The organism is Bacteroidales bacterium (assembly GCA_013141385.1).
In the GTDB taxonomy this organism is placed as follows: Bacteria; Bacteroidota; Bacteroidia; order Bacteroidales; family Tenuifilaceae; genus UBA8529.
In genome coordinates this window covers 1-57,671 of record JABFRB010000040.1, presented here as the reverse complement: position 1 = coordinate 57,671, position 57,671 = coordinate 1, and the positions used below count along the sequence as shown (strand labels likewise).

Below are 57,671 nucleotides of genomic sequence, written 5' to 3'. Positions count from 1 at the left end.
TAAGACCTCCAATGCTTAACCCAGTCTTTTCATTTATCATTTCAATCTCAAATTGGGTGGCATTGTTTTTACGCAAAAACATAAACGGAATTTGCATTGTTACTTTATTAGCACCGCCTTTGAACTCTTTTGTCCAAGTATTAGTATTGATAGATTTCATAGCTTCAAAACGTGTGGTATCAATACTTTTCTTGAAAATTAATGAAAGAATATAAAGTAACAGCTGGACAAAATAGCTTTTTTGTGTTACTGTATTGATTTTGTTTTGAATGATGTTTAAATTGTTTGCAGTTCCAATATTATTCAAAAACAAGAATCGGTTTACTTTAATATCTTTGTTTATTGTAACAAGATTTGCTAATGCATTTATCGGTTTTTTATTAACAGCATTTTTGTTTTGTGTGAGTTTTAAAGTAAAAGTTTGCTGCTTCATTTGCATTGGTGTAAAAACCATAAATTCAAAAGTTGCACCCTGATTGACAATACTAAGATTTTGCTGTGCAACATGCCTATCAATTGTTGGATTAAACTGATCGGCCGAATTCGGCATATCGGCGTTTATATAGCTGTAGGCTCTTGCAAATAAACACTGGTGTCCGAGATTACTATTGGTTGGTGTAAAATTAAAACTTGCAGTTGCAGTATTATGTCCTAGGATACTCAAGGTGGTTATCCCAATCTGTGTTGCATGAGGTCTGTCAAATCCAATGGAAGGATTGCAAATAAAGAGATCCACTACACATGAATTGCATGACATATCCCCATCATTATGGACTAAAACTGTGATTGTGTGATTTTGGTTAAGTGCAAGTTCATTTGTAGGAATCAGCGTGCCTGAAGAGTTGAATAGTTCAATGTCAGGGCTATTCCAGAATACAGTGTTTGCAGGTAGAGGACGACTACCATTGTCGGTAGTGGTAGAACGGATGTACAACATGGTTTTATCTTTGAATTCCTCAGGTTTATCATCCTTGTTCTCAAAGGCTTTTCTGTTTGCAGGATCCTTATGAAACCTGTCCATGGACATTTTTTTGTCAGCTTGTAGTTTTCTGATTAATTCTATTGCTTTCATAATATTTTGGAGCTAGGGTCAATAATATCTGTTTGTATGTTAAGAACATTATTATCAGTAGTAACCGCAACATGCGGTTTGTTTTCGTTATTTACATCTGCATAAACAGCAACTTTGCGCCATGCTTTAAATCCAATTCCTCTGTCGGCATCAAGATTGAAATCGGCTAATGATTTACCATCAAGAAAATCTTGGTAAAGGATGCACCCGAAATCAATTGCAGAGCCAAAAGCATCTAGGATTCCCATTTCATAAAGACGGTTATATTTTTCATTGGTTGTTACTTCATGATCGACTCCTGTTTTTTCAATGAATTTTTTCAGGAATTCATATCTTTCTCTGTCAAATTTAATAGGACCAAAAATATACCGCTTCAAGTTCATGCCGTAATATGATTTAGGAGCACCCGCAGTTTTGTCTAATTCAAGGGTAGCGAGAGGAGGCATTGGGTAAATTAAATGACACTCACATTCCATTCCAACTGGTTTAAACTTCCTGGTAGGGAAAAAATTATATAGAGTTGAAGCGTTATGCCCTAATGTATCATTTGTTCCTGAATCATAAAGATGTTTTATTAGATAATGTGGCAATTGGGAATTAAATGGGAATCCAAATCCATTCAATACTATTGCTTGGTGAAGGTTCATGTAAGAATTATAAAGTTCTTCATAAGCCAGTGATATCATAAATCTAATAGGTGCAGCACCTAAAGTAGCAATTGCTCCAATAACTGCATCTATTGCTGCAGCGGCAGCAAGAAAAGGAGATATTATTGCAAGTCCTATTGCTTTTAAAACCCCAAGAATTCCACCATCACCGCTGAATCCATCCGCAATTGAACCTCCAAGATCTTCTAGATTATCTACAAATGTATTCCAGACCTCTTCCATTTCTGCGCTGAAAGAATAGGGTTCAGGTTTTGGAAGATCGAGTGTATTGGTTGATTTTCTAAACCACATTAACCAGAGTCTGTATGCATCATTCAGATCATCGTTATTCATTTCTTTTCCATATAACGAATTGCCAGATTCAAAATAAACTTTTTTGAGAGAATCAAGAACGAAGTTATTTAAATTTCCGGGAAGATGTCTTTCGTCACCATTTATAATATAATCCTCCCCAAGTTTACTTTGAACAAACTCAACTCCCCCTGTGTATTCTTTAAAAGCCATTACATCTTCGTGGTTCTCCACTAATTTATGGCGTTTTGGGTGAGTTCGATAAGGTCCACCGGAAATTATATTTACAAATGGATGGCCAACGATATCAGCCGCGTAATGGGTTAGATATCCTAAAGCATAAGCATGTTCAATTGTTCCTGGAGCTGAATTCTTAAGTAATGTTTGAGCATATTGTCCTGTTCGGCGATAATGCAAAACATCAAACCACCACCAATCTTTGAAATCCTGACCATCCTGAATAGGATGCTTAAGTAATTCAAAAACCTCTACATTATCCAGGATGAATTGTTCGATTTTTGCCGTCAAAGTGGCTGTAAGCAAAGAAATCAAGTTTTTAGCTTCTGTAAGTAGTTGAGAAATTTCTGTGAGAGTAGAAGATCTTGCTTCAACATCTTCATAGACTTCCTCGAGAGTAGCAACTGCATCTTTTAATTCTTGAGGAATAATTGCTAATAGTTGTGCCTTGAAATCTTCAATAAAATCAGTGATATCAAGGTACATATCAATTAACCTCTTAAGGGTAGGATCAATGTCCTTTGTGTTAAAAAACAAAAAATCAGGGCCCTGAGACCCAAGATAAAAAGCTGAAGCAAAATCCCCACTCAATCGATCTAAAAATGGATGATAGGATGGGTCTAATTTAGTTTTCAACTCATTTGCAATTTCTTTTGCAATAATGTGATGAATAGCTGGACCTGGCATAAAACTTAATTTTAAGTTAATAATTCTAATATGAATTGAAGGGAATAGTAATAAAATGTAAATAAAGTGTACTAATATATTTCATAAGATATTGCATATATTTAATTGAAAATATATTTATTTATTGAACTAAATATAAGATATTTATATAAAAATAATATAGATATGTATTTTAAATATAAAATAATATTTATTAATGACTAGTAAAATAGCAATATGTTTCAAAATATATTTTGTGTGCTCTGTAGATATATTTTCTCCTTGTTTTCTGAATTGTAGTGGTTTCTGAGTCTATTGCTAATTATTATTCTATTTAGGAAATAAATAGGGATATAGAAATATTCCACTTTGACCTATTGTTATGATTTTCATTCAAATCCAAAACATCTTAGTGTGGATAGGCCATTAACCAAAGAGTATTTAGCAAATCAAATTCTGAGAAAAGCCTTCAAGAATAGAAAAACTGAAGCGGGAGCCTCACATCTAATAGGGAGATGTTTAATAAGGGATTGTGTGATTAGTATATAATGTCTATTAAGTATCACTACAAAACTCTGTCAGGGTTCAAAACCCTGACAGAGTTAAACTCAGAAATATGTATTATTTAATTTTAGACTTTATATAACTTGGCAAAGCGATCTTCATTAACCTCTAGACGAACTGAGTTTGCAAGTTCAATGAAAGAAAACTACGACGAGCGAGAGCATATTTGTTTTATAAAGAGCTATGGTGTAAGTGTAACATCTATTTGATTAGATAAACCACCTTCTGGAGGAGGATTAAATACAGCTATTCGTAAAGTTGGTAAATTGATATTCATCAAATCATCTTTTTTGATTATAAGTTTAAGTTGTTTTGAACTAACGAATTCGGGTTTATAATCCTTGTTATTGAAACGTACTTGCGAGTCAACAATAAAGTCACTTCCATTAAATATAAGCTCGCTGAAATCTTTTGATTTAGAAATGGATTGGGCTGAAATATTTATAATATATGGGGTCGGGTTTAAGTTTATTTCTTTTTCTTTATCGCTTTTAAATATAAAATCAAATAGTTCACTTAGCTTATTCAGTGCTTGCTTTGAAAACATGCCAACTAGGCCAGATAATGCAAGGATTGTGTAAAAATTTGCATTGTGAAATTCTTTATAAAAACCTGCTCTAATAACAAGGTAGAAAACCAATGAAAGGACACCTCCAGCAAAAGGTCTCAATAAATACCATGTTGACCAAGTAGTAGAGAATTTTCCGTTTCCAATATGATAGGAAATTGAGACGATCCCATGTAAACTTGAACCAAGAGCACCAATTAAGATTATTAACAATAGTAGCGAGCTTCCAGGTATAGGATTTTCTGAAGGAAGAAAAGTTATAGATGTTTCATTAACTGATTTGTTTGGTTTAGTAATTTTTAAACTCAGTTTTGATGTGTCTTTAAGTACACTTGATATTTCTGGTTTGAATTTTCCTTCAATATGAATTTTTGCAACAGTATCAGTAATCACAAATAAACTGTCAACACTCTTTTTTCCCTGAGTAAAGTAAGTGTCATTAGGCCAAGAATAGAAAATTGTGGTTAGTAGAAACAAAGTAACTATTATAAGGTATGTAATAAGACCCGATTTAGAGCAAATGAATTCTTTGAATTCTTTCATAAACTTCCAATTTATTTTAAGTCCCATATGAATTTACTACATTTTAATTAATCATTTAACAATGATTTATTACTAACAAAATGAGTTAAGAACTTAGTTATGTTTGACATTATTTTATAAAATTACAACAATATTTATTCAAAAGCAAATTTCATAAATGATAAAAACACTTAATGAAAATCTAATTAAGTAGATACAATTGTTTGTGGATACAGCAGTTTTTTTCATCAACATTTGAATATATAGATACAACAAAGCTATCATACAGGCAAAGTCTACAAGAATAAAAAAGCTGAGATGAGAATCTCAGCTTAATTTTGAAAACTTTCAAATTATTTAGTTGGTAATTTAATCCTTAATACAACGAACTGCATCTCCTACAGCTTTACCATTGTCAGAGTAAAAATGAGCTCCATCATTGTATCTCAAAGTCCATTCATAGCTTGAAGTACTGTTTAATTGAGTTGCACTCCACCATTGTGAGAAATAACCCATATTCACAAAAACGTTCACGCGCGAGCCACTAGGAACAGCTGTAAATCCAGTTCCATTTGTTGCATCACCATTGGGCGAAAACCAATGTGTAAGACCTATCTCTTTCAAAGCACCACATGCTCCTCCCACATAAGATGATAATGTATTCCATTCTGCTAATGTTGGAACATGCCAACCTATTGGAGCCAATTTTCCAGTATTCACTGCATACCAATTATACATAGCTCCGTAAGGGTTCATAAATGTTTGGTCATTATTGTACCAGCAATATGCCCCCGTTGTTAAGGATAACCAGGAATTATCAGTTACATTTGGAATACTTGATCCATCATTATATTTTGTAACTCTCAAATTTTCAACCATCCAAACCTGACTTCCAATTTTCACGGTATGGTATACGTTGCCATCAATATCGGTAACTGTAGTAGATTCGGATAAAAGTCTGATAATAAGAGGCCCTTTATCTTCACTCCTATAAAAAAGTTTTAACTCATTGGCAGAAATGTTAGTATAATAAGTTTGATATCCATCTTTGCTAACAGCTATAGAAAAACTGGTGGAGTTGTCGCGCAATGTAATTTGGTTGGTAATAGCAGCAAGTACACCGCTATAGGCAACTGTATTGTTTGCATTTTTAATGGAGATATTGGCTGAAGTTAGTTCCCAATTCTTAACACTTTCATTATAAACCATAACGGTTGTTAAGAAGTTAAAAGTTTTTACAACATCGAAACTAAAACTATCGTAACCAAAATCCTCAAAACTTGCACCTTCAACAGAAATTACCTCAGGAACTATTTTGGTTATGTTGTCTTTGCTAATACTAAATTCAATTGGAAGTGGATTATTAACTAAATATGCAAACTTAGAATTCTTTAAAGGAGTAGCAAAAATAGCAGAATCGGAACTATTAAGAACTATAAATTTGCTGATACTATAATTGCCAGCAATTAAGGGTAATGGCTCGCTCAAATAGCTACCATTCATGTTAAAGAGAACTATTTCTTTTGATTCAAGAATCACTTTACCTTTTGAATCGGTAATAGATATAAGAATAGTTGATGGTGTTTCATTAACTGCTTTGCTTTCAAATTTCAACTTCTGTTGTGACTTACTTAATCCAAACTGAATGGTTCCTTGAGATTCATTCTCGTTTTCTTTTTTGCATGAGGCAAAGCCTATTGCTACGAGTAGTAATGCATAAACTAAATTCTTTTTCATTGTTTTAAAGGCTATTAAATTAAATAATTGCAAATCAATTAATGTTTTGTGAGTAAGATATATCATACATATAATGGTCAAATAATAATGACAAAAAATAAGGAGCAAAGCATCAACTCCATATGTAATCAAAGATAGTAGTAATTTTTGAATCATTCAAACCAATCTAGTTTTTACATACCCTTAAGGCGGAGCTAGTTCTTCGGAGCCAATGACACCTTTCATCGAGCTGACGTTTCTTTAGTAATATGCAGGCAAAGCCTTTAAGAATAGAAAAGCTGAGGCGGAAACCTCAGCTTAACAGGGATTTATAAAGGTATTTATGCGGTCAAAGACAGCTATTTAATTACGACGTAGATACGCTTCGCTAACCGAGCGTTCATTGCGAGTTCGCTGAAAGCAATCTACGATGAGCGGGGGGTTACTATTGACTCTTCCAGTTCTTACGAATCTGGAAGGTCAACCAATACGGTTAACCTAGCAGAGTCCGAAGGTCCTGCTAGAGTTTAATAATCTTGAATCAACTATAGTATTAAGCTAAAGATTACCCTGTTTATCTAGGCAAAGCCATTAAGAATGGAAAAGCAGAGGCGTAAGCCTCGGCTTAACGAGGACTCTACATTTTTTTAATTCCACTTCCAATCTTTTTATACGATTGTTTGTCTATTTAATACGATTGCTTATCCATTTGATAAGATAACCTCTCGTTTTGATAAGATCGCTTATCGTTTTAATAAGATCACTTATCGTTTGGATAAGATAACCCATCGTTTTGATAAGGCAGCCTGTCATTTCGACACATTATCCTACCGAAACGATAAGCAATCCTGTCATTTTGGTAAGATTTCTTATCCAATCGATAAGCAACCGGGGTTTGGAGGTGGAGGGGGGTACCTCCGAAGTACCCCCCTCCACCTATTAGGTATCCTTCGGTAATAAATCCGCGCTAGCGGATTGTGCAATCAGAGACCGCTGTTTAGTTACGACGTAGATTACGTTTCGCTAATCTACGACGAGCGGGGCCGTTGTTAGCACGTAAATTTCTAAAACTCAAATCCAAACAAAGTTCCAGAAATATCTTTATCATGAAGTTTTAAGATAATTTCATTTTCCTTGAAGTTTTGAATTTTATTTAAAATATCTAAAGGTAAATCTGATTTTATTGCAGAGAGTATATACTGAATCTTATATTTTTTTGTAATATCGTTTATTAATTCTAAGAGCCTAATTTTTATCCCATTATCTTGCTGGGATAAAACATCATCGTGATATACAAACCTAAAATAAGACTCTTTGTTATATGCACATAAAATGGATAGGTCAAATGCAACACATAACAATTTCATGTAAGTATTACCCTCATCTTTTGCGGTATCCTTATTCTCATCAATTTTAGACTTTACTTTTGGTGGAATAAAATCAACATTATTATTTGTATTAGGATTCCATGAAAGAACAGCATTCTCATCCATTATGTGTTTGTAAAATTTTGAAAATAATGTTCTTATTTCACTATATTTTTGATTTTTATCTGTTGATTGATGAATCTTCTTAAGTTCACTAATTGTTGATTTTATATCAGTTTGCAACGACTCTATTTCATTCTCTTTTTGAATAATTAAGTCTATTGCATTAATTTTTTCTTGAAACTTCAATAATTGACCTTCTACCTTAACTAAGTCTTTTTGACATTTTTTAAATTTTGTAAAAGTATCACTGTCTGTAAGATGAATTAAAAGAGATTCTCTCTCGTGATGAAGATTTTCTAATTTTGAATTTACTTCTTTAAGTTCTTTTTCCTTTTCTTTAATTGTTGATTTTAAAAGTTTGTTTCTTTCTGTTGTCAACTTTTTATTGAAGGATATTAAATCTTCATAATCTGAAGTTAATTGCTCTGAAAAATAAATTGAGGTTTCCTCAAAGACTTTTTTAACCTTATTAATATCAAAAGAAAAATTATTTTTTATGGAAGTCTTTAGTTTGTTAAGCTCATAGTTTAACTTGTATGAATCTGAGTTTAAATTTGATATTTTATTCTCAATTTCATCAATGCCTTCTTTTATGAGATATTTGTCTTGCTTGTAGAAATTAAATCTATCTATCTGCTCTTCTACTTCCTTATACTCGCTCTCTAAAATAGATCTTTCTGCAATTATTTCATCTCTCTGTTCTACTTTTACTGAATAATCATTTTTATAAGAGCTAATTAAACTCTTAATGTCTTCTATTTTGGCATCATTGTCATATTTTAATCTGAGTAATTCTCCTTTAAAACCAAGTAAATCAAACATAAAAGGTTTCCAATCTATATCCTTTCCACCAGTAAATTTATTAAGCTTATAAACATCCTTAAAATCATCCTGTGTACGAAGTGAATAACTTATAGATTTTCGATAGTTATAATCTTTATTGTGAAAAAAATCAAATGACAGGTAATCAGAAAGTATATCACGAGCTTTATCGATGGTAATATTTTTGTAATCCCAATTTAGCGGAGGAAGATAATTTGTTGTTGTTTGATTTTGCAGTGTAAAAGATATTTTTGTATTATCCTCAATATTTCTCTTGATAGTTAAGTATTCATTAGTGTTTAAAAATAATTCTAAATAGAATTCATGATTAATGAAGACAGATTTGTCATTCTCTTTTATTTTAAGAAAAAAATGATTTTTATTTATCTTTTTTAAAAGCATGAAGTCAATTAATTCCGCAAGTTTTGTTTTACCTAAATCATGAGAATTTTTCTTCTCTTTTAAATCAGACTTTACATCAGCAAATATCACATTTAATTCATTAAGATTAAAAGTGATATTCTTGAAGTCTTTATCGTTGCAATATAGTTTACTTAGTTGCATTGTATTTAAAAGAATCTGTTATTTCTAAATATTCAAGTTTTCCTAAAAGATAAAGAAAATTCAAAGCATATGGAAAATTTTCTTTGGCTTCTGTTCCCATATTATCTATGACTTTTTTTAATAAATCATCATAATTAATGTCATAAAAAGCATTTAATTGTTTTAAAATAAATGCACTAACATTTATTACTGATATGTCAGGATTTATATGTCTATCTGGTTTAATCATTATTTGCTTTTTTCCCAATCAAACATTCATAATACATATAATGTAGGAAAACCATTACATGTCTTTTGCTCCCTTTAAGTGGGATTGAACCATCACAAATCAACTTGTAAATAAATACAAATATTTCCTCAAACAATTCAAAATCATCTCTTTTTAATGAAATTAACTGATTTAATTCGTATGCTGTGTCATAATAATACTCTTTTAAATCCTCATTCAATGGATTATTCAGGAATTTTTCTATTTTATCAAAATCCATTAACGATTCACCAACAATAAATTCTTTAAAGTATTCTTCACTAAGTTTGTTCTTCTTATTTTTTTCTTTTTTATCAATTAGGGTAAAATCCTTTTTCAGCTTGTCAACTTCCTCTTGAATTTCTGTTTTAATTTCAGGAAGTTGACTCTTGAAGGCTAAAATAATGTCTTTTATTTCATCATCAGAAAAGTCAAACTGGATATGATTTATATCTAATCTAAACTGTTTGACTATGTCCTTATTTGAATTCAAATAGTTGTTATTGATTGTTTCTTTGCCAATTATTACACAATTTTCAATACCGGTGTCGTCTATAATTTTGTTTACTAATCTTTCTCCTTTAATTCCTGAATATTTGCGATTAGTAAACAGAAGATAATTATCAATTTCTCCATTTTCTTTTAATTTTTTGATTTTAATAATTTCATCATCAATAATTTTTTCGAATTCATTGTCGGAACATGAAGCAATAGGATTTTCAGTATGTTTTGCTTGGATTATAAATTTTCCACTCCAACTATCATTTGTTGAAGGGTAATTTTGAGCTGTACCCGTAAATTTTCCGTCACGACCGCCATCTTTCCCTGATGAAAAAACAACAACCCCAGGACCTAGAATTTTCTGGCAAATAGTATTTACCATCCTTTCAAAATCTGCATCATTAATATTTTCTAATCTATAATCCATGTTACAAAACTAATATTTTATTGTTTATCCTAAAATCACCAAATTATCCATTGAGTCTTTTTTATGTGTGCTAACTCGTTTATAACCCAAACTTTATTTAGGTTTATTTATCAAAGTTAAAACTCTTTTTTATAAACCATCATCCAATGATTCTATTCTTTTAAGATTTTGGATGTCTCATAAGTGATACTCCTAATAACAATCAGTTATCAATTAGAGTAACTGCTAAAGTTTGTGTTTTTATAATCTTCATCCCAAATATAAAAAATTTCCACTAAAACCCTTCATTAAACTTTTTATTCAAACCCGAAAGCTATATTTGTTTGGCAATTTTTAGGTACTGTAATTACTCGAATTCCCATGAAGCTTAATCGACTTTTTGTTCTACTGGCTATTCTGTATATGGCATTGGCTCAGGTTGTAGCATCGAATAATCAATTAACGGCATTACCAAAGGTTGATACCCTTGGGCAGAGTGTTTGGGTTGATTCGCTTATGAAATCGCTTACGCTTAGGGAGAAGATTGCCCAATCGTTTATGGTTTCGGCTTACTCCAATAAGGATCAGAAGCATATCGATGAGATTGTTACTTTGGTTAAGAACGAGAAAATTGGTGGTCTGATTTTCTTTCAGGGTGGTCCTGTTCGTCAGGCAAAGCTTACCAATTACTACCAATCCCTTTCCAGAGTTCCAATGCTTATTTCCATTGATGGTGAGTGGGGGCTGGGTATGCGGTTGGATAGCACATTCTCGTATCCCCGCCAGATGATGCTTGGTGCAGCGTCAAACCAGCATCTGGTGTACGAGGTAGCATCGGATATTGCACAGCACATGAAGAGGATGGGAATTCATATCAATTTTGCACCCGTTGTGGATATCAACAATAACCCGCTGAACCCTGTTATAAGCAGCCGTTCGTTTGGTGAGAACAGGCAAATGGTTGCCGATTACGGCGTAGAGTATATGAGGGGTTTACAGGATAATGGCATTATTGCCTGTGCAAAGCACTTCCCGGGTCATGGCGATACCGATGCCGATTCGCATCTAGCTTTGCCCAAAGTAAATCACAATATTGCACGTTTGGATAGCGTTGAATTTTACCCATTCAAAAAACTTATTAGGGGTGGTGTTGCATCGGTTATGATTGCACACCTACGCATTCCTGCGCTTGAGAAGGATACAACTCTGGCATCGAGCATATCGCCTTCGGTAATCAAAGGATTCCTTAAGGATAGCCTGAAATTCAATGGGTTAGTATTTACGGATGCCCTGAATATGAAGGGTGTTGCTGATTTTCACGCACCAGTGATTTTGAACTGGCTTGCATACAAAGCGGGCAACGATTTTCTAACCTGTCCCGAGAAGGTAAAGGAGTCAATTGATTATATTTTAGGTGAGGTTGCTAAAGGAAATTTTACCGAGGATGAGGTAAACAGTAAGTGCCGAAAAATCCTTATTGCAAAATATGCAGCTGGACTTTCGGCCTATAAACCGATTGAACTAAAGAATCTGAATTCGGATTTAAACACCGTAACCTCCGAGCTGATAAAACGAAGGGTTGCCGAGCAGGGAATTACGCTTTTGAATGGGAGCAGGCTAATCCCAATCCTAAGGCTCGATACCCTTAAAATTGCTTACATTGAGGTTGGTAAGGGGAAGGGCGATGCTTTCCGCAACCAGCTGGAGATGTACACTTCTATAACCCCGTTTAGTATTAATCCAGAATCGTCATTAAACTCCTACGATTCGTTGCTTACAGCATTGGATCCATACAACCTGATTATAGTTGGTTACCATGCAGCCGATACTAGGGTTGCAAAGAATTATGGGATATCGAACCAAGCCTCTAACTTCATTTTCGACCTATCGTTTAGGAAGAAAATTATTGTAGATGTTTTTGGTAATCCCTACACGCTGAATCGTCTTCTGAATCTTCCATCGTTGGGAGGTTTGATGATCTCTTTCGATAATTCGGACATTATCCAAAGCCTATCGGCGCAGCTTATTTTTGGTGGGATTGGGGTGAATGGAACGTTGCCAGTATCGCCAACAAAGGATATTCAGATTGGTAGCGGTTATAGGAATGGTGAGCGAATTCGGTTAAAGTACACCATACCCGAGGATCTTGGAATTGATTCCAAATATCTCCTAAAGGTCGATTCAATTGCAAACGATGTTATTGCAAAGCAGATTACTCCGGGCATGCAAATTCTTGTTGCAAAGGATGGGGTTGTTTTTTACAATAAATCCTTTGGTTCCTATACCTATAGCAACGAGGTTACTGTGGATAATAATTCGATATACGATATTGCATCGGTAACAAAGATTACATCCACCGTTCCATCCATTATGCGCTTGTTCGATAGGGATAGCATTGGCCTGCAAAAACCGCTCGATAGCTATATCAATTTTACGAATGGGTGTAATAAGAAGAAATTGGTAATTAGCGATCTGCTTCGTCACCAAGCGGGTTTGCAGCCTTGGGTTCCATTCTATCTATCTACACTCTCAACATTATTTCCCGGTAAACCCGCTATTAGTAGTATTCAAAGTCCAGAATATCCTTACTCTTTTAACGAAAATACCTTTATCAGTAAATTCAGCATTCCTAGCCCTAAGTATTACAGCAGTAAATATTTATTTGATTTTCCGCTACAGGTTGCAGAGAATATCTATGCCATAGAGGGTATGAAGGATTCCATTTTTATACGGATAAATGCCTCGGAGATAAAGGATGCTGGTAAGTATAAGTACAGCGATTTGGGTTTCCTATATCTACAGCGTGCCGTTGAGAATATTACCAGCAAAGGGCTTGATGAGTATGCCGATATTAATTTTTACAGACATCTTGGGATGAATTGCACATCTTATCAACCTTTAAGGAAATTCGATTGCTCAAGAATTGTGCCTACGGAGGATGATTTGACTTTCCGTAAACAGGTTGTTCATGGGTATGTACACGATCAGGCTGCTGCCATGATGGGTGGTATTGCCGGACATGCAGGGGTTTTCTCCACTGCAAATGATCTTGCAAAGCTTATGCAGATGTATTTGCAGAAGGGGGTTTATGGTGGTGAGAGGTTTTTCTCAGCCAGTACCGTTGAGCTGTTTACATCAACGCCAAAGGATAATAATGGGAATCGCAGGGCTTTAGGATTCGATAAACCTGAGCCTAAAGTTGGTAAACCTTCGCCCGCTTGTGTATCGGCATCGGCATTGAGCTTTGGACATTCGGGCTTTACTGGAACTATGGTTTGGGCTGATCCTGAGAATGGCGTGGTATATGTATTCCTCTCGAACCGTGTATACCCGGATGCTTCGAATAATCGGTTGGCGGATTCTAATATTCGTACTGATATTCAGGAGATTTTTTATCAGGCGGTGAGGAAGGCTAGGGGAAAGTGAAAAGTCAATTAATTAAAGATTAAACTGTTTTTGATTTATTTTATGCCAAGATATCGCAGATTGCGATATAGTATTGTTACAAAGAAAAAACCGATAAATCTGCATTTTTGGGTGAGAGTAATTCGTCAAAGAATCTCCAATTTTAGTCAAAAAGGTGATGGTAAATTCTGAGAAATAAAACGGATTTTTTACTTGAAAATAGGGAGCGTTTTTATCTTTTAAACCCAACGGTTGAAGCCTGTAAATTATTGGTTAATAATCTCCTTCGAGTACCCACAGTTATAGTATTAATTAAGTATCCTAATGTTGATTTGCATTGGATAGGTATTGGTAAAATGGCAATGAATAATCCCAATCATACCTAGTAAAATCAAGTGTTAAAATAGTATTCAATTGCACACTTTTCAAGTTAATAAAGTATTTGTAATAAATAAGTTTTTAATTTTGATGGCTTGCGATATTACTAAAACGTTAGTAAACAATTATGATGCTTAATGGTTTGTATCATTAAAATCAAGAACTTATACTTTTTAGGTGGTAATTAATATTGGATGTTATTGATTTTAATTAAAAAATTGCTTTAAATTTCAATCCAAAGTATATTTATTTTAATGGTTGAATTGTTTAATATAGTAGTTCGATTTAGACTTTTTATTATAGTAATAATTGGTTTTGGCTGTCCATTTATTTCTCAGGCGCAGAGAGTGTCTGATGAAAAAATAAAGACAGCCTATACCTATCAATTTGCTCAAAATATTGTTTGGCCTAACGAGCAAGCGTTAGATACATTTAGAATAGTAGTTTATAGTGATAATCCAAAACTAATCAATGAGTTTAAGGAGATTTCAACGGTAAAAACACTTAAAAATAAGCATATAGCTGTTTATAAAGTAGATCAAATTACCAGAATAAAAGGCTTAAAGCCAAATATACTTTATGTAGATAATAAATTCAATGAGTCTTTAACCGAAATATATCAGGAGTTACTCACAATTCCAGTTCTAATAATTACCGAAGAGAGTACTCTAAAAGAGTTCGTTATGATAAACTTTATACACTTATCAAACGAAAAAAACAAATTAAGTTTTGAGGTAAATCGTAATGCCATAGAGCAAAACCATAACCTAACAGTACTACCAAGACTCCTTCTTCTTGGTGGATCTCGCCTTGATGTTGCCAATCTTTATCATGTTCAAGAGGAGAAGTTGAAGGAGATGCAGAATAAAGTTGAGGGGTATAAAAGGGAGATAGAAAAGCAGCAAATTATTGTCGACTCGCAAGGCCAGCAAATTGAGCAACAAAATTACGAGCTTCGGTCTCAAAAACAAGAGATTTACAATCAACAAGTTCAGATTGAAATTCAAAAAAACAAACTCGATACTCTTCTGAATGAAATAAATAGGCAGCAACAGGTTGTTATTGATAATATATCACTACTTAAAAAGAATAAGGATGATATAGATAATCAACGGAAAACCATATCCCTTCAGGTAAAAGAGATGAATCAATGGAATCAGATTCTTGAGAAACAAAAACTTGAGATACAAAACCAGTATGAAAAAATCAAAGATCAAAGGGAGACCTTATTCGTTCAACAAAAAAGAATTCAAACCCAACAAAAATTTTTAGTTTTAACAGTATCATCAATTGTTCTTACACTAGGACTAATCTTTTTTATACTCTTAGGTTATCGGGATAAACAGAAGGCAAATAAAATTCTTCAGGAAAAGAATTTTGCCATTGAGGAGCAAGAGACGGCATTAAAATATCAAACTAAATTAATAGACCTTGCTAATAAAGAGTTGGAAGAACAAAACCAGTTATTGGAAAAAACGGTTGAAGTAAGAACCGAAGAATATAGGATTGCAAAGGAAAAGGCTGAGGAAGCCGATAAACTTAAATCGGCATTCCTTGCAAACGTGTCTCACGAGATACGAACTCCATTAAACGCTATTGTTGGGTTTTCTCAGATTTTGTCGCTTCAACTAGATTATGATGAAGAGTTCAAAGGTCATTTTGATGTAATTATGCAAAGTTCAAATGATCTTTTAAGACTTATAAACGATATTATTGATATTTCGAAAATTGAATCGGGTCAGTTACACTTTAATATAGTTGATTGCCTTTTAGAATTGGAGCTTGAAACATTACATCGATTTTATAATGAACAAATTGTTATTGAAAAGAAGGAGAATGATTTGAAGTTTATATATTCCCCCGATAGAAGTGTACAACCATTAATTATTAAAATTGATCCTGCACGGATTAAGCAAGTTTTAACCAACCTGCTGAGCAATGCCTTAAAATTCACTGATAACGGGGTAATTGAATTTGGGTATAAGGTTCATAAAGATGAAATAGAATTTTTTGTAACCGATACCGGAATAGGAATTCCAAAGCAGTTCCATAATGATATTTTCCAGCGTTTTAGAAAAATAAAACAAAGTGATGATAGATTATATTCTGGCACAGGCTTAGGTCTTGTAATATCCAAAAGCTTAGTTGAACTGCATGGTGGAAGGATGTGGTTTGAATCATCACCACAGCAAGGAACAGGTTTCTTCTTTACAATCCCTTTAATTTATGGAGATGCAAAGATTGAAGAGCCATCACCTAAAAAGAGAATCCTATCTTTTGATGATAAAACGGTATTGATTTGTGAGGATGATAATAATTCAATGGAGTTTCTAAAGCGAATACTATCTAAACTAAATTTCAATATAATCGCAGCTTGCGATGGTGTTGAAGCAATTGAAATGTTCAAAAACAATCCCGATATTGATGTTGTACTTCTTGATATCCAAATGCCTAGGCTTAATGGGTATGATACTTTAGCTGAAATTCGAAAAATTTCAACAAGGAAAATTCCAATAATTGCTCAAACTGCTTTTGCCATGACTCATGAGATTGAAAAGATTATAAACTCTGGTTTTGACGACTATATTTCAAAGCCAATTGTTGTTGAAAACCTAGTTGATATTTTATCGAAGAGATTATAGATTTACCTTCCAGTCCTTGGGTGAAACCTAAGAATAGTATCCCTTAAGAATTCTTTATCCATATGGGTATAAATCTCAGTGGTTTGGATAGATTCATGCCCAAGCATCTCTTGTACGGCTCTAAGATCGGCTCCTCCTTCAACCAGATGAGTTGCAAAAGAGTGGCGGAGCGTATGTGGGCTGATACTCTTTTTAATACCTGCCAGTGCTGCATGTTTTTTAATGATAGTGAAAACCATTTCGCGGGTCAGTTTTTTCCCCCTTCGATTTAGAAAGATTATATTTTCGGAGGCCCTATCAACCTTATACGAAACGCTATTCCTTTGGCTTAAATAAAAATTAATCTCCTTAATTGCCTTATCGCCAATTGGCACCAATCGCTCCTTATTACCTTTTCCAATAACCCGAATAAATCCTTGATCAAAAAACAGATCTGTAAGTTTAATATTAATAAGTTCAGATACCCTTAACCCGCAGCTGTAAAGGGTTTCAACCATCGATTTGTTGCGCTGCCCTTCGGGTTTGCTTAAATCGAACGAGGCTTCAATAGCATCAATCTCGCTAATACTAAGAACTTCGGGTAGTTTCCTTCCAATCTTTGGCCCTTCAATAAGTTCAGTTGGATCTTGGTCAATAACCTCTTCAATCATCATATACTTATAGAATCCCCGAATGCCCGATAGTATTCTAGCCTGAGTACGCTTGTTTAGACCAATCTCATCAACATGGTTAAGAAATTCCTGAATATGATGCATTGTGATATTTTCAGGCTCAATGCCAATGCTATCGCCAAACTCCATCAACATTTCAACATCATGAGTATAAGCCGATACTGAATTTCCCGACAGCGATTTCTCTACCCTTATGAAATTGATATAATCGTCAATTGCTGCTTTCCAACCCATCTTATAAATAATATTTCGACCAAATTACTTTCTATAAACTGATTATCAAAATTTAATCCTGTGAAGATATGAGCAATACAATAACACAAAGCATACTAATAGTCATACTTTCCATTCTTTGCCATATATTTGCATTGCAAATCAAATAATAATATATGCTTAAACGAACAAAAATTGTTGCAACCATATCGGATGAACACTGTGATGTTGAATTTCTCCAGAAGCTTTATGAAGCTGGGATGAATGTTGTAAGGTTGAATACGGCTCACCAAAATTTAGATCAAGCAAGGGCGGTTATCGATAATGTTAGAAAGGTTTCCGATAAAATTGCTATTCTTGTTGATACAAAGGGGCCAGAGATTAGGACTTCATCATTCGGTGAGGAGTTGAATGTTTCAAAAGGTAATAAGATAAAGTTGTTTGGTGACCCAAATGGTGAATCGAAAGGGGATAGCCTATATATCTCTTATCCTAAAATTGTTGCTGAAGTTCCTGTTGGAAGTTGTATTCTTATTGATGATGGAGATATAGAGATAGTGGTTATCGATAAAACAGATGAATATCTTCATTGTCAGGTCGATAATTCGGGGAAAATTAAACCTCGTAAAAGTATAAATATTCCGAATGTTCATATCAATTTACCATCCTTAACGGAAAAGGATATTGAGTTTGTTAAATTCGCTATTGAGAATAAGTTGGACTTTATTGCTCATAGTTTTGTTCGAAAAAAAGAGGATGTAATTGAGATTAAAAAAATACTCGAACAGTATAGTAGCCCGATCAAAATAATTGCAAAAATTGAGAATCAACAAGGTGTTGATAATATTGATGAAATTTTGGATCACACCTATGGAGTTATGGTAGCAAGGGGCGATTTGGGCATTGAAATTTCTGCTGAAAAAATTCCTGTTATTCAACGAAGGATTGTAAAGAAATGTATTGAGAGTAAGAAACCAGTAATCATTGCAACGCAAATGTTGCATACCATGATTGAACACCCAAGACCAACCCGTGCAGAGATTAGTGATATTGCAAATGCAATCTACCAACGCGTTGATGCTATTATGCTTAGCGGTGAAACCGCCTACGGGGCTTACCCAATTGAGGCCGTTAAAATAATGACACGTGTTGCTCAGGAGGTAGAGATTAATATAGAACCAGATCCTAAGCAAAAACTTGTAAGAATTAATAATGAGATTACAGCAACGTTAGCTAGATCTGCCGTAAGGGCTTGTGCCAATTTACCAATTAAGGCCATTGTTATTGATACTCTAACAGGTAGAACGGGTCGTTACCTTGCGGCATTCCGAGGGAAAATACCAGTATATGTAATGTGCTACAAACCACAAGTTATGAGACAACTTGCGCTATCCTATGGGATAATAGCGGAGTATATGGAACCGCGCTCTACTCGTGATCATTTTCTTGCTGACGCAATTTCTATAATTGAGTATCAGAGTAAATTAAACCCTGATGATTTGGTTCTTGTAATAGGGGGTAGTTTCGGTCCAAGGGATGGCGCATCGTTTATGGAGATTAGTCAGGTGAAGAATTTGGTTAAAAGTGGGAAGTAGAAGGAAGAAGTTGGAAGATGCTTAATAATTTGAAAATTGTGGAATTTGAAGATTTGAAAATTAACGAATAACCCAATAACCCAATAACCCAATAACCAAGTAACTAATAACCACAGAACCAAACCCCTTAAATGGATAAAAAATACATATTTGTTTTTTTCCTATTTTTAGTATCTACAACCAATGCTCAGCAGCTACCTGAGTGTTGGTATAGATCCCAAGCAGCTTTCGAAGGAGGTGAGTTTAATAGTTCCTTACAATGGTTGGATTCTTGCATAGCAAAAAAACCAAAAAACTATACTTATTGGGTTAGGAGAGGGGAGATACTATTTAATTTAAGTAGATATAACGAATCTATTGAATCATCGTTAAAGGCTGAAAAGTTGAAATTAGGATCATCGTCATACATTTTGGCAAAAGCATTTTGTATGATGGGCGATACATCATCATGTATTAATTGGTTAAAAACATATTTGGGTCAGAGCGAGAAGGAGACCGAGGGAACAATTAAACTGAGTCCTGCTTTTGCAAGCACTTCTTCAACCAAAGTGTGGAAAGATTTGTGGTTAAAGGATTGGTATTCGCCCTTAGAGAAATTAGTTGCAGATGCAAAATATAGCATTGCAAGCTGTCAGTGGGAAGAAACGCTTGATTTGCTTAACCCACGATTAAAGGGTAGTAAACCTCGCCCTCAATTACTTGCTCTGAGAGCGGAAGCATATTTTGGTTTAGGCAGTTTTGATAATGCTGTTGATGATTATTCTATTGCAATCAAGCGCAGTAAAAAGAACCATTCGTATTTAGCAGGTAGATCACAAGCCTATATAAAGTTCGAAAAATATAACTCAGCAATCAACGATATAACTAAAGCAATTGAACTATCAGGGGGTAAACCTCAATACTACAGGATTCGGGCAGAGGCTTACCATTTAAATAAGCAGTATCAGCTCGCTTTTGATGATATTAGCTACTATATATCTTTTTACCCATCTGATTCTGAAGCATCATTCTTATTTGCAACAATTGCTGTTGATGCAGGTTATTATGTTGATGCTCTTTTTACATTGGGTAAACTCATAAAATCAAACCCTCAGAAAGCGGCAAATTATTATATCAGAGGTTTAGCATATGTAAAGACACAGAATTATCAACTTGCAGAGATTGATTTAAATATTGCAATTGAAAAGAATTATCAATTGGTCGATTCATACTATTATAGAGGAATTTCCAAATTGAATCAGGATAAAAAGGATGATGCATGTGTTGATTTGGAAGAAGCATTAAAGCATGGTAATTTTAAATCTCAGGAGGTGATTTATAAGTATTGTAAGAAACCATCAACATTAACTAAGTGGTAAAGCAGAGAGTTGAATTATTTTCCATTTGCTTAACATAATTATCAGTTATTTAATGGAAACCAGTAAATTAGTGATTTGCTAATCATTCATTAACTCTTTAATCTCTTTAATCTTATCCTTAGCACTTTTTAAGTCAGGATTTAGTTCCAGTGCCTTGGTATATTCAGCCAAAGACTCCTTTAGCATTTTCTTATTGAAATAACCCTCTCCTAAACTATCATGTGCATTAGCTGACTTTGGAGCAAGTTGTACCTGCTTTTTAAATTTTTCGATTGCCTCATCAAAGCGTTTTTGATTAAGAAGAAAGTATCCATAATCATTGAAAAAAGCAAAGTACTCAGTATTATTACCAAATTTACTTTCTATGATTTTGTACTGTTCTTCTGCCTTAACCAAATCTCCTTTTTTCTTTAAACCCTGAATTAATAAAAATCTCCCTGAATACTCATCTATCTTAATCAGGTATTCAATCTCTTCCGCCGCTTTAGCACTATTATTCAAATTTAAATAGATTTGTACTAAAAATCTTCGAGCCTGTTTCTCATCTATTTTCATTAGTTTATTTGCCAACTCCAATGCTTTTTCATTATCACCCCCAGCTATGCTAGGTACTTGTATATAAAAGCCTGTAAGGTTTATCATTGCAAGTCGATGGTTAGGATCTGCTTTAAGTGCCAGAATTAGCTCATCCTTAATACTACCAACAATAGATAACTTGCTAAAAATGTTTGCCGTATTTACCTCAATCACATGTAACATAGACATCTGGTAATGATAATCAGCATTTTTAGAATTTAGTTCGATGGCTCTTTTATTCTCCTCAATGGCATCGTCAATTTTTTTTAATTTAGAAAGTACAGCTGCAAGTGCATAATGTGCATCAGCATTCTTTTCATCTTTAACAATTATGCCGTCAAGTAAAGTTTTTGCGGTTTTGTAATCCTCTTTATCGTAATAAGTTAAAGCGTTCTGAACATCTTTATTATTGACAGTTATAATTTCCTTATTCTGAGCAAAAGAAGAGGTTAATTTAAATGCAAAGAATATAAGGGCAGCTATAAAAAGTAGCGCATTTTGTTTTGACTTAATATACTTCATATTAAAAATCTATAAAGATTCACATTCATTTTATTTAACCGGATTTTTATAGCAACTTTCAAGCCAAAATTGCATTTCAAATAAAAACAGTAAGCAATTCAAATACTACTCATACCTTAAAATCTCAACAGGATTGATCCTTGCAGTTTTTAATGCTTGGTACAAAACTGTGATAATTGCTATGATTAATGCTGCTACCAAAGCCCCTGCAAAAATCCACCACGAGAAGTCAGTATGGAAAGCATAATTACTAAACATTCCATTTAATGCAATATACGATAATGGAATTGCAATTATACCTGAGATTAATACCCACTTTGTAAAACTACCTAAAAGAATTCCAATTATCTTAAACATTGATGCACCATGTATTTTTCTCAATACTAAAGATTTACGCTGCTGTTCGGCAATAAATGCGGCAAGACTTAATAATCCAATACAGGAGATAAGTATAGCAAGTACTGTAAATTGTCCAAGTATTGATTTAAGTTGTTTTTCTATGGAAAACATATTATAGTATTCATCGTCCAAAATAGTTGACTCGAATGGGAATTCAGGGTAAAAATCAGAAAAAATAGTTCTTATTTTGTCCATTGTAGCCCCATCGAATGATTGTTCAGCTTTAATAATTACATTAGATAGGTTTTTTTGACCATAAAGAATAAATAGTGGTTTGATTTTCCCTGAAAAGTGCTCGAAATGAAAATCTTTCATTACTCCAATAACCTTAAGATTATAACCCCAAATTCTTAAAGTTTCATTTAAAATTTGCTTTTTATCAATAATCTTAGCTGCCGTTTCGTTTATTACAACACTCATTGTATCTGATGGAAAACTTGATGAGAAAAACCTTCCATCAGCCATTTTTATCTCAAATGCATCGGTAAAAAACTCATCTGCTACGGTATTTGTAAACAGATAAACTTGAGTGGTATCCTTTCCATCCCAAGAAATGCTGCTAGTTGAAGAATAAATTTTAAAAGGTAGATTTTGAGAACCAGTAACATACTTAATACTTGGAATTTTACTTAACTCATCTTTAAAACTATTATATTTTGGTTCCATCTCTTTCCTAAAGGGCATAAATATGATGTTATTTCGGTTCATACCCGTATCTACATTACTAATAAAATTTAGCTGTTTAAACATGAAAATGGATACAACAACTAAAAATATTGTTATAGTATATTGTACAATAACCATTGTTTTTCGAAATCCAGCTCCTTTTGCACCCGAACGCAATAACCCTTTTAATACTTTTGAAGGTTGAAATGATGAAAGTACTAGTGCTGGGTAAATTCCTGAAATTATTCCAACAGCAAGTACTACAAGTAATATTTTGTACCAGAATTGAAAATTTGAGAAACTCATTACCAACTCAGTGCCAAGTGTAGAGTTGAACGTTGGCAAAAAGAAATCAACTAGTAAAATTGCTATTATCAAAGATATAATTGTACTTAAAAATGATTCTAAAAAATATTGCATTACAAGTTGAGTTCTGGATGAACCTATCACTTTTCGAATTCCTACTTCTTTTGCTCTATTTGCAGCTCGAGCGGTAATAAGGTTAATGAAATTGATACAAGCTAAAATTAGCACAAAACCAGCAACTGAAACAAGAATGGTTAACAGTAAAATAAGACTAAAGTCATTAGGATCAGGGTTATAAAGTCTTACTTTTTCAATAGGGTATAAATGAAATTTTGTTGTGCTTGAAATATTCATTTTTTCAATTTCAAGATTCATGTTCTTTTCTAATTCCCCTATTTTATCTGTATTATTAAGCTTAACAAAAGTGCTATGTGAGTTCCAACCCCAACTATTAATTCCTCTAACACCAAAATCTTTTAACTTCTCAAATTGAATTAAAGATGAGAATTGAATATTAGCGTTTTTTGGATAATCCTTTATAACAGCGGTTACATTTAATTCAACAACTCCATTCAGTCTTATGCTTCGTCCAATTACATCCGTTGTATTAAAAATTTTCTTAGCAAGCTTTTCCGTTAGAACTATCGAATTTAAATCTCTCAAACACTCATTCTTGTTTCCTGAAATAAATTCAATCTTAAAAATTCTGAAAAAAGTACTATCGGTAAAACCTAATTCTGAGTCGCGAAAAGCTTTTTCGCCCATTCCAATAACTGCGGAATTGTGTGCAAACCTTGCACTGCTGTTAATTTCAGGAAATTTTTCTTTCAAAAAACCAGAAAGTGTCCCAGGTGTTGAGTATGTGTAGAGTTTATATCCATTTGCATACGACTGAATTTCATAAACTTGAAAGATTTTCTGATATTCAGAATGAAACTTATCATAGCTTTTCTGAAAATCGGCCCAAAGTAAAATAATCATTGTGCAGGCTAACCCAAAAGCTAACCCTAGAGTATTCACTATGGTATAAAATTTACCTCTCCCCGATACCCTTACAAATTGTTTTATCCAGCTAATTAGCATAATTGAAAGTTTTATATGAAGATTTATAATAATTAATCTAACAACCCTAATCAACCATCATACCACCTGTTCTATTGCACTGATATTATAATATTTACATTTTTAATTTTTCACTTTTTACTTTTCACTTTCTTCCTTCTGTCCATTCTGCAACACTAAAGTGTCCATTCATGGACAATTATATACCTAACCTAATAATTCTTACCTTAGCATTGTTCAATTGCATCTACTATGATTCAGAAAGATAGTAAAATCCTTATTGTTGATGATGATGAGTTTATTAGGCTCAGTCTTAGGGTATTGCTTGATGATTGTTTTTCAACTATCGAAAGTATTTCTAGCCCAGAGCAAATACCAACAAAACTATTATCGGAATATTTCGATGTTATTCTTCTGGATATGAATTATACTCCCGGAGATATTTCGGGCAAAGAGGGACTGAAATGGCTTAGCTGGATAGTGAATAACTCCCCAGAGGTTTCCGTAGTAATAATCACTGCTTATGCAGATATTGAACTTGCTGTTGAAGCTGTTCGAATGGGAGCTATGGATTTTGTAGTTAAACCATGGCAGAACGAGAAAATGATTGCAACAGCCAATGCAGCATTCCAACTTAGTTTAAGTCGGAAAGAATTAAATTCGTTGCATTTACGACAAAGGGCTATAGGTAGAATATCAAGTTCACCGTTTGAAGAAATGGTTGGTCACTCCTCTCAAATAAGGAAAGTTTTCGATACAATTACAAAGGTTGCTCCTACAGAGGCAAATGTTTTAATCCTAGGTGAAAATGGCACTGGAAAAGAACTTGTTGCACGAGCTCTACATAGAATGTCGCAACGTAATAGTAGTGTATTTATTACTGTTGATGTTGGGGCAATTCCAGAATCATTATTCGAAAGTGAACTCTTTGGTCATCAAAAAGGTGCTTTTACAGATGCTAAGGAGGAGCGGATAGGCCGTTTTGAGGCAGCCTCAGGTGGGACACTTTTTCTCGATGAGATTGGCAATCTTACACCTACATTGCAAGCTAAACTTTTATCGGCAATCCAGAATCGAAAAATTAATAGACTAGGCGGTAATAGGTCAATTGATATTGATGTAAGGTTAATTTGTGCAACGAATGGTGATCTTACAAAGATGTCTCAGGACGGTTTATTTAGACAAGATCTTCTATATCGGATTAATACAGTTGAGATTACCCTTCCACCGCTTAGGGAGAGAATTGAAGATATTCCCTCCCTTGTAGCACATTTTATTACCCTGTTTTGTAAAAAATATAATAGACCAACACTGAAAATCCCGGAGCATGTTATTCAGAAACTCCAGAAATATCATTGGCCTGGAAATATAAGGGAACTTCGACACGCAATTGAAAGGGTTGTAATACTTTCGGATAGTGATGGCTTAAGGGTTACTGATTTTCTTTTTACAGAAACAGAAAAGCCACAGGGATTCCCTCTCGACGATTTTAACATTGATAAACTTGAACATTGGGCTATTGTTGAGTGCCTTAGGAAACATCAGGGTAATGTGAGTAAAGCAGCCGCTGAACTTGGGATTACAAGAGGGGCGTTGTATAGGAGGTTTGAAAAGTATGGGTTGTAAGTTGTGTTGCTGTGTTAATTTTTGTCTTTTGAAACTTGAAATTAATCCATGATTAACAAAAAATATCAAATAGGATTTTTGGTAAGAATACTACTCCTAACTCTTTTTATTGCCCTGTTAATGTACATGCTTATAATCGAAAAGCAATATTTAAGGAGTGTATATCTAATTTTCTTAATAATCTATCTGATTTGGAGTATTTATAGATATATAACTAAAATCACCCGCGATTTCTATACATTTATTTCTGCTTTGGCCAATGAGGAGTATTCAATTCAATTTGCTGAAGATAAGAGTAACAGAAGTTTGCAGATACTTTATCATCTATATAATACGACTGCCAGTCGATTTCAAAAAGTAAAATACGAACGAGATCTGCAACATGTTTTTCTTGAGGAGATTATGCAACAGATCGAAGTCGGTATTCTTGCTTTCGATAAAGATGAGAAGGTTTTACTGATTAATAAGGCATATAGTGAACTTTTTCGATGTAAAAAACCACAAACACTTGCAGACCTCAATCCTAATATCTACAGTATTATTAAGGAGATAAAACTGGGAGCCAGAAAACTAATTTATCATTCAATTGATGGAGAAAAATTGATTCTATCAGCTCACTCAACTTCTTTTGTTCTTAAAGGAAAGAGCATGACCCTTGTTTATTTTCACAATATTAAAACGGAGATGGATGAGCAGGAATTGGAATCCTGGCAGAAACTCTTTAGCGTATTAACTCATGAAATAATGAATTCAGTAACGCCAATTAGCTCTTTATCATCAAGTTTAAATAGTAAACTTAAAAAAGATATTGTTGAATTTGGGGCGGCTGAACCTAAGACATTAAACAGTCTATCGGAGGGATTGGAAGCCGTTGCATTAAGAACAAAAGGATTGCTCACATTTACCGAGTCATTCAGAAAACTTTCAAAAGTTCCTAAACCCAAAATTGTAGAGATTGAACTTGAAATATTATTTGAAAGAATCAATACTCTTTTTTCATCAACATTTCAAACGAAAGGAATAGTATTTTCATACCTAATTTCACCCGAAGCATCCATATTATTTGCCGATTCTCAGCAGATTGAACAGGTTTTAATAAATCTTGTGCAAAATTCAATTGATGCTCAGTCTACAAATTCTGGAAGCAAAATTATTATAAAGGTTACTAAGAATTATGAGGGCAAAACCGAAATCTCCATTTCAGATAATGGGATGGGTATTTCGGACGAAATCATGGAAAAAGTTTTTATTCCGTTCTTCACTACAAAGGAGAAAGGCACTGGGATTGGACTTAGCCTTTCACGTCAAATAATTCGAATGCATGGGGGCATCATCGGAATCAATTCAAAAACTGGCGAGGGTACAACCGTTTCTATTAAAATCTAGCTAACCTTTAATCTTAAGGTATTCGTCTAAGGGTAACGGATCGTGTGTTTTTGCCCAATGAATTGTAACCTCATATTGTTTTTTAAGGGTTGAAAAGTCAAACATTAAAAACTCTTCCTTAAAATCGGGTACATAAACGAAAGTTCTTTCTGCAAGATTAGGCGCTTCCTCTTTGAGTTCTTTTAATCTCTTATAAAAACCCCTATTTGAAATAGCTTCAGGAGAAACTCCAACCTTATCGAAGAATTTAAACTTATCGATACCAAACTGTTGAAGTTCCAGATTTGTGTTAGGAATTGAATCTCTTTTTCTGCTAATGATTAACATCGTATCAACTTCAAATCCGCTATACTTCTCAAATTCAATTAATGAATGGAAGGGGACGTGGTCTGCGGCAATGCCCCCATCATGATATGGAACATCAGGAATGGTTTTAATGTTTCCAATACTTACTGGGGGAAATGCAATTGGGTAAGATGTAGATGCCATTAAAACATCAACAATGTTCAGTGTTGAATCGCTTTCGCGATTTATGCTACGATTGCTGAGTCTATATGTTCTATCCTTAAAGGTAAGTATTTTAAGATTTACAATCGAAAATGAAGTTGGATACGGTAAATCCGATAATTTCTCGTAACCTAAACTATCGGTTACGATTCGTTTGATCAAGTTCCTTAAGGGTTGAGTATTTACTGGCAGTTTATTCCCATTTCTAATAAATATATCATCATTAGAAAGGTTACTTAAAATATTAATGTATTCGCTCCATGTGATTTTCTTTTCAAGAATTGCATTCAAAACAGCCGCATTTAAAGCACCCGAACTAGCACCTGATATAAATACAACATTATTTAGCAATCCCTTACTATGGAGATGCTCGAGTAAAGCTGCTTCCTGAGCAATTTTTGCTGCTGCCCCAGTTATAATTACGGCTGTACCATGTTTCTTTTGAAACGTTGGTTCTTTAATTTCTTTATCTCTAGAACCCGTGAATAACCATATACAAATAGAAACGAAAAATATTAAATAGAAAATTCTTCTTCTCCTTTTTCGTTTTGGTGAATAGTAATTGCTGTTTGCACTATTTTTAGACATTGTGTCTTTGATTTAATTTTCAATAGTTATCTAATGAATGATTATGTATATACAACATTCGTTCGCTAATTTACTATCTATTTTTTTAAAATTAAGAGATCGTTATCCTCATAAATAACTTTGTAAATTCCAGAACTCTTCAATTCAATTATTTTTTCGTTAAAAGTATCCACACTTAAAGGGTAAGTTCCTCTTTTATTTAGTATTAGTGCAATGTAATCGGCATCTTTTACAATGGGGAAATGATATATTTTATCTCTGAAAGCCAAATATGGCGCTAAACAAGAAATTACGGACACCTTGGAATTATCATCAATGACTTTTAACGCATTTTTTATTTTGGTAACATCAATCTCCGATTCATAGTGTATACCACTATAAAAGCGATTATTTGTTTTATCATACCATTTCGAAGTTCTATGATCCAATGAGTTAAACGTAAAAAACAACGTGGTTAAAGCAACAAATACAGCAATACCAACCTTAAACTTTTTAGTATTTTTAACAAGATCAATCAAGGCGATACTTAAAATTGGAACCAATTCGATTGAGTATTGTCCATTTATCCCCCAAAGGGCATAATCATTGGAAAGAAGTTTTTGAGCAAAAATGGGTATCAACATTAAAAGATATACTGGTCTAAGTATCAATGCTAATCCGCCCGAAACTAGTACCATTATTAAAAACTCCTGCTTTATTCCATTATAAACGGGATCACCTAGAGTATTTTGAAAAAGCAACGAAAAAGTATGCAATGGACTTTCAATCATTGTAAGCAATATTGCTCCTAAAGAATTACCTAAATGTGAGTATCTTCCAAATTGCAAATTGCCCTCTGTACCTTGAAGCGATGGCATTACTATACCAATTATTATAACACCATAAAGTAAACAAAAGACGGTAGCTGGTATTTCAAATTTCAAATACTCTTTTTTATACTCTTTCCAATTCTTTATCATTAAGCCTATAATGATAAAAAATACCCATATCGACATTGTTTCAGTTGAGAATAGAACCAAAAGCAAAAATATTGATGCTTGAATTAACTTCCGTTTCTCTAAATAGTAAATAAACCATGGAATAAACATTGCTCCTAAAACATTGCAATGAAAATCGAAAGAAAGGGCTGAGTATATTCCCCAAATGCTAAAGAATTGTATAAGTACAACTAAGGGTATAATGGAATTGCTACTAAATTGAATTTTGGAATACTTATATATTGCAAGCCCCCCTGCAAGAATTGCAGCAATCTGAATGACTAAAAGAGTGTAAGAACCAAATATAAAATAGAGGGGTGATAGTAGAATAAGAATTACAGAGAAGTGAGTTCCCATAAATGGCATTTCAATCCCATCGATCCCTAAAGTAAAGTATGCGTTTTTGAAGTGAGCAAAGGAATATAGGGCATGATTATACATCCCTAAATCAAGCGCATAGGTTCGCAATTGGTAGTGGTTAACTAATGAAATTAAGCAATAAATAATTGCAAATACGGTAAAGACTACAAAAAGTTTTTTATCATTCTCCAAAAAATATTTTCGCATTCTAATAACTTATCATAATTTAGTTAATTGACACAGCAATTTGTCAGATTGAATCAAAAATTTGCCAGACGATGTAGAAATTGAAAGAGTCCAAAAAAAACTATGTAAATAATTAAAAAAAAATTGACATATAAAGATATAGTAAACTTTAAATCTTTTTCAGCATACCCCCAAAAAACAATATATTTTCTGAGAATTAACAGACAGAAGAAATTTTGCCTTCTGATAAATTTGTTTTAACTTGCTTTTGAATTATTAATCTTAAATTATTTTAAAATGAAACACTCAAAATTTTTGTTAGCGTTATTGTTACATTATTTATGATGATGTCTTGTAAGCAAGATGTTGTTAATCAAGTTAAACAGAATTCTCTTGAAGAGTTTTCAAAAAAAAATGTTGCATTTTATGATGCAAGGATTAGAAGTATTAATAAAACTTCGTATGTTAGAGAGCTATATTTCAAAAATTTCTCTGATGAGCCGTTGAGAGTACAAACCACATACTTTAACGAAGACATATTCGTTGATAATGGGCAAGGCAATGATTTGGTCGCAAATGATGGTGTCTTTACCTCAACGGAGGTATTTAGCCATGACACTCGTATTCCTTATGACAGTTTTAATTCTGTAAGATCGGTTTTGAAAGCTCCTGTTGTTCATCCAAATTTTCAGCAAAGTATAAAGTTAGCTGCACACGAATCTAATTATAGTATCAGAAAAAGACCCAATAATCAAAAAATTATGGAAGTAACTTGCGATATTACATTTGGTGGTGGAGGTTGCAATGCCTGTGATTGGTTTGGAGGTGGTTGGTGTAATTATTGTTTTAGACTTAGTGATTGTTCTATAACAATTGGGTTTTAGTTACCATCATAATTAGGTTAAGTTCCTGTATTGGTGATGAATTATAATCGATAATATTGTAAATAGCTAGAACCAATTCTATTTGTAATAGTTATTCACAGTTCTTCCACTAACATATAGGAACTTACCTTGTTGATATTAATTATTGTTTTTCAATTTTTCAAAATAGTTAATTCCTATTAAAATATCTTGACTTTCCCACTTAATGAGACTTTGTTTGAAATCATTATCAGTTTAATATTTAAAATAAATGCATGAAAAAGGAAATTAAAATAGCCTTAATAATTGTATTTGGATTCATGTTCCTTCTTTGGTTAGAGAAGCCTTTGAGAGAGTATTTAATGAAATGTATAGGGGATGAATTATTTGCGAAATTCATAGCAGGTATAGCCGTAAGACTTACGATCCTATGTATTACAATTTATCTTATATTCAAGTTGAATCTTAACAAATTTACTGGGCTTGACTCCAAAATGCGAATGAAAAATCTTCATTCTATAATAATTGCTTTGGCATTCATAGTAATTGGAATATTAAATAACTGGGGAATATATTCAAGTATAGAATTAACTAAATTAATACTATTTACAACCTCCGTAATTATAATTGGCTTTTTGGAAGAATTTGTTTTTAGAGGAACAATACTTCCTTTATTTATTAAATCTTTAAAAGGCAAAAAACAAATTCTATATTTAAGCGTATCTCTGTCTGCTTTCTTGTTTGGATGTATTCACTTCATTAATTTATTAAATCAACCAGAAAATGTTGGAGGTGTAACATCACAAGTGTTTTTTTCATTCTCAATAGGTGTTTTTTTGGAGGCTTAATGCTTCGGACTGAAAACATTATTATTCCCTCAATTATTCATGGATTAATAAATTTCGCTTTTGGTACAGGTGAACTTAAATCTGAAACTATTCGAAGAATCTCTGACAGTGCATCAAAAGGGATTAATTGGAATTCAATTATTCCAACGACTATTTTCTTCATATTTATTTTAATTGGTGGTATTTACATGATTAGAAAATCTGATACCGATGTAATGCTAACTAAGTTAAGATAATCGAACCAAATTACTACAAATACTTAGGTCGAATTATGAACCATGCATAAGTGGAAAATTTAACCTATTAAACAAATGAGGATATCTTTTCTTGAAATAGTCTAATAACTGTAAGATACTTTAAATATATTATCTATGCCGTATAGTAGAAATAATTTTCAACTTTTTACAATAAAGAGAATATTAGTTGAACTTGATTAATATGTGTGTTAGAATATTTTTCTTTAGAGGTGAGTGGATAAATACATATATTTACAACCAGTACTAACAAGGGAATCATGGATTTATTTAAAGGTCAAAACCTCATAGAGTTTGCTGAACGCTTTAAAACGGAAACAGATTGCATAGAATACCTATCACACTAAATGGTCGGAAGGTTTTACGTGTTCAAAATGCGGACACACGGGCAGCCAGATTAGGGCAAATGCTTCTCGGACTTGCAATAAGTGTAGCCATACAGAGTCGGCAACAGCCAATACATTGTTTCATAAAGTTAAGTTCGGAGTACGCAAAGCGTTCTTTATTTGTTTTGAGATGGCCACCTCCACCAAAAGCCTTTCCGCAAGCTATATTGCGGTTCGTTTCGGGGTGACAGGAAAAACAGCGAGGTTGTTCATGCACAAGGTTAGAGAGGCGATGAAATCAAGTGAGCACCATCCGATTGACGGCATTGTTCATGTTGATGAATTTATTGTTGGGGGTAAAGAAAAAGGCAAAGTTGGCAGAAGCTACGATGTCAAGAAAAAGAAGGTAGTATGTGCCGTAGAGTTTACCGATGAAGGGAAGGTTAAACGAATGTACTCCATGAAGATTGACAATTATTCTGCAAAAGAGCTAGAAAAGATATTTGAGAAACATATTTCAGCGGAGGCTACCGTTGTCACCGATCAGTGGAAGGGTTACAGGCCCTTAATGGAGCGGTATAACATAACTCAAGTCGAAAGCGAGCATGGCTTGAACTTTAAGGCTCTGCATACGATGATACATCAGGTAAAATCATGGATCAGAACAACCTATTCTTGGGTAAGTGAGTTTAATACCAATCGCTACCTTAACGAATTTTGTTATAGGATTAACCGCTCGCTAATGAAGGAGAACATATTTAATAATTTAATAAGGAGAATGGTAATTGTCGAAAAAATTTATCAAGAAAAATTAATATGCACCTAACTACCTACCTCTATAACGATATTTTATAACCTTCCTAATTTATTAATACTTTTTAAAAACTGTTGTTGATGTATGTCCTCCAAATCCAAAAGTATTATTCAGAGCAACTAGTACTTCCTTTTTACAAGTTTTATTCGGTGTTAAATTTAAATCAGCATTAATTTCAGGATCTATCTCGTTCAAATTAATTGTGGGTGGAATTGAATTGTATTCAATTGATTTAATGCAAATTATTGCCTCTATGGCTCCTGCGGCTCCTAATAAATGCCCTGTCATTGATTTTGTTGCACTGATTTGAACTTTATGTAAAGATTGACTAAAAACCTTTTCTATTGCCTTGCACTCACTTATATCTCCTAGTGGAGTGGATGTAGCATGTGCATTAATATAAGAAACACTATCTTGACTTAAACCAGAATCAGTTAATGCGCCTTCCATGGCCAATATTGCACCTAGACCATCTGGATGTGTGGCCGCAACATGGTAAGCATCGGAGGCAGCACCATAACCAACTAATTCGCAATATATTCTAGCATTTCTTTGCAAAGCATGTTCAAGTTCTTCAATCATAAGAACACCTGCTCCTTCTCCAGCAACAAATCCATCGCGAGTTTTATCAAATGGGCGAGATGCAGTTTCAGGTGAATCATTCAGTAATGATAAAGCCTTCATCGAATTAAAACCACCAATACTTGACTGTGTAATAGATGCTTCTGCACCTCCTGCAATAACAATATTTGCTCGTCCTAATCGTATAAGATCCAAAGCATTTCCAATTGCATTATTTGACGAAGCACAAGCGGATGCAATAGAATAACTTACACCTCTTAGCCCATAACGAATTGATATTTGACCAGATGCAATATTAGGTATCATCTTCGTTATAAAAAAAGGACTGAATCGAGGAATACTACCACCTTGAACAAAATTTGTTATTTCCTCTTCAAATACAATATGTCCTCCTATTCCTGTTGCAATAATAACACCTACTTTATCGAGATTGCATTTATCCAAATTTAATCCTGAATCCTTCATGCATTCATCTGTAGCAGCTAAGGCAAATTGTGTGTACAAATCGATCTTCCTCGCCTCCTGTTTATCCATGAATTGAAGGGGATTAAATCCTTTAACCTCACACGCAAATTTTGTTTTATGATTTGTTGTGTCAAATCTTGTAATTAGGGCGGCACCACTTACTCCTTGCAATAAGTTATTCCAAAAATCGTTAACTTTATTACCAATAGGTGTAATAGCACCTAATCCCGTTATCACTGCTCTTTTCATTTACTATATTTTTTAGTTCAACACTATTTAAAAAATATCTATTTACTAATAAGTAAGTATATATGATAAAAAAATTTTACGGTTTTAAATCTTCAATAAGATGTTGATAGATGCTCTTAAAATCAGCCTTATCTACAATTCTTGCTAATTGCAAACTTGCAACTAAACTTGTAAATACTATTAATGCCTTATTATTTGGTTCTTCCTTAAATGCAAAAATGTTTTTTTCTTTCCCTTTAGTAAGTATATCTGTAAGCCATTTAAGGATTATATCAGTCATCTTTTTTAATTCAACTTTAGTTGTTTCATTTAGCGTGTTAAAATCAGGCCCTAGGGAACCAACAATACATAGCTTTTGCTCACGATGACTTTTTATGTAGATTTTAATAAATACCTCAAGCTGATGCCATTCGTCAAAACCTCGGCTATGCATATTATCAACCATTTCTTCAAATCGTTGAATATTTGTTTTGACAATACTTGTTCCAAGGTTTTCTTTAGAAGGAAAATAGTAATGAACTGCCGCATTTTTGATTCCTAATTTCGAAGAAATATCCTGGTAGCTAAAGGCATTGTATCCTTGAGTACGAATAAGATCTTCTCCTAATTCAATTATCTTCTCCCTAGTTATAGACATCTTATTTTTATGGTTAACAAAATCGATACAAATATACTTACTAATAAGTATGTTTCAAAATTTATTTATTCTAAAATTCAGAATATTATAAAAGTATAATAATCAATATATTGCCATAATATTAATATTAGATTTTAGTAACTACTATCATTAGAGTATCATCATTTAATACCAAATTGAAGTTGTAGATAGTCCAAAGGAATTTACAACTTCTAATTTGGTAATGCCGATGGTAAATATATTTAGTACAATCGAGTGTAGCGAAGTTTTGGCTATTATATATTTCCAATCGGTATAATGAACCAGATTTTATTTGATTTTTTACCTTTTTGTTGAAAACTTCCTCTAAACGGTTAAGAAAAATGATTATCTATTTTTTTGTCAAAAGGGAAAAATAGACCTACCTTTGCCTAAACACTCGAAAATGGTTTTTTTACTTCTCAGCATTCTTTCTTCAACCTCGGTTTTTATCGTTTTTAGACTAATTGGTCGATATAAAGTAAATACTTTCAGTGCAATTATTGTCAACTACATCGTAGCCTGCTCAGCAGTTTTTTTTTTGAGCCATAGTAACCCTTTTACAATCGAAATCTTTAAATGCGACTGGCTTCTTTTATCACTTTTTCTTGGAATACTATTTATAACCATGTTTAGGTTAATCGGACAGAGCGTGTTAAAGGTTGGTGTATCAACAACCACTGTTGCCGCTAAGATGTCAGTAATAATACCAATTCTATTCACTATTGCCATAGAGCCTAATGAATCCCTTTCACCAATTAAAATATGTGGGATAGCACTTGCCTTAGTTGCTGTTTTTCTTACATCTTATAAACCTGAAAAGGGTAAAATACAGCTCTCAACAGTCCTATTGCCGTTAATGATATTTGTTGGGATTGGAGTTCTCGATTCGTTGATTAAGTATGCCCAGTACCGTTATGTATCCAATGATATCAATCCAATCTTTTCTGGAGTAACTTTTTGTATTGCAGGTCTTACAGGTCTTATTCTTTTACCTTTTAACAGGGATGCAGCAAATGATTTTAGAAAAATTAAAACATGGATTTTAGGAGTACTCCTAGGTATAGTAAACTTTGGTTCAATGTATTTTTTTATCGGGGCATTAAATCATATTGATATATCAAGTGGCAAGCAGACTCAAGGCTCGGTCATATTTGGCATTAATAATATTGGCATAGTAATGCTTGGAGTAATAATTGGCTACCTGTTTTTCAAAGAACGACCGACAAAGTTAAACTGGTTGGGGATTACCATATCTTTATTAGCAATTGTAGTACTCACTTATAGTCAATGGTAGGGATGCAGATAGTTGAAGATACATATAAGACTATAAGTGGCAAAGCCGAAGGGCTTTACAAAGAGAAAGGTAGTAAGTTTATTGCTTTAGCATACCCAGTAACCAGCGAGGAGGAGGTTAAAGAAATACTTGCTACGCTTCGCAAGGAATACCATGATGCTCGCCATCACTGCTATTCATACATAATTGGATTTAAAGGTGAGCATTGGCGTGCAAATGATGATGGTGAACCATCGGGAACTGCTGGTCGACCCATTCATGGGCAAATACAAAGTTTTAACTTAACCAATACGCTAATAGTTGTTATAAGATACTTTGGTGGAACTAAATTGGGTGTTTCAGGTCTGATCAATGCTTACAAAACGTCTGCCGCCGATGCGTTGAACAATGCTCAGATTGTTGTTAATACAGTAAAAGATATTTATAGGATAACCTTTGGTTACCTTGCAATGAATGATATAATGAAGTTGGTAAAGGAAGAAAATCTTGGTTTGATGGAACAGAACTTCGATACATCTTGCTTTATAACCGTTGGTATTAGGCAAACTAGGACAGAAATAGTCTTAGGCAAAATTGAAAAGATAGATTCAGCCTTGGCTACTTTTTTAAAAACAATATAGCTGCCCCGTTTTATCGGGGCTTTTTTTTTGAATTTAAGGATGAAATTATATAACTAGTTAAACCAAATAATATGAAGAATAGAAGTTTAGTTTCAATTGATGACCTTAGCAAGGAGGAGATTCTAAAGGTTCTTGACCTTGCAGAGGGTTTCGAGAAAAATCCAAGTCAGCGAATCCTCGATGGGAAAGTGGTGGCGACCCTATTTTTTGAGCCCTCAACTCGCACAAGACTTAGCTTTGAAAGCGCCGTTAATCGCCTAGGAGGTCGTGTTATAGGATTTTCAGAGGCTTCTTCAACAAGCGTATCTAAAGGCGAAAGTCTAAAGGATACAATCCTCACTGTAGCTAATTATTCCGATCTTATTGTAATGCGTCATCCAATTGAGGGTAGTGCTCGCTATGCTAGCGAAGTTTCAAGAGTGCCTATCATTAATGCTGGGGATGGAGCAAATCAGCATCCTACTCAAACCCTACTTGATTTATACTCAATACGGAAAACACAAAGTAAACTCGACAATCTAAAAATAGTGATGGTAGGAGATCTTAAATATGGACGTACTGTACACTCACTGTTAATGGCTATGTCGCAGTTTAATACCTCATTCACATTTATCTCTCCTAAAGAACTCCAGATGCCACTTGAATATAAGATGTATTTAGATAAAATTGGGCTGAAATTTAAGGAGACTTCAGATCTTGCAGAAAATATAAAAGATGCAGATATTATATATATGACTAGGGTTCAGCGTGAACGTTTCTCCGACCCATTGGAGTACGAAAAGGTTAAAAACGTATACGTTTTGCGAAATGAAATGCTGCAGGATACAAAACCTAACATGAAAGTTCTACACCCGCTCCCAAGGGTTAATGAAATTCATACCGATGTGGATGATAATCCCAAAGCTTACTATTTTCCTCAAGCCTTAAATGGGGTGTACACTCGAATGGCTATTATGGCTCTAATCCTTGGTTTAAAATAATAACGATAAAATTCTAAAGTGATGAAAGATATTAAACAACTTAGCGTTAACGCAATCCATAATGGTACCGTTATTGACCATATACCTGCTCAAAACCTATTTAAGGTAATAACAATCCTTGGGTTGGACAAGATAAACAGTAAGATAACCTTTGGAACAAATCTGGAAAGTCTAAGAATGGGTAGGAAAGCAATCATCAAGATTGAGGATAAGTTCTTCGAAAAGGATGAGATTAACCGAATTGCATTGGTTGCACCACTTGCAAAGCTCAATATAATTAGAGAGTATGAAGTAGTAGAAAAAATGCTTGTTGAGGTTCCAGATGAGATATCGGGCATTGTAAAATGTATGAACCCCAAATGTGTGACTAATAATGAAAAGGTTACACCCCGATTTAGAGTTGTGGATAAAAAGAGTGTTACATTAAAATGTCACTATTGTGAAAAGATTACGGATCAAGAGCATATGGAGTATCTGTAAAGGCAAAAATCAAAGGGCAAAGTTCAAAAACAAAAAAAGAGACAAGCAAAAAACACTTGTCTCTTTTTTCTATTATCTGTCGCTATTCAATTACGAGATTGAAATTTGGCGAACAGGCTTTACTTTTGCTTCATCCTTTTTAGGGATTACAACATTAAGAATACCGTCTTTATAGGTAGCTTTAATCTTGTCAGATTCAACGCTATCAGGGAGAGTGAAATACCTCTTGAATGAAGCATATTTAAATTCACAACGCATCATTTTATCGTTGTTTTCTTCATTCTTTTCTTCCTTCTCGCTGGAGATTTCCAAAACATTGTTGTTTAGGTCAATTTTAAAGTCTTTCTTATCAAAGCCTGGTGCAGCAACTTCTATTGCAAAGTCCTCTTTACCTTCTTTGATATTTACAGCAGGTACTGTAGTGTTTGCAGGTGTTTCAAAAAATCTTGCAAACAGGTCGTCACCAAAAAATCCATCGGTTAAGTTTGGTAACATCGATTTACGTCTAATCATCGGAATCATGGTTTAATCCTCCATATTCAAGTTTAACATTTATTATTTTTATGCATCCGTAATATTTTGGTTGCTGATATAGTTTATTCAAGGAATGTGCCAATAGAATTTTTAAGACATATTGGCATTATTAATGTCGTAATTATGTCATGTTGTCTTGTTGTAAATCGTAAATTATTGATATTTTGAGTATTAATATAATCAGTGGAAACTAGTTCTCGGTGTCATATCCTATTAGATGGTTATTTACTTGATATATATAATTATATCTAACATGGGTAATTATTTAGTTTGTCTATTGCATTAATCAAAACTATCATAATCAATTGTCTAGCAATATGCATCTAGAAACGAACTCGTGAGTTGAGAGAAGTTAAATTAACAATAGAGTTTCATTAAAAATACGTGAGTAGTTATGTATACTCTTTGAATTTGAACTAAAAAACATAATAGATGTTATCCCATTTAAGTTGATTTTTAAATTGTCCATTATGAGAGTAGCCATTTTTTTTATATCTTTTGCAACTAATTTAATGGCTAGAAAATAAATTAAAATGCCCGAATCAAAACAAAATAATGTTTCCGAAATAAATAGATTAAAGGCTGAACTCGAAGCAGTTAAAAAAGATAATAAACTATTACATAGTATTACCCAGAGTAGTGAGGGTGGAATTTATATTGTTCAAGATTTTAAGATAGTTTTTAATAATCCCAGTTTCTGTAATCTTATTGGATATACATCGGATGAGCTTAAATCATTAAATTTCATTGATATAGTTCATCACAAGGATAAAAAGTTAATAAAACTACTATTCAATAATAATTTCCAAGAAATTCGTCAGAAATCCTCCAAGAGTTTTACCTATAGAATACAAACAAAAAAAGGCGAACTCAAATGGATTAAATCCCATGTATCCTTAATTAAATGGGAGGATAAACCTGCATTACTTGATTCATGTTTCGATATTTCTTTTCAAAAAGACTCAGAATATAAGTTAATTCAGGAGGAACAGAATTTCAAACTATTGGTTAATACTTTCGAGGATTTGATTTTCATTTTAAATAAAAGAGGGAATATTATTCAAACAAATCAGGCGGTTATTGATTTACTTGGTTTTCGAGAGCATGAACTATTACTTAAACCTTATTCAAGTTTAATTTTTGCCGATTCAAACCTTGATATTAATGCAATAATTAGCAATGTAAATCAGAATAAAAAGGAGGTATTCTCATCTACTCTTTTATCCAATAATGATATTAAAATTCCTGTTGAAACTAGGATGTTCAAGGGCATTTGGAGTAATAAGGATGTTTTTTTTGTTATAAATCAAAATGTTTCAGAAAAGATAAAAGCCGAAAGAGCGATTATTCTTTCAGAGGAAAAATTTGCCAAAGCTTTCAATACGAGTGCAGTGATGATGACTATTAGCACATTCGAAGAGGGTCGTTTTATTGATGTTAATGATACATTCCTTATTACAACAGGATTAAAGCGTAAAAATGTAATAGGTCATACTTCTAAGGAAATTGGTATTTTCAAGGAAATTGAAAGACGAGAGGAATTAAAAAATGAAATAGCTAAAATCGGAAAAATTACTGATTTTGAGATTCATATTAAGAATATTAAGGATGAGGTGCTTATCTGTTTATTCTCTGCCGAAATAATTAATATTCAAGGCGAGAAGTGCTTACTTATTGTTATGAGCGATATAACTCAACGGAAGCTTGTTGAAGAGGAACTTATACATGCAAAAATTTTAGCGGAAGGTGCAAGTAAGGCTAAAGAGCAGTTCTTATCTACAATGAGCCATGAAATTAGAACTCCTATGAATGCTGTTATAGGCATGACAAATCTGCTAATTCAGGAAGATCCTAAACTGGAACAGATGGATAGTCTAAACGCATTAAAGTATTCTGCCGAGAATCTTTTAGCCCTACTTAATGATATTCTTGATTATAGTAAAATCGAAGCTGGTAAAATCGAACTGGTCAAAGTAAATATCAATCTAAAGGCAATTGCTGAAGGGTTAAGGAATAGTTTCGACCATCTTGCCAAAGAAAAGGGGATAGAATTACTAGCTTATATTGATAGTGATATCCCAATAAATCTGATTGGGGATCCTGTAAGAATAAACCAAGTGCTTACCAATCTTGTGGGTAATGCGTTAAAGTTTACAGAAAAAGGCAATGTTAGCCTAACACTTAAAGTTGAAAAAAATCTTCAAAATTCAACAACTGTCCATTTTGCTATCTCTGATACTGGAATTGGGATACAAAAGAATAAACTAGGAATAATTTTTAAAGAATTTACTCAAGCAAATGCTGAAACTACACGTAGTTATGGTGGAACTGGCCTAGGTTTGGCAATTTCCCAGCGGTTAATCAAATTACTTGGAGGAACTATTAAAGTTAAAAGTAAGTTGGGGTATGGTTCTACTTTTTATTTTTCTATTAAATTTTCAAAATCAGAGCTATCAGCACTTCAATTACAGGAAACGGCTAAACTAATCCCCGAGAAAGAATTCTCAAAAAGCTATAAAATACTTATTGTTGAAGACAACGATATAAACAAAATAATAGCTGAAAGGTTTCTAACAAAATGGGGCATTTTAGTTGATCATGCAGAAAATGGGCTAGTGGCGCTTGAAAAACTTGATAAGGAGCATTTCGATCTTATACTTATGGACTTAGAGATGCCTATTATGAGTGGTTACGAAGCAACCATTGAAATAAGAAAAAGGAGCGATTATAAAAAAGAAATACCCATAATTGCTCTAACAGCATCGGCAATGCAAGATATTCAGAATAAGATATATAGTCTTGGAATGAATGATTTTGTAATTAAACCCTTCAAACCTTCAGAACTTCGAAAAAAACTAATTCTTCATTTAGAGAAAGATAATTATTAGGCATGATTTAGGTTTTAAAAAAATGACTTTATGATTAAAATTAACCATTTATCCTGTTTAAAATATTTCATTATATCAATTTGCTTCTCCTTCTTCTTCCAACAGAGCAATGCACAGGATAGTATTCCAGATATTAATAAGCAAATTATCGATTATGTTAAAACAACAATTGGTAAGAAAGTAGATAGGGGAGAGTGCTGGGATTTGGCAAATCAGGCATTAACTCGAGTAAATGCTCAATGGGATTTAGAATACAAGTACGGAAAACTTATAAACCCTAAAGAAGAAACGGTATACCCTGGTGATCTAATACAATTTGAGGGTGTTAAGGTAAAATACAAAAAAGGGAATGCCACTTACACTGAATCAATGGAGCATCATACTGCCATAGTATATAGAGTATTGGGAAAAGGAGTTTTTGAACTGGCTCACCAGAATACTGGTTTTTCTGGACGAAAAGTAGGTTTAAGCACCCTTGACATCAGCACAATTATTAAAGGAAAAATGAAGATGTATAGACCAATAAAGAAAATATAATGTATATTCGCTATATTACCTATAAGCAAAATTCACTCCATTGTTATTGGCTTCGTCGAACTCGTAAACTCGGTTCCGGGCGAAGTCCCGGAATCTAGTTAAAGAGATGGATTAGCTCCGCTGAGTTCCATTCGGTCAGTTTCTGCATTATTCGCTTGATTAAAACATCAATTTCTATGGGATATCTGCGTCTTTTAACCTTTACTTTATTTCTTATTACTTCAAACCTGTACTCGCAGGTTAGTGTTCAAATTAGGGTTAAACAGACTAATTCAAAAAAAGTTAAACTTTTTCTTTATCTAAAATCCGACATAAAACTAGTTGATTCAACAACACAAATATCTCCTTGGTTATTTAGGTTTACTTTACCAGCAGGTTATACGCAAGGAATATATAAACTAGCAATTGGAAAGAGTATAAATTTTGATTTTATAATAACCGATGAACCTCAAATATCCCTTGAGACTGTTGTATTTGCTGCGGAAGATAGCCTTAAATCGCTAGAATCAAAAGAGAATGAGATATTCATTAAATATCAAAGTATAAGAAAAAAATTTAAGCAGCAGCTATGGCATTTAAATTCATTAATAGATTATTACCCAGATAGTTCAGTATTTAGTAAAATTCTATACACTGAGTTTTTAAAGGTTAAGACCGATCTTTACTGGACATCTAAGAGATTGGTAAGTGAAAATCCTAATTTATACGCATCGCATTTAATTCTTCTTGAGTTAAAACCGTTACCCGTAAATGGTTTATCGATGATTGAAAGTAAGAAGAATTTAATAGATAATTGGTGGAATGAGGTAAATCTAAACGATGCGAGGTTAGTAAATTCACCTGAGCTAGAGCTTAAACTATGGGAGTTTATTAAACTGTTCTTTGACGAGAAATTTACTAAAGAACAGCAAGATTCATCCTTTATTGCTGCTTCAAAAAAAGTAATGAATCTTAATGCTGATACTTGTATTAAAAGCAGTTTTAGAAGCATCCTTTTTAGAAACTATATTGAAACAGACTACGATGCAACCACTAGATACTTGTTTAATGACTCTTTTGGAGGTCTGCAACCAATGAAATTATCACCCGAAGAGCGAACTCGCTTTAGTATTCTTGGTAAAAATGAAATTGGTTCAAAGGTCTTCGATTTTAAAATAAAGACTTTTGATGGGAAAGATATTAAATTATCAAAGGTAAATGCGAATTATAGGCTTATCTTTTTTTGGTCAATGTGGTGCCCTCATTGTACCCAAATGATGCCAGAATTAGTTAAAATCTACCGCAAATTTAAAAGTAAAGGGTTCGAAATAGTTGCAATTTGCATTGATGATGAAATTGATGGTTGGCAAAAAGTAATTAAAGAAAAGAAATACAAATGGATAAACGCTTTAGAATCCGATAATGGGAAGAGTAAAATATTGTCAGAGTATAATGTAGATGGTACGCCTGTACTGCTTTTAGTAGATAATTCGCTAAAAATAATTTCTCGCCCATCAAATGTTAAGCAACTTGAGGCCAAGTTGAATCAGATTCTTAAGTAGATGTTGAATTGTTTCCTCTGATTTATGCTAAAATGTAACCTCTTCAAAAATCAAATTGTTGTTTATCTTTGACACCTTATTTCAAAATCTGTTTATTATGATGGAATTCTTTCAAACCCTCTTTGATTGGTACATGGCCAACATGAATTATTTCACTATTGCTCTTTTAATGGCAATTGAGAGTACTTTTATTCCATTACCCTCGGAGGTTGTAATTCCATTTGCTGCTTATAAGGCGGCACAAGGTGATTTAAGTTTTTGGCTTGTAATACTATCAGGAACAATTGGTGCTCTGTTAGGTTCTCTTTTCAATTACTTTCTTGCAAAATATTTAGGTCGTCCTTTGGTATATAAGTTTGCAGATACAAGGTTTGCTCATCTTCTTATGGTAACAAAGGAAAAGGTTGAACATGCGGAGAACTATTTTATAAGAAATGGTAAGAGTTCTACATTTATAGGGCGTCTTGTTCCGGGAATTAGACACCTGATTTCAATACCTGCGGGATTAGCCAAAATGAAGCTGCGCGATTTTGTATTATACACTGCTGTTGGTGCGGGGATCTGGAATATCATTCTTGCTATTGTTGGTTTCTATGCCTATTCAATTAAAGATCAAATTTTACATTATTTAGCATATCTTTTACTTGCACTCGGTACAGGATTCATTATCTACTTAATTTATAATAATTGGCGAAAAAAAGAAGAGAAAACTTCGTAATCGAAACTTCCTCTTCTATTTTGTTAATGATATTTCAAAGACGATCTTATTTCCCTCCTGGTTCAAGGTTTTGTAATAGGTAGCGTGTTAGTTCATTATAGAGATGAATGGTTGTTCCTTTTCCCTCTCTAATGCTATGTGAACGATTTGGATATACAAGCATTGTAAAATGCTTATTATTCTCAATCAGTTTGTTGAACAGTTTTTCGGTACCCTGATAGTGAACATTATCATCACCAGTGCCATGAGCAATAAGTAGGTTGCCCTTTAGATTTTGCGCAAAAGTAATTGGAGAGCCTTGGGTGTAAACCTCTGGATGAAGTTGTGGAGTGCTGGAAAATCTTTCCTGATAAATGGCATCATAAAGATGAATATCAGCAACAGGTGCAACTGCTATACCTGTTTTATAGATATCCGGGTAACGGAACATTGCATTAAGAGTTGCTGAACCACCGCCGCTCCAGCCCCAAACACCGTAACGACTTGTATCAACAAAGTTGAATTTATTACCAACTTCAGTAGCAATCTTTGCTTGATCAGATGAGTTCATAACTCCAATCTTAAGATACAACGACTTTCTCCATTCGCGACCTTTAGGAGCTGGTGTACCTCTATTATCAAAAGACATTATGATGTACCCTTTTTGTGCAAGCATTAAGTGCCATAGATAGTTACTACCTCCCCAACGGTCGTTAACAGTTGTATTAAATGGTTCGCTATAAACGTAGAAAAGAATAGGGTACTTCTTGGTAGGATCGAAGTTATAAGGTTTAATCATATACCCATCAATATCAACATTACCATCAATGGTAACCTTTATTTGTTCTATGGGCAGTTTTTTTAGTTTGGCATAATTTGCTTTCAACTTGGCATTATCAACTACCTGCTTGGCTATTTTATGATCTGGTAGTGATATTAGGTAGATTTCTGTAGGTGTATTAAATCCAGAATAGGTATGAATTGCCCATGCTGCATTGGGAGATATTTCATAGGTATTAGTGCCATTATATTGCACTGGGGTTAACTTTTCAGGCTTGCCCTTACCATCAATCTTTGTGCGCCATAAATACCTTTGAGCAGCATTATCAGGTGAAGCAATGTAGTAGATATAACCCTTTTTATCATCAATCAGCTTAATCTCAATTATATCAAAATTTCCATTAGTTATGGGTTTTATTGTTTTTCCATCACGAGAAACGTTGTACATCTGTTTCCACCCGGAACGTTCACTTATCCATGTAAATGATTTGCCATTATCAAGCCATTTTAAATCATCAACAACATCAAGCCATGCAGCATCTGTATCTGTTAGAATATTGGTTAAATTTCCAGTAGTTACATTTCCTAAAATGACTTGGTTTGTATTCTGATCCCTATTCATATACTGCATAATAATTTCTTCGGATGAGGCTGCCCATTCCATTCTAGGAACATAATTACTACGTGGATCGCCCTGAAATTTCATCCAAACAGTTTCACCACCATCAGCACTGATAACACCCACTTTACATGCCGATAATGTTTGACCTGCTTTGGGGTACTGAACTGGTATAATGTAGGAGTAGAGTGAATCGGTATTATTTATCATGTAAAAATCTCTTACCCCAGAAGCATCAAGTTGCCAGTAGGCGATACGTTTGCTATCGGGACTCCAGCGGAAACCATCACGACAATCGAACTCCTCCTCATATACCCAATCGAATGTTCCGTTGATTAGTGTTTCTGAACCGTTGGTTGTTAATGGTTTAATTTCATGATTTGTCAAGTCTTCAACGTAGATATTATGCTTCGAAACGTAAGCTGCTTTTGTTCCATCGGGTGATACTTTGGCAAACATAAGGCTTGATGCTGGTAAAGTCTTGCCAAGTTGGTAAAGCGATTTACTGGCTAAATCGAAAACCCAATAGTCTCCCTTGGTATTATAGCGCCATACCTTTTTTCCATTGGTGAAGATTATTAGTTTTGAGGCATTTGGTGACCACGAGTAACTCTCAATTGATAATGGTTCTTTTGAATCGTGAGGAGTAAGATTCTCAGCAGAAACTAGAATTATCTTAGTACCCGTTTTAGGATCAATCTTTACAATGTCCTCACCGTTTTTTATGGTTGCAGAGGGCTCAAGGGCTGTATAGCCATTTCCATCAGGTAGCCATTCAGTTGATCCACTTCGCTGTGAGCGAAACTCGGGAGAGTTAAAGATTCTATCTATTGTAAGCAGTCCTTCATCGACTTGGGCAAACACAAAACTGCTTAGTATTGTTAGGTAGATGATTGAGAGTAATTTTTTCATTCGAATAAAATTTAAGTTATGTATGTAATTGGTTGTTTGTCACCTTTTTTTAGAGTGATACCTATTTGCAACGATGGAACACCCATATTTTGTTCATCTCCTTTTAACTTCGTTGAGTTCGCAAGTTGCTCTGTTGCATTGGTCTACAACATGGGTGTTTCATATATTTACAATTTTTAAGGTAACTACTTAGGAACATAAATTAGTAGATATTTCTTTTGAAAATAAAATATCAATTAAACATGCTATTCTCGCACTAATAATTCTCGCAAAGTCGCCAAGTTCGCGAAGAATAAAAAACTAAAAATTTTTTGCTTTTGTGCATAAACATAGACTCAATTTGGTATAATCTAGCCATATTATATTTCACATCTATCTTATCTTCTTTGCGGCTTAGCGACTTTGCGTGAGATATTTTTTGCAAAAAAAACCGCCCTATTGATTAGTAAGACGGTTTTATAATTCGATCGTTTAATTACTCTATTTTTCTACAAACTGCTTAGCGTAGTATTTAGCAGTAAGTTTTTCGCCAGTTGCGCGTTGAATCATTTCGTTCCATTGATAGTAGGCACCTGGTTTAAATACCTTTTCTTGAAGATAGTTTCCAACTACGGGGAGGTTCACAAAGCTAACATTTTTGTAATCGTTATTCTTTAGTACATTATTGGAAATGTAGTAGAATAGTTGAGAAGCGAGTAATTCACCCATTAGGTAGTTATGGTAGTAGCAAGGATAAAGAGCAACGTGAACTTTTGAGGCCCAGTCTGGTTCATTGCGACCTTCGGGTTTCTTGAGTAATTGATATTTTTCGACTAAAGTCCACCATAATGCATTAAGATCTTGATCAGGATCGGCATACATCGCTTTCTCAAAACGATACATCACCTGTGCCCAACGGCTGAATGTTAGCTGTTCAAGGCGGAGTGATTTACCGCAAACATCAGCAATCTTATCTTTTTGATCGGCATTGATGACACCCATATCAAGCATCCATTGTGGATTACTGGCGAAACGACCCATTATCATAGCAATTGCTTCAGTTGTAAAAGTATGGGCAGCATCCCGGAATAGGTAAGGTTTTTGAGGATCATAGTATCTTGAGTAAACAGCATGTCCATACTCATGAAGCATGGTATTCATCCAACCCATAGTGGGTTTAACATTACAAAGTACCCTAACATCGCCATTCCTGTCAATATCTGTGCAGTAAGCGTGTTGATTTTTACCTTGTTTCTCGAAAAGGTCAGATTTATTAATGAGTTCATCAACATTTAGATTGATTCCGCTAAAGAATTTTGAAGTTAATTCTACTAAGTTTTTATCTTTATAGAACTGATCCAAATCAACATCGTAAATTTTTGGTGCTTCTTGGAAAAATCTGTTCTGATAATGCCAAGGCATCAGTTTTTCTTTTGCAATGCCATATCTTGTTGCAAAGTAAGTATCAATATCACCTTTTAGCTCAGCAAAAGTATTTTTTGTAAGGCTATCAAGTTCATTAAAGAGTGAAAGTATTTCGGTTGGATTTTGCTCCGACAAGGTCATATTCATTGTATGGTAATTCTCGTAGCCAAGTTCTTTGGCTATTTGATTTCTTAGCTTAACAATGGCAATAACATCTGCCGAGACTTCTTTACCAATCATCTTGTGAGCTTTCCATGCCGCTTCAAGTTCCTTAGAGTTGATTGATGATGATAGAACACCTTCAATTTCATTATCAGAAACCTTTTTACCATTTATATCGGCTCTAAAGTTGGAATACTTTTTCTCTAATTCAGATTCCATATTTATAACCTTCTCAAGAAGATCCTTGTTCACCTGATTTTGTAGAAAAAGAGGGTAGAGAATTTCCATCTGGCGGTAAAGAATAGAATCTTTTACTAAACCCGACTCTTTTATCTCCTTTAGCTGTGCAAAAAGGTTTGTATCGGAATAGAGTTTTGTAATTTTGATTTTGGCATCAGCCGATTTTTGATAATCTTCGTCTTTTCCCGAAATTGATGCATCCCAGCTTGTAATATTCTCTTCCTTTGATAGAGGTACTATTTCAGCCTCAAGCTTTGTGATTAAATCACGCAGTTTATTTTCCATTTTCTCCTGTTTTGAGGTGCATGAAAAAAACATCAATGGTAGTATTGATGCTGTAATAAATAATAGTCGTTTATTCATTTGGTATACTGATTAGTTTTTTAAAACATCAAATTTATAAAAGGGGTTTGGATTGGCAAATGGAATAGGGGAATAGTTTTGGGTATATAGCAATTGGGTATTAATGTTGTGACTCTTCTAGTTCTTGCGAATTTGGAAGAGTCAGTAGTAAAAATATCACTTTAAAAATATACTCTAACTATCCTCTATCAGGAGGATTCCCTGTAGCAAACCTCATAAAACGCGGATGAATTACCCTATCAACCCTCTTCATAAACCTCCATTTGGAAGTATTAAGCCGATATCCTAAGAAAAATTCGGCATGACCCGAGCTGAGTTTTAGCTGTGACGCCTCATGCTTAAAGGAGGATGTTTCAACGTAAACATTCAACCCCCAGTAGAACCTATCGCCATTTCTACCGATAGAAGCACGGAAAATTGTGCGAAGCGACAGGGTATTATATTTTCTTATAGAATCGTTGGAGGATGGGTATTGTGTTACCTGCTGAAGTGATAGCCCAGGAAGTAGAGTGAATGAGATAAAGTTCTTTTTGTAAATTGTAAATAGATGCGAGTAGCCAAATGATGCGCCTAGGTTAGAGAATATAGCACCCCTTAAATCAAGTTTTGGATCAATGTACTGTTTTACAATTTTAGGTACAATTGATGTATCTGAGGCTACACCGTTTATTGAGAAAAAGCCACCAAACATCCAACTTCCGCCGCTACGGCGCATTGCCTTGGTAAATGAATATGCAGCATTTGACGAATATCTGTTGGGGCTGAAAATGTATGCAAAGGATGCCGCAAGTGAAACAGTTTGCAAATTGGGTGCTTGGGGGTAGGGATCACCATTGTTCCAATTATCGATGTAACTATCTGGGTTCGAAAAGTAAAATCCTTTGTAATTTTTGATGGTAAGATCTATCATCAATTTCCGCATGGTATAGTGAGCCTCAAAGTCGAATTTTTGGGTTTTACCATACTTTTTATCTGTTTCGGAATCCGATGGCAATAAAAAGCTTACACCAATTCCTAGCCAAGAGTATGAAAAGCCAAAACCAAACATTGGCTGGGGGTTTGGTTTAAAAAGAAGGTTTTTAGGAATATCCGGATTTTGAATCTCAACCTGAGAAAAATTAGGCCCAAGTTTAGTATAGAAATGAATGTGTTTAGGGAAATTGATAACTCTCAGCGTATCATTCGAAATAGCTTTAAGAGAAACAGGAATGCAAACCAGAATCAGTAGTCTTAATAAAAATCTCATTGCTAATCAGTCTCGGATTTCTTAAACGTTTAAAAGTAGCAATTTTTTTATTAGCCAAACTATTTACACTTTTGCATGTTTTTTAAAAAACAACTAGACTTATTAATACACAGATTATAAGTAATTTAATAATGAAAACTAAATCAATGAAAAAAATAGTAGTATTGATGTACATACCTATTGTTTTACTTTTTGTAATAAATAACATTAATGCACAGGAACCAGCAAAACCCAGGTTTGAAATTAAACCGTATGGATTTATAGCCTATGATATTTATTTAGATACCTATAAGTCATTAGACACTAGGGACGGGGAACTCTATTTTTACCCATCAAAACCACAATTTGATAAAAATGGGAAAGATGTAAATATTAAATCAATGCTTGAGATGACTAGCGTAACATCTAGGTTAGGGGTAAAAATTTCGGGTCCCGATTTTTTGGGTGCAAAATCTACAGGTTTGATCGAAATGGATTTCTTTGGCACAAAGCAGGATTATATTCAAATGCTGAGGCTTAGACATGCCATGATTAACCTTAAATGGGAAAAATCGGAACTACTATTTGGTAATTACTGGCATCCCTTAATTTTAACCGAGATGATTCCGGGTACAATATCATTTGGTGGAGGAGCACCGTTCCATTCACTTAACAGATCGGGTCAAATCAAATACACCTATCATGTTTCATCAGTATTTAGGTTAACTGGAGCGGCGGTTATACATGGTTATCATCGCTCAAGAGGTCCATACGATGCGCAACGCTATTCTGGAAAACCAGATATTCAGGTACAGTTATCAATAGGAAATCGTAAGGAGTTTATGGCAGGATGTACTACTGGTTACAAATGGTTAACCCCTAGGTTATATGATGATAAAGATACATTGGTAACCAATAAAACCATTGGTTCGTATGATTTACATGCCTTTTTAATGATAAAACCTGCTTCAACAAGTATTAAATTAGAAGCAGTTTATGGGCAGAACCTAACTTTCCTTAATATGATTGGTGGGTATGGTATGAAAACAGGATCAAATAGTGTGAATGATGATTACAGCTATACAAACCTTAAAACTCTTAGTGTTTGGGGTGATATTCAGCAAGATATTGATAAATGGTCAATTGGCGTATTCACTGGTTACCAAAAAATTTTTGGTGCCGATGATAATTATGCAACAATTAAGGATTACAACCTTAACGATGATTTAAGCCATATTTTTAGGTTATCTCCCAGAGTAGTTTATAAAGCAGATGCTTTAGTGCTTGCCTTTGAATACATGCTTACAACAGCTGTTTATGGCAAAGCATGGGATGCAAAGCATAAAGTAACTGATAAAATGGATCCAGTAAGTAATAGCAGATTTTTAGTAAGAGTAAACTATAACTTCTAGGATGTGTGCTTTATGTGAATACTTTCATTTACAATTACTGGATTTAATATTAATACTATGTTTTTGGAAGACTGGAATAATGGAATATTGGGGTTACTTCTAACTTTTTTCTTCCAATATTCTATTTTTGCCTACGGCGAACTCGCAAGCTCGGTTCCATCATTCCATTTCTCCCAATAAAGTAAAACGCTGATAATATAGTATTTAAATTTTTTCTTACGTCGAACTGACGTTATTTTAGTTAATTCCTCTTGGTTTATCACCATAAAAAAGGGTGTCTCGATTTTTGAGACACCTTTTAACTTGACTATTTAATGATTTATTGCCGAATTAAACATTTTCCCATTCTACTTTATTTTTTAACAAAACGGGTAAACATTGGTTTCTTTGCATCATCCATTGAAATGATGTAAACACCTGAAGAAAGATCCGAAACATCTACTGTCGTTTCATTACTATCCATACGAACTATTTTTACCAAAGCCCCTATACTATTGAAAATTTTAGCCTCTCCAGTTATGGTTTCATTATTTACTTTAATAGTAATGGAATTAAAGGTTGGGTTAGGGTAAACAGAAATAGTTGTAGGAATTTCAGATTTAGTTTCAACGTCATTGTTCTGCAATGTTGCACCTTTGGGCGCAAATGTTACCCTAATATTAGGACGGTAACTTGAAACTGTTGCTGTTCCCGTAGGTGCAGAGTTATCGGCTCTGATGTACATGTGCTTGCTTGTAGCAGAAGTGTAACGACAAGCTGGACCTGTACTTGTACCTGCACCAGTTCCCGTGTAGTTCGTCTCAACAAGAACCAATACGTTATTTGAGGTATAGTTAAATGGTGTAGATAGGCTGAATGCCTTCCATGCACTAGCAGTTGTTCCAGCCATTGTACCGTTATAAACTAATGTAGCACCCGAAATTGCTGTTGCCCAAGTTGAAGCAGTAATTGTAGTAGCGGTGGTTGTTTTAATGTAAATCTTAACAGGAACGTTGTATGAAAGTGTTATTGTTGGGTACCACTCAACCATATTGATTGTTCCAGTTGTACCAACCTCAGCAGCGGTATAAAGCGAAGCACTTCTCTCATAGCCATAGTAGCAGCTTAGTGGGTATCCTTGGGTTGATGTTCCTGTACCAATAGTAACTGTTGAGCCACCAGTTGAAGTTGTGAATGACTGTTGTGATCCATATGCAGTTCCATTGGAGTTGATTGCGTAAGCTCTAACGTAGTATGTAGCTACAGTAAGACCTGTCATAGTTGCTGTAAATGTACCCGTTCCAGTGCCGCTGGTAACCTTGCTATTAGCTGTTGTTGGGTTGGCTGTAGTTGCATAGCAGATACCTCTTTCGGTAACAGTTGCACCACCATCGGAGGTTACGTTACCACCACTGGTAGCTGAAGTGGAAGTGATATTTGAAACGGTGTTGGTTGTAACGGTTGGAACTGTTGAACCACCACCGCTTGTTATTGAGATATTGTCAATATACCAGTAGTCAATTTGGTATAGGTCCCCATCAGCAACCAAAGCGAAGTAGGTAGTATTTGAGTTTAGGTTTGTAGTAACAGGAACACTAACTGTGGTTGCAGCTATATCGGTTGCTGTGGTAGCAACAGACCAGCTGGTATTTGTCCATGTTGATTTATCATTCGAGGTTTGAAGTCTTAAAGTAACACCCGCTGCATAAGCATTAAGCATGTGCTTGAATGAGAAAGTTACAGTGCTAACTCCAACTGTATTAACTGCTGGGGTAATAATTCTGGTGGTGGCAGGGTTAATCTGCTGGTATGTACACATCAATTCGTAAGCTGCTCCACCTGCATTTGCTGTATTGGACATGCTCCAACGTTCTGTAATACCTGTTCCTGTATTTTGGGTTGTCCACTGGCTTGGTAAAGTTGAGGATGCAAAGTTCTCAGTTACAGGTAGACTTAAAGAAGGAATAGCAAGTGTGGTAACATTTACTGTGTTGCTAGCAGCTGAAGCATTGCCAGCGGCATCTTTCGCTTTCACATAAAATGAATAGCTTGTAGAAGCAGTTAAACCAGCAACATTGTAGGTTGTACTAGCCGAGTTTGCAAGGAACGAACCATTCTTGTAAACATCATATCCGGTAACACCAATATTATCAGTTGATGCTGTCCATGTAAGCGTTAAGGTTGTTTGTGCTACATTTGAAGCGGCTAAATTGGTTGGGGTAGTTGGAGCTTGGGGATCATTAACTCCACCGGTTACTGTTACTTGAGCAATATAAGGAGTCCTGTTTTGCTTGGTTATAACAATATCAAGAGTTCCTGATGAGGTTAACTTGGTAAGAGAAAGTGTTGCATTGTTGGAAGCATTGGATAGCTTAGAATCAATTAGATTTCCATTCATTGTTAATGCAACAAATGAATTCTTCTCAACTGTAACGCTAAAGGTTGAAGTACCAACGGTAACACTACTTGGATGAGTAGCAGTTAGTGCTGTAGGAACTGAAACGGGAGGTGTAAGAGAAGGATCGCCCATTAAATGATATATCTCCCAATAGTATTTTTTCCTTGTAGAACTTGATGATTCCACGGCTAGGTTTCCAGCAACCACCATTTGTCCTTGTGTGATATACCAATTAGTTTCAGTTTCTCCTTTTAAATGGAAAAATCTATCATAAGCACCTAATCCACTAGCCTCATAGGTTGGGTTTGCGGTTACGCTGGATGTTAATCCTACGCCCCACCAGTAATCTTCGTCCCAGTAAGTATAATCTGAACCTCCGATATAACCAACGGCACCTTTATTTTGTGCTCTTAGTATTTCCTCAGCAAAACTCGATAATTCGAACTTTGCAGATTGACAGCAGTTACCTATAATAAGAGGGTATTTATTCTGGTTTGTTAAGCCAGAAACATGTGATATTGAAAAACTTGGATCGGACCAACCATCGGAACTGCAATGCGCTGTATAGTTTACGAAGGAAACACCTTGGTTAATCTTATCGCGAATAGATGCAGAAGCGCCAGAGTTGTTAGAAGCCATAACTCCACTAGTATTATTATATAGGTAGAAGTATGAATTTATGCCGTTGGTTGCATTTGTATAGTATTGGTTAGCATAATTAATTGCACCATTACCACAAGTTGGGGCATAAGTAGCATCAACACCAGCAACAAGAACTACATTGGTTAAATAGCTTTTATCGGGCATCTGTGCTTGTTCCACTTGTAACGTTTTGTCAACTTGGGGTTGCAATTGAGCAACAGAGGTTGCAGAAAACCGTCCATAGAATATATCTGGCAAATTATCATTTGTATAATCGGCATAGTAAAGATCTGTTATGTGATCTTCCCCTGAAATGGTTCCTGGGAAAGCAGGAATTTGTGCCACATCACCAACAAGAAGTAAGAAAGTTTGGGGTATACCATCGGCAGAGGAGGTATACTGACTTTGTAAGTACGATTTAATAGAGGTTGTTGTGTTTCCAACAGCAGCATCATTCGTATACTTTTCCACTACAATAAATCCCATTTTCTTTTTCCATTCAATAAAAGGTTGTAAAGTAGTTGAAAACATTGGGTCGGAAATAATAATATACTTAATTGGGCTACCACCTAATAGGGCTTTTGAACTAGGAGTGTTGTTTATTACATTCTTTTCAATAATACTCTGAAAGTATGAAGAGTACTTACTATTCTCTTTATTTGCATCAGTACTTCCAGAAAAATTTACCTCAACTACAAGGTTATTGAACACTTTTATTTTATTCTCACCAGGGTTATACTGTATTGGAGATAATTCTAACCGACCTAATCTTGTATCTCTCATTATACCAATATCTTCGATAGTGGCTATATTCTTTTCAATAAATCCTATTTGCTTATAAGTTTCTTTATTGTAATAGAATTTTACACTCTTAGGATCATCATTTTTTGAAACGGAAAGTTGTGCAGGAGCAATTTTTTCTTTAATTCCGAAGTCATTAAGATCAATAACCTCAACATTATAGCTAATAATGTTTACTTTGTACGTTGCTCCAATAGGAATTTCAATGAGTTTACTTACTGATGGTATTCCTGGGTTTCCCATGCTATATACTTTTGTTAACCCATCTACCTCAAGTTCTTCAAAAAAACCTTCGGAGGTTTGTTTGTTTTTTAAGTTCAACGAAGAAATATTGAAATTAAGCTGAAAGCCATCAACTCTCTTTTGCAAAATTTCAATTCCTGATTTGCTATTTTTTAAAGGAATACTCGTTTCCTTTTGAGCAAAAAGGTAACTGGTACATGCCAGTAGTAAAATAAGTAATTTAATTTTCATAGATTTAGTTGTTAGGTTTATATACTCACTAGTAACTGTAAAAAAAATTTAAATATGTTGGTAATTGTAAGAGGTTTTCAAAAAGAAGGCTTTACATGATGACAATAAAAATGCTGATTTAATGATTTATATTCCTTGTAATCCCTGCGAAAATTTTGTGATTTTTATGTGAAATATTCTTTTTGCATTCTCTTTAATATTTTATAGTTGAACTATTTTTTAGCAAAACGGGTAAACATAAACTCCTTTGAAAAATTCAATGGATGTTTAAAAGAAAAAGTAACATTTTGCTCATAAAATCAAGTTAAAAATAAGCAATATAACCAATCGGTGAAGTTTTATAAGATTGTTATATTTCATTAGGTGTTTTTCTATATTTTTAGTGAGTAAAAGATCTTTTTCTTTATGATTTTGATTGAGACCACGTTTACCTGATTATCACTAACATCAATGTTATTCGAAATCTGATAACCACTTTTTCAGATTTCTCAATAAACATATGATCAAAGAAAACCATCAAGCAAGATCTTTAAAGAACTCTTGAACAAGAGTAATTTCTTTATTGAAATGATTAATTGCTTAAGTTCATTTTTGAAGGATTTTCAAATAAATCATTCTCAATCATTAATTTTCAAATTCAGACAGCCTCTTTTATTCTAACAGGCGAATCAAAATTATACCTTTGCATCATCGACCATTTTTGAATGAATATTAATATTGTAATAGAAAGATTGAGGAATAGGGGCATCTTCAGATATTTCCTATATGCTTTAGCTATTCTTATTATCATCTTTTTTCTGATTCGTAATAGTATCGTTCAAATCATCTTCCAAAACCGATGCTCAAGCATTAAAAATCGATATGGGCTTGCTATTAGTGCCCAAAAGATTGGCTTTTCAGGTTTCCAGAATATCTATGTTGAAAATCTTTCTGCCAAAGCCGAAAACAGGGACACCTTATTTAGTATCAATAGGGCAGAGGCAAAATTAAACTTCACCGACCTAGTTTTTCTAAAAGTTAATCCCCTTGAGATATGGATTAGTAACCCTAAAATCAACCTAATGGGCGAAAAGGGTAATTCAAACTACAATTTCTTAGTTGGTAATCATATCGATAGCTTGCAAATTCAGCATCCCTCGGTTGATGAAAGTAATAGTCATAGTAATCGGCAATATACAATTTACCGTTTGGTTAAGGCAATATTTGGACTAACAACGGCAAAATATCATGTCAGTAATTTCGTACTCAACTATTTAGATTCAACATATACAACTCATATTTCAGTTCCTGAGTTTGAATCAAATGCTAAAGGTTTCAATACAACGATTGAGGTTTATGAAAATGGCGAAAAATACTTTGTCAATTTAAATGGATTAGCGGATAAGAAAAAATCGGATATCACTTTTAAAGCGATTATGGTTGGGGAGAAGAAACCACTGCCATTGCTTAACCATAAACTTGGCCTTAGTATTTCATTCGATACTTTGAGTATAAGAATTACAGCAAAAGAGTTAAGTCGGGATAATATTCATCTTGAGATAAATTCATCTGTTAAATCACTAGATCTATTTAGTCAGCGTCTTTCAGATCAAACTGTTAAGGTTAAATATGGCGGATGTTTTATTGATATTGCAATTAACTCAGAGTACTACCTTATCGATAGCACTTCAACTATTGACTTAAATGGGCTAAAGGCTAAACTATATTTTGAGTATATCCCAAGTTATGAACGATCCTTTGCAATTAAAATAATTGAGGTGTTTATTTAAATACTATTATTAGATTTGCATTCTAACCATAGAACGCATGAAGTTTACAGGGGAAAACATAATAGAATTTTCAGGCAGGTTTAAAGACGACTTTTCGTGCTTGG

At 34.0% G+C, this 57,671-nt stretch carries 38 protein-coding genes and 1 pseudogene (1 of these 39 running past the window's edge); 20 read left to right on the top strand and 19 right to left on the bottom strand.

The window, feature by feature from the left end; translation table 11 throughout:
- From HOO91_19105 to HOO91_19075, 7 genes are all read right to left on the bottom strand, one after another.
- Nucleotides 1-1,072, bottom strand: partial view of a hypothetical protein gene (locus tag HOO91_19105; protein NOU19671.1) — the 5' portion only. Its footprint begins 20 nt before the window's first position; 1,072 of the gene's 1,092 nt are visible here — the first part of the coding sequence; it begins with the start codon at nucleotides 1,070-1,072; its stop codon lies off the left edge, out of view.
- A complete protein-coding gene (locus tag HOO91_19100) occupies nucleotides 1,069-2,955 on the bottom strand; it encodes a hypothetical protein (protein NOU19670.1) in 1,887 nt (628 codons plus the stop codon). Before HOO91_19100 ends, HOO91_19105 begins: the two co-directional genes overlap by 4 nt.
- A 724-nt stretch (nucleotides 2,956-3,679) precedes the next feature.
- Nucleotides 3,680-4,609, bottom strand: coding sequence for a hypothetical protein (locus tag HOO91_19095; GenBank protein NOU19669.1), 930 nt, complete (start codon nucleotides 4,607-4,609; stop codon nucleotides 3,680-3,682).
- A 348-nt stretch (nucleotides 4,610-4,957) separates the two neighbouring features.
- Complete coding sequence (locus HOO91_19090) at nucleotides 4,958-6,325, bottom strand: hypothetical protein (protein ID NOU19668.1); 1,368 nt, start codon at nucleotides 6,323-6,325, stop codon at nucleotides 4,958-4,960.
- A 1,043-nt stretch (nucleotides 6,326-7,368) separates the two neighbouring features.
- The gene (locus HOO91_19085; GenBank protein NOU19667.1) at nucleotides 7,369-9,180 is read right to left on the bottom strand and encodes a DUF2326 domain-containing protein; all 1,812 of its coding nucleotides are present in this window, start codon (nucleotides 9,178-9,180) and stop codon (nucleotides 7,369-7,371) included.
- Nucleotides 9,167-9,409 carry a hypothetical protein gene (locus HOO91_19080; protein ID NOU19666.1) on the bottom strand — a complete coding sequence of 81 codons (243 nt, stop codon included), beginning with the start codon at nucleotides 9,407-9,409 and terminating at the stop codon, nucleotides 9,167-9,169. Before HOO91_19080 ends, HOO91_19085 begins: the two co-directional genes overlap by 14 nt.
- On the bottom strand, nucleotides 9,402-10,355 hold the full coding sequence (locus HOO91_19075) for a hypothetical protein (protein NOU19665.1): 954 nt from the start codon (nucleotides 10,353-10,355) through the stop codon (nucleotides 9,402-9,404). Before HOO91_19075 ends, HOO91_19080 begins: the two co-directional genes overlap by 8 nt.
- Nucleotides 10,356-10,715: 360 nt before the next feature.
- Here HOO91_19075 and HOO91_19070 point away from each other — a divergent pair, with 360 nt between their 5' ends.
- Together HOO91_19070 and HOO91_19065 are read left to right on the top strand one after the other, a co-directional pair.
- On the top strand, nucleotides 10,716-13,760 hold the full coding sequence (locus tag HOO91_19070) for a serine hydrolase (GenBank protein NOU19664.1): 3,045 nt from the start codon (nucleotides 10,716-10,718) through the stop codon (nucleotides 13,758-13,760).
- Nucleotides 13,761-14,371: 611 nt separating this feature from the next.
- Nucleotides 14,372-16,759: a DUF4154 domain-containing protein gene (locus HOO91_19065; GenBank protein NOU19663.1), complete on the top strand. Its 2,388-nt coding sequence runs from the start codon at nucleotides 14,372-14,374 to the stop codon at nucleotides 16,757-16,759.
- 2 nt (nucleotides 16,760-16,761) lie between these two features.
- On the opposite strand, the gene xerD is transcribed toward HOO91_19065, so the two are convergent.
- Nucleotides 16,762-17,664: a site-specific tyrosine recombinase XerD gene (xerD, locus tag HOO91_19060; protein NOU19662.1), complete on the bottom strand. Its 903-nt coding sequence runs from the start codon at nucleotides 17,662-17,664 to the stop codon at nucleotides 16,762-16,764.
- A gap of 155 nt (nucleotides 17,665-17,819) precedes the next feature.
- On the opposite strand from xerD, the gene pyk reads away from it, so the two are divergent.
- The gene (gene pyk / locus HOO91_19055) at nucleotides 17,820-19,238 is read left to right on the top strand and encodes a pyruvate kinase (GenBank protein ID NOU19661.1); all 1,419 of its coding nucleotides are present in this window, start codon (nucleotides 17,820-17,822) and stop codon (nucleotides 19,236-19,238) included.
- Between the two features lie 131 nt (nucleotides 19,239-19,369).
- Nucleotides 19,370-20,596, top strand: coding sequence for a tetratricopeptide repeat protein (locus tag HOO91_19050; GenBank protein NOU19660.1), 1,227 nt, complete (start codon nucleotides 19,370-19,372; stop codon nucleotides 20,594-20,596).
- Between the two features lie 78 nt (nucleotides 20,597-20,674).
- On the opposite strand, the gene HOO91_19045 is transcribed toward HOO91_19050, so the two are convergent.
- Nucleotides 20,675-21,694, bottom strand: coding sequence for a tetratricopeptide repeat protein (locus HOO91_19045; protein ID NOU19659.1), 1,020 nt, complete (start codon nucleotides 21,692-21,694; stop codon nucleotides 20,675-20,677).
- Between the two features lie 105 nt (nucleotides 21,695-21,799).
- On the bottom strand, nucleotides 21,800-24,148 hold the full coding sequence (locus tag HOO91_19040) for an FtsX-like permease family protein (GenBank protein ID NOU19658.1): 2,349 nt from the start codon (nucleotides 24,146-24,148) through the stop codon (nucleotides 21,800-21,802).
- 231 nt (nucleotides 24,149-24,379) lie between these two features.
- Between HOO91_19040 and HOO91_19035 the strand changes: the two genes are divergently transcribed.
- A complete protein-coding gene (locus HOO91_19035) occupies nucleotides 24,380-25,753 on the top strand; it encodes a sigma-54-dependent Fis family transcriptional regulator (GenBank protein ID NOU19657.1) in 1,374 nt (457 codons plus the stop codon).
- A 48-nt stretch (nucleotides 25,754-25,801) separates the two neighbouring features.
- Nucleotides 25,802-27,139, top strand: a complete 1,338-nt coding sequence (locus tag HOO91_19030) for a hypothetical protein (GenBank protein NOU19656.1) — start codon at nucleotides 25,802-25,804, stop codon at nucleotides 27,137-27,139.
- Here HOO91_19030 and HOO91_19025 read toward each other — a convergent pair whose 3' ends face one another.
- Nucleotides 27,140-28,234, bottom strand: a complete 1,095-nt coding sequence (locus HOO91_19025; protein NOU19655.1) for a patatin-like phospholipase family protein — start codon at nucleotides 28,232-28,234, stop codon at nucleotides 27,140-27,142. It lies immediately after the preceding gene.
- 77 nt (nucleotides 28,235-28,311) lie between these two features.
- Nucleotides 28,312-29,778: a DUF2079 domain-containing protein gene (locus tag HOO91_19020; protein NOU19654.1), complete on the bottom strand. Its 1,467-nt coding sequence runs from the start codon at nucleotides 29,776-29,778 to the stop codon at nucleotides 28,312-28,314.
- Nucleotides 29,779-30,104: 326 nt separating this feature from the next.
- Between HOO91_19020 and HOO91_19015 the strand changes: the two genes are divergently transcribed.
- The 4 genes and pseudogenes from HOO91_19015 (at nucleotide 30,105) to HOO91_19000 (ending at nucleotide 32,874) form a co-directional block, all read left to right on the top strand.
- The gene (locus HOO91_19015; protein NOU19653.1) at nucleotides 30,105-30,641 is read left to right on the top strand and encodes a hypothetical protein; all 537 of its coding nucleotides are present in this window, start codon (nucleotides 30,105-30,107) and stop codon (nucleotides 30,639-30,641) included.
- 254 nt (nucleotides 30,642-30,895) lie between these two features.
- Entirely contained in the window at nucleotides 30,896-31,468 is a 573-nt protein-coding gene (locus HOO91_19010) for a CPBP family intramembrane metalloprotease (GenBank protein ID NOU19652.1), read from the top strand.
- On the top strand, nucleotides 31,468-31,704 hold the full coding sequence (locus tag HOO91_19005) for a hypothetical protein (protein ID NOU19651.1): 237 nt from the start codon (nucleotides 31,468-31,470) through the stop codon (nucleotides 31,702-31,704). The genes HOO91_19010 and HOO91_19005 overlap by 1 nt, the downstream gene beginning before the upstream one ends.
- Nucleotides 31,705-31,982: 278 nt before the next feature.
- Nucleotides 31,983-32,874: pseudogene (locus tag HOO91_19000) on the top strand (IS1595 family transposase).
- Between the two features lie 42 nt (nucleotides 32,875-32,916).
- Here the strand turns inward: HOO91_19000 and fabF are convergent.
- Nucleotides 32,917-34,158 carry a beta-ketoacyl-ACP synthase II gene (gene fabF, locus HOO91_18995; GenBank protein ID NOU19650.1) on the bottom strand — a complete coding sequence of 414 codons (1,242 nt, stop codon included), beginning with the start codon at nucleotides 34,156-34,158 and terminating at the stop codon, nucleotides 32,917-32,919.
- A gap of 76 nt (nucleotides 34,159-34,234) precedes the next feature.
- A complete protein-coding gene (locus HOO91_18990; GenBank protein NOU19649.1) occupies nucleotides 34,235-34,795 on the bottom strand; it encodes a TetR/AcrR family transcriptional regulator in 561 nt (186 codons plus the stop codon).
- Between the two features lie 424 nt (nucleotides 34,796-35,219).
- On the opposite strand from HOO91_18990, the gene HOO91_18985 reads away from it, so the two are divergent.
- The 4 genes from HOO91_18985 to HOO91_18970 all read left to right on the top strand — a co-directional run bounded on the left by HOO91_18985 (nucleotide 35,220) and on the right by HOO91_18970 (nucleotide 38,190).
- Nucleotides 35,220-36,110: an EamA family transporter gene (locus tag HOO91_18985; GenBank protein NOU19648.1), complete on the top strand. Its 891-nt coding sequence runs from the start codon at nucleotides 35,220-35,222 to the stop codon at nucleotides 36,108-36,110.
- 2 nt (nucleotides 36,111-36,112) lie between these two features.
- Complete coding sequence (locus HOO91_18980) at nucleotides 36,113-36,730, top strand: YigZ family protein (GenBank protein ID NOU19647.1); 618 nt, start codon at nucleotides 36,113-36,115, stop codon at nucleotides 36,728-36,730.
- A gap of 71 nt (nucleotides 36,731-36,801) precedes the next feature.
- On the top strand, nucleotides 36,802-37,710 hold the full coding sequence (pyrB, locus tag HOO91_18975; protein NOU19646.1) for an aspartate carbamoyltransferase: 909 nt from the start codon (nucleotides 36,802-36,804) through the stop codon (nucleotides 37,708-37,710).
- Nucleotides 37,711-37,731: 21 nt separating this feature from the next.
- Complete coding sequence (locus tag HOO91_18970; protein ID NOU19645.1) at nucleotides 37,732-38,190, top strand: aspartate carbamoyltransferase regulatory subunit; 459 nt, start codon at nucleotides 37,732-37,734, stop codon at nucleotides 38,188-38,190.
- Between the two features lie 90 nt (nucleotides 38,191-38,280).
- Here the strand turns inward: HOO91_18970 and HOO91_18965 are convergent, their stop codons facing one another.
- Nucleotides 38,281-38,712 carry an Hsp20/alpha crystallin family protein gene (locus HOO91_18965; GenBank protein NOU19644.1) on the bottom strand — a complete coding sequence of 144 codons (432 nt, stop codon included), beginning with the start codon at nucleotides 38,710-38,712 and terminating at the stop codon, nucleotides 38,281-38,283.
- Nucleotides 38,713-39,257: 545 nt separating this feature from the next.
- On the opposite strand from HOO91_18965, the gene HOO91_18960 reads away from it, so the two are divergent.
- From HOO91_18960 to HOO91_18945, 4 genes are all read left to right on the top strand, one after another.
- Entirely contained in the window at nucleotides 39,258-41,612 is a 2,355-nt protein-coding gene (locus tag HOO91_18960) for a PAS domain S-box protein (GenBank protein NOU19643.1), read from the top strand.
- 30 nt (nucleotides 41,613-41,642) lie between these two features.
- On the top strand, nucleotides 41,643-42,149 hold the full coding sequence (locus HOO91_18955) for a hypothetical protein (protein NOU19642.1): 507 nt from the start codon (nucleotides 41,643-41,645) through the stop codon (nucleotides 42,147-42,149).
- A gap of 176 nt (nucleotides 42,150-42,325) precedes the next feature.
- Nucleotides 42,326-43,690, top strand: coding sequence for a TlpA family protein disulfide reductase (locus HOO91_18950; GenBank protein ID NOU19641.1), 1,365 nt, complete (start codon nucleotides 42,326-42,328; stop codon nucleotides 43,688-43,690).
- A 100-nt stretch (nucleotides 43,691-43,790) separates the two neighbouring features.
- Nucleotides 43,791-44,408 (top strand): DedA family protein, encoded by a 618-nt coding sequence (locus HOO91_18945; protein NOU19640.1) that lies wholly within the window; start codon nucleotides 43,791-43,793, stop codon nucleotides 44,406-44,408.
- Nucleotides 44,409-44,454: 46 nt separating this feature from the next.
- Here HOO91_18945 and HOO91_18940 read toward each other — a convergent pair whose 3' ends face one another.
- The 3 genes from HOO91_18940 to HOO91_18930 form a co-directional block, all read right to left on the bottom strand.
- Complete coding sequence (locus tag HOO91_18940) at nucleotides 44,455-46,704, bottom strand: S9 family peptidase (GenBank protein ID NOU19639.1); 2,250 nt, start codon at nucleotides 46,702-46,704, stop codon at nucleotides 44,455-44,457.
- A 474-nt stretch (nucleotides 46,705-47,178) separates the two neighbouring features.
- Nucleotides 47,179-48,867: a peptidase M3 gene (locus HOO91_18935; GenBank protein NOU19638.1), complete on the bottom strand. Its 1,689-nt coding sequence runs from the start codon at nucleotides 48,865-48,867 to the stop codon at nucleotides 47,179-47,181.
- 178 nt (nucleotides 48,868-49,045) lie between these two features.
- On the bottom strand, nucleotides 49,046-50,113 hold the full coding sequence (locus tag HOO91_18930; GenBank protein NOU19637.1) for a DUF4421 family protein: 1,068 nt from the start codon (nucleotides 50,111-50,113) through the stop codon (nucleotides 49,046-49,048).
- Between the two features lie 146 nt (nucleotides 50,114-50,259).
- Here HOO91_18930 and HOO91_18925 point away from each other — a divergent pair, with 146 nt between their 5' ends.
- On the top strand, nucleotides 50,260-51,504 hold the full coding sequence (locus tag HOO91_18925) for a hypothetical protein (protein NOU19636.1): 1,245 nt from the start codon (nucleotides 50,260-50,262) through the stop codon (nucleotides 51,502-51,504).
- A gap of 352 nt (nucleotides 51,505-51,856) precedes the next feature.
- Here HOO91_18925 and HOO91_18920 read toward each other — a convergent pair whose 3' ends face one another.
- A complete protein-coding gene (locus tag HOO91_18920) occupies nucleotides 51,857-55,798 on the bottom strand; it encodes a T9SS type A sorting domain-containing protein (protein NOU19635.1) in 3,942 nt (1,313 codons plus the stop codon).
- Nucleotides 55,799-56,502: 704 nt separating this feature from the next.
- Between HOO91_18920 and HOO91_18915 the strand changes: the two genes are divergently transcribed.
- A complete protein-coding gene (locus HOO91_18915; GenBank protein NOU19634.1) occupies nucleotides 56,503-57,567 on the top strand; it encodes a hypothetical protein in 1,065 nt (354 codons plus the stop codon).
- Nucleotides 57,568-57,671: the final 104 nt, after the last annotated feature.

Bases quoted from the DNA above. Each gene is read 5' to 3' on its own strand.
- HOO91_18930 (NOU19637.1), bottom strand. From the start codon at position 50,113: ATGAGATTTTTATTAAGACTACTGATTCTGGTTTGCATTCCTGTTTCT.
- HOO91_19085 (NOU19667.1), bottom strand. From the start codon at position 9,180: ATGCAACTAAGTAAACTATATTGCAACGATAAAGACTTCAAGAATATC.
- HOO91_19065 (NOU19663.1), top strand. From the start codon at position 14,372: ATGGTTGAATTGTTTAATATAGTAGTTCGATTTAGACTTTTTATTATA.
- pyk (NOU19661.1), top strand. From the start codon at position 17,820: ATGCTTAAACGAACAAAAATTGTTGCAACCATATCGGATGAACACTGT.
- HOO91_18955 (NOU19642.1), top strand. From the start codon at position 41,643: ATGATTAAAATTAACCATTTATCCTGTTTAAAATATTTCATTATATCA.
- xerD (NOU19662.1), bottom strand. From the start codon at position 17,664: ATGGGTTGGAAAGCAGCAATTGACGATTATATCAATTTCATAAGGGTA.
- HOO91_19080 (NOU19666.1), bottom strand. From the start codon at position 9,409: ATGATTAAACCAGATAGACATATAAATCCTGACATATCAGTAATAAAT.
- HOO91_19040 (NOU19658.1), bottom strand. From the start codon at position 24,148: ATGCTAATTAGCTGGATAAAACAATTTGTAAGGGTATCGGGGAGAGGT.
- HOO91_18960 (NOU19643.1), top strand. From the start codon at position 39,258: ATGCCCGAATCAAAACAAAATAATGTTTCCGAAATAAATAGATTAAAG.
- HOO91_19015 (NOU19653.1), top strand. From the start codon at position 30,105: ATGTCTTGTAAGCAAGATGTTGTTAATCAAGTTAAACAGAATTCTCTT.
- HOO91_18945 (NOU19640.1), top strand. From the start codon at position 43,791: ATGGAATTCTTTCAAACCCTCTTTGATTGGTACATGGCCAACATGAAT.
- HOO91_19050 (NOU19660.1), top strand. From the start codon at position 19,370: ATGGATAAAAAATACATATTTGTTTTTTTCCTATTTTTAGTATCTACA.
- HOO91_19095 (NOU19669.1), bottom strand. From the start codon at position 4,609: ATGAAAGAATTCAAAGAATTCATTTGCTCTAAATCGGGTCTTATTACA.
- HOO91_19030 (NOU19656.1), top strand. From the start codon at position 25,802: ATGATTAACAAAAAATATCAAATAGGATTTTTGGTAAGAATACTACTC.
- HOO91_19020 (NOU19654.1), bottom strand. From the start codon at position 29,778: ATGCGAAAATATTTTTTGGAGAATGATAAAAAACTTTTTGTAGTCTTT.
- fabF (NOU19650.1), bottom strand. From the start codon at position 34,158: ATGAAAAGAGCAGTGATAACGGGATTAGGTGCTATTACACCTATTGGT.
- HOO91_19100 (NOU19670.1), bottom strand. From the start codon at position 2,955: ATGCCAGGTCCAGCTATTCATCACATTATTGCAAAAGAAATTGCAAAT.
- HOO91_19005 (NOU19651.1), top strand. From the start codon at position 31,468: ATGCTTCGGACTGAAAACATTATTATTCCCTCAATTATTCATGGATTA.
- HOO91_18935 (NOU19638.1), bottom strand. From the start codon at position 48,867: ATGAATAAACGACTATTATTTATTACAGCATCAATACTACCATTGATG.
- HOO91_18990 (NOU19649.1), bottom strand. From the start codon at position 34,795: ATGTCTATAACTAGGGAGAAGATAATTGAATTAGGAGAAGATCTTATT.
- HOO91_18950 (NOU19641.1), top strand. From the start codon at position 42,326: ATGGGATATCTGCGTCTTTTAACCTTTACTTTATTTCTTATTACTTCA.
- HOO91_18915 (NOU19634.1), top strand. From the start codon at position 56,503: ATGAATATTAATATTGTAATAGAAAGATTGAGGAATAGGGGCATCTTC.
- HOO91_18925 (NOU19636.1), top strand. From the start codon at position 50,260: ATGAAAAAAATAGTAGTATTGATGTACATACCTATTGTTTTACTTTTT.
- HOO91_19025 (NOU19655.1), bottom strand. From the start codon at position 28,234: ATGTCTAAAAATAGTGCAAACAGCAATTACTATTCACCAAAACGAAAA.
- HOO91_18970 (NOU19645.1), top strand. From the start codon at position 37,732: ATGAAAGATATTAAACAACTTAGCGTTAACGCAATCCATAATGGTACC.
- HOO91_18985 (NOU19648.1), top strand. From the start codon at position 35,220: ATGGTTTTTTTACTTCTCAGCATTCTTTCTTCAACCTCGGTTTTTATC.
- HOO91_18920 (NOU19635.1), bottom strand. From the start codon at position 55,798: ATGAAAATTAAATTACTTATTTTACTACTGGCATGTACCAGTTACCTT.
- HOO91_18980 (NOU19647.1), top strand. From the start codon at position 36,113: ATGCAGATAGTTGAAGATACATATAAGACTATAAGTGGCAAAGCCGAA.
- HOO91_19010 (NOU19652.1), top strand. From the start codon at position 30,896: ATGAAAAAGGAAATTAAAATAGCCTTAATAATTGTATTTGGATTCATG.
- HOO91_19035 (NOU19657.1), top strand. From the start codon at position 24,380: ATGATTCAGAAAGATAGTAAAATCCTTATTGTTGATGATGATGAGTTT.
- HOO91_19070 (NOU19664.1), top strand. From the start codon at position 10,716: ATGAAGCTTAATCGACTTTTTGTTCTACTGGCTATTCTGTATATGGCA.
- HOO91_18965 (NOU19644.1), bottom strand. From the start codon at position 38,712: ATGATTCCGATGATTAGACGTAAATCGATGTTACCAAACTTAACCGAT.
- HOO91_19075 (NOU19665.1), bottom strand. From the start codon at position 10,355: ATGGATTATAGATTAGAAAATATTAATGATGCAGATTTTGAAAGGATG.
- HOO91_19090 (NOU19668.1), bottom strand. From the start codon at position 6,325: ATGAAAAAGAATTTAGTTTATGCATTACTACTCGTAGCAATAGGCTTT.
- HOO91_19045 (NOU19659.1), bottom strand. From the start codon at position 21,694: ATGAAGTATATTAAGTCAAAACAAAATGCGCTACTTTTTATAGCTGCC.
- pyrB (NOU19646.1), top strand. From the start codon at position 36,802: ATGAAGAATAGAAGTTTAGTTTCAATTGATGACCTTAGCAAGGAGGAG.